The organism is Nocardia vermiculata NBRC 100427 (genome assembly GCF_001613265.1).
Lineage (GTDB): Bacteria > Actinomycetota > Actinomycetes > Mycobacteriales > Mycobacteriaceae > Nocardia > Nocardia vermiculata.
In genome coordinates, this window is record NZ_BDCA01000020.1 from 1 (window position 1) to 56,340 (window position 56,340).

General features: G+C 67.1%; 53 protein-coding genes (1 of these 53 only partly in view). 28 read left to right on the forward strand and 25 right to left on the reverse strand.

Features of this window, described 5'->3' with window-relative positions:
- Nucleotides 1–525 precede the first annotated feature (525 nt).
- From NV2_RS20310 to NV2_RS20320, 3 genes are all read left to right on the forward strand, one after another.
- Complete coding sequence (locus tag NV2_RS20310) at nt 526–1,158, forward strand: TetR/AcrR family transcriptional regulator (RefSeq protein WP_245662705.1); 633 nt, start codon at nt 526–528, stop codon at nt 1,156–1,158.
- 70 nt (nt 1,159–1,228) lie between these two features.
- A complete protein-coding gene (locus NV2_RS20315) occupies nt 1,229–3,190 on the forward strand; it encodes an NAD-binding protein (protein WP_084475166.1) in 1,962 nt (653 codons plus the stop codon).
- A 208-nt stretch (nt 3,191–3,398) separates the two neighbouring features.
- Nucleotides 3,399–4,259: an alpha/beta hydrolase family protein gene (locus tag NV2_RS20320; protein ID WP_067876756.1), complete on the forward strand. Its 861-nt coding sequence runs from the start codon at nt 3,399–3,401 to the stop codon at nt 4,257–4,259.
- Nucleotides 4,260–4,274: 15 nt separating this feature from the next.
- On the opposite strand, the gene NV2_RS20325 is transcribed toward NV2_RS20320, so the two are convergent.
- Nucleotides 4,275–6,341 carry a prolyl oligopeptidase family serine peptidase gene (locus NV2_RS20325; RefSeq protein ID WP_067876759.1) on the reverse strand — a complete coding sequence of 689 codons (2,067 nt, stop codon included), beginning with the start codon at nt 6,339–6,341 and terminating at the stop codon, nt 4,275–4,277.
- A 117-nt stretch (nt 6,342–6,458) separates the two neighbouring features.
- On the opposite strand from NV2_RS20325, the gene NV2_RS20330 reads away from it, so the two are divergent.
- Nucleotides 6,459–7,484 (forward strand): dipeptidase, encoded by a 1,026-nt coding sequence (locus NV2_RS20330; RefSeq protein WP_067876762.1) that lies wholly within the window; start codon nt 6,459–6,461, stop codon nt 7,482–7,484.
- Nucleotides 7,485–7,679: 195 nt separating this feature from the next.
- On the forward strand, nt 7,680–9,083 hold the full coding sequence (lpdA, locus tag NV2_RS20335; RefSeq protein WP_067876765.1) for a dihydrolipoyl dehydrogenase: 1,404 nt from the start codon (nt 7,680–7,682) through the stop codon (nt 9,081–9,083).
- 187 nt (nt 9,084–9,270) lie between these two features.
- Here lpdA and NV2_RS30960 read toward each other — a convergent pair whose 3' ends face one another.
- Entirely contained in the window at nt 9,271–9,669 is a 399-nt protein-coding gene (locus tag NV2_RS30960; protein ID WP_084475168.1) for a winged helix-turn-helix transcriptional regulator, read from the reverse strand.
- A 113-nt stretch (nt 9,670–9,782) separates the two neighbouring features.
- Here NV2_RS30960 and NV2_RS20345 point away from each other — a divergent pair, with 113 nt between their 5' ends.
- On the forward strand, nt 9,783–10,637 hold the full coding sequence (locus tag NV2_RS20345) for an SDR family oxidoreductase (protein ID WP_067877077.1): 855 nt from the start codon (nt 9,783–9,785) through the stop codon (nt 10,635–10,637).
- 116 nt (nt 10,638–10,753) lie between these two features.
- Here NV2_RS20345 and NV2_RS20350 read toward each other — a convergent pair whose 3' ends face one another.
- The 3 genes from NV2_RS20350 to ramB form a co-directional block, all read right to left on the reverse strand.
- A complete protein-coding gene (locus NV2_RS20350) occupies nt 10,754–11,170 on the reverse strand; it encodes a VOC family protein (RefSeq protein ID WP_067876777.1) in 417 nt (138 codons plus the stop codon).
- Between the two features lie 118 nt (nt 11,171–11,288).
- Complete coding sequence (locus tag NV2_RS20355) at nt 11,289–11,828, reverse strand: carboxymuconolactone decarboxylase family protein (protein WP_067876778.1); 540 nt, start codon at nt 11,826–11,828, stop codon at nt 11,289–11,291.
- Nucleotides 11,829–12,006: 178 nt separating this feature from the next.
- Nucleotides 12,007–13,416 (reverse strand): acetate metabolism transcriptional regulator RamB, encoded by a 1,410-nt coding sequence (gene ramB / locus NV2_RS20360; protein ID WP_067876780.1) that lies wholly within the window; start codon nt 13,414–13,416, stop codon nt 12,007–12,009.
- 93 nt (nt 13,417–13,509) lie between these two features.
- Between ramB and NV2_RS20365 the strand changes: the two genes are divergently transcribed.
- Nucleotides 13,510–15,075: an ATP-dependent DNA ligase gene (locus NV2_RS20365; protein ID WP_067877081.1), complete on the forward strand. Its 1,566-nt coding sequence runs from the start codon at nt 13,510–13,512 to the stop codon at nt 15,073–15,075.
- 51 nt (nt 15,076–15,126) lie between these two features.
- Here the strand turns inward: NV2_RS20365 and NV2_RS20370 are convergent, their stop codons facing one another.
- The 4 genes from NV2_RS20370 to abc-f all read right to left on the reverse strand — a co-directional run bounded on the left by NV2_RS20370 (nt 15,127) and on the right by abc-f (nt 19,284).
- On the reverse strand, nt 15,127–15,567 hold the full coding sequence (locus NV2_RS20370; RefSeq protein ID WP_067876783.1) for a DUF4254 domain-containing protein: 441 nt from the start codon (nt 15,565–15,567) through the stop codon (nt 15,127–15,129).
- A 72-nt stretch (nt 15,568–15,639) separates the two neighbouring features.
- On the reverse strand, nt 15,640–16,911 hold the full coding sequence (locus tag NV2_RS20375) for an erythromycin esterase family protein (RefSeq protein ID WP_067876786.1): 1,272 nt from the start codon (nt 16,909–16,911) through the stop codon (nt 15,640–15,642).
- Between the two features lie 68 nt (nt 16,912–16,979).
- Nucleotides 16,980–17,627, reverse strand: a complete 648-nt coding sequence (locus NV2_RS20380) for a CatB-related O-acetyltransferase (protein ID WP_067876789.1) — start codon at nt 17,625–17,627, stop codon at nt 16,980–16,982.
- A gap of 40 nt (nt 17,628–17,667) precedes the next feature.
- Nucleotides 17,668–19,284, reverse strand: a complete 1,617-nt coding sequence (gene abc-f / locus NV2_RS20385) for a ribosomal protection-like ABC-F family protein (RefSeq protein WP_174550609.1) — start codon at nt 19,282–19,284, stop codon at nt 17,668–17,670.
- Nucleotides 19,285–19,432: 148 nt separating this feature from the next.
- Between abc-f and NV2_RS20390 the strand changes: the two genes are divergently transcribed.
- A complete protein-coding gene (locus NV2_RS20390; protein WP_084475170.1) occupies nt 19,433–20,098 on the forward strand; it encodes a TetR/AcrR family transcriptional regulator in 666 nt (221 codons plus the stop codon).
- A gap of 27 nt (nt 20,099–20,125) precedes the next feature.
- Here NV2_RS20390 and NV2_RS20395 read toward each other — a convergent pair whose 3' ends face one another.
- On the reverse strand, nt 20,126–21,151 hold the full coding sequence (locus NV2_RS20395) for a glycoside hydrolase family 113 protein (RefSeq protein ID WP_067876794.1): 1,026 nt from the start codon (nt 21,149–21,151) through the stop codon (nt 20,126–20,128).
- A 101-nt stretch (nt 21,152–21,252) separates the two neighbouring features.
- Between NV2_RS20395 and NV2_RS20400 the strand changes: the two genes are divergently transcribed.
- Entirely contained in the window at nt 21,253–21,903 is a 651-nt protein-coding gene (locus NV2_RS20400) for a TetR/AcrR family transcriptional regulator (protein ID WP_067876798.1), read from the forward strand.
- Between the two features lie 44 nt (nt 21,904–21,947).
- Here NV2_RS20400 and NV2_RS20405 read toward each other — a convergent pair whose 3' ends face one another.
- Entirely contained in the window at nt 21,948–23,399 is a 1,452-nt protein-coding gene (locus NV2_RS20405; RefSeq protein WP_067876800.1) for an MFS transporter, read from the reverse strand.
- Between the two features lie 32 nt (nt 23,400–23,431).
- On the opposite strand from NV2_RS20405, the gene NV2_RS20410 reads away from it, so the two are divergent.
- The 5 genes from NV2_RS20410 (at nt 23,432) to NV2_RS20430 (ending at nt 27,813) form a co-directional block, all read left to right on the forward strand.
- Nucleotides 23,432–24,508 carry a helix-turn-helix transcriptional regulator gene (locus NV2_RS20410; RefSeq protein ID WP_245662706.1) on the forward strand — a complete coding sequence of 359 codons (1,077 nt, stop codon included), beginning with the start codon at nt 23,432–23,434 and terminating at the stop codon, nt 24,506–24,508.
- A 76-nt stretch (nt 24,509–24,584) separates the two neighbouring features.
- Entirely contained in the window at nt 24,585–24,812 is a 228-nt protein-coding gene (locus tag NV2_RS20415) for a hypothetical protein (protein WP_067876803.1), read from the forward strand.
- Nucleotides 24,813–25,010: 198 nt separating this feature from the next.
- Nucleotides 25,011–26,168 carry an N-acetylglucosamine-6-phosphate deacetylase gene (locus tag NV2_RS20420; RefSeq protein WP_067876806.1) on the forward strand — a complete coding sequence of 386 codons (1,158 nt, stop codon included), beginning with the start codon at nt 25,011–25,013 and terminating at the stop codon, nt 26,166–26,168.
- Nucleotides 26,165–27,091, forward strand: a complete 927-nt coding sequence (locus NV2_RS20425; protein WP_067876809.1) for a hexose kinase — start codon at nt 26,165–26,167, stop codon at nt 27,089–27,091. Before NV2_RS20420 ends, NV2_RS20425 begins: the two co-directional genes overlap by 4 nt.
- 152 nt (nt 27,092–27,243) lie before the next feature.
- Nucleotides 27,244–27,813 carry a hypothetical protein gene (locus NV2_RS20430; RefSeq protein ID WP_067876812.1) on the forward strand — a complete coding sequence of 190 codons (570 nt, stop codon included), beginning with the start codon at nt 27,244–27,246 and terminating at the stop codon, nt 27,811–27,813.
- 44 nt (nt 27,814–27,857) lie between these two features.
- Here the strand turns inward: NV2_RS20430 and NV2_RS20435 are convergent, their stop codons facing one another.
- On the reverse strand, nt 27,858–28,859 hold the full coding sequence (locus NV2_RS20435) for an XdhC family protein (protein WP_067876815.1): 1,002 nt from the start codon (nt 28,857–28,859) through the stop codon (nt 27,858–27,860).
- 201 nt (nt 28,860–29,060) lie between these two features.
- Nucleotides 29,061–30,206: a lipase family protein gene (locus NV2_RS20440; RefSeq protein WP_067876817.1), complete on the reverse strand. Its 1,146-nt coding sequence runs from the start codon at nt 30,204–30,206 to the stop codon at nt 29,061–29,063.
- Between the two features lie 504 nt (nt 30,207–30,710).
- Between NV2_RS20440 and aceA the strand changes: the two genes are divergently transcribed.
- The 4 genes from aceA (at nt 30,711) to NV2_RS20460 (ending at nt 36,148) form a co-directional block, all read left to right on the forward strand.
- Entirely contained in the window at nt 30,711–32,003 is a 1,293-nt protein-coding gene (gene aceA / locus NV2_RS20445; RefSeq protein WP_067876819.1) for an isocitrate lyase, read from the forward strand.
- A 505-nt stretch (nt 32,004–32,508) separates the two neighbouring features.
- Nucleotides 32,509–33,381 carry a 3-hydroxybutyryl-CoA dehydrogenase gene (locus tag NV2_RS20450; RefSeq protein WP_067876821.1) on the forward strand — a complete coding sequence of 291 codons (873 nt, stop codon included), beginning with the start codon at nt 32,509–32,511 and terminating at the stop codon, nt 33,379–33,381.
- Between the two features lie 114 nt (nt 33,382–33,495).
- Nucleotides 33,496–35,823 (forward strand): 5-methyltetrahydropteroyltriglutamate--homocysteine S-methyltransferase, encoded by a 2,328-nt coding sequence (metE, locus tag NV2_RS20455; RefSeq protein ID WP_067876824.1) that lies wholly within the window; start codon nt 33,496–33,498, stop codon nt 35,821–35,823.
- A gap of 127 nt (nt 35,824–35,950) precedes the next feature.
- Nucleotides 35,951–36,148 carry an antitoxin gene (locus tag NV2_RS20460; RefSeq protein WP_067876827.1) on the forward strand — a complete coding sequence of 66 codons (198 nt, stop codon included), beginning with the start codon at nt 35,951–35,953 and terminating at the stop codon, nt 36,146–36,148.
- A 109-nt stretch (nt 36,149–36,257) separates the two neighbouring features.
- On the opposite strand, the gene NV2_RS20465 is transcribed toward NV2_RS20460, so the two are convergent.
- Nucleotides 36,258–37,310, reverse strand: coding sequence for an NAD(P)-dependent alcohol dehydrogenase (locus NV2_RS20465; RefSeq protein ID WP_067876830.1), 1,053 nt, complete (start codon nt 37,308–37,310; stop codon nt 36,258–36,260).
- A 115-nt stretch (nt 37,311–37,425) separates the two neighbouring features.
- On the opposite strand from NV2_RS20465, the gene NV2_RS20470 reads away from it, so the two are divergent.
- Nucleotides 37,426–38,538, forward strand: coding sequence for a S1C family serine protease (locus NV2_RS20470; RefSeq protein WP_084475172.1), 1,113 nt, complete (start codon nt 37,426–37,428; stop codon nt 38,536–38,538).
- Here the strand turns inward: NV2_RS20470 and NV2_RS20475 are convergent, their stop codons facing one another.
- The 6 genes from NV2_RS20475 to NV2_RS20500 all read right to left on the reverse strand — a co-directional run bounded on the left by NV2_RS20475 (nt 38,539) and on the right by NV2_RS20500 (nt 44,542).
- On the reverse strand, nt 38,539–39,102 hold the full coding sequence (locus tag NV2_RS20475; RefSeq protein ID WP_067877093.1) for a vitamin K epoxide reductase family protein: 564 nt from the start codon (nt 39,100–39,102) through the stop codon (nt 38,539–38,541). It lies immediately after the preceding gene.
- Nucleotides 39,102–39,887, reverse strand: a complete 786-nt coding sequence (locus tag NV2_RS20480) for a DsbA family protein (RefSeq protein ID WP_245662707.1) — start codon at nt 39,885–39,887, stop codon at nt 39,102–39,104. The genes NV2_RS20475 and NV2_RS20480 overlap by 1 nt, the downstream gene beginning before the upstream one ends.
- A 135-nt stretch (nt 39,888–40,022) precedes the next feature.
- Nucleotides 40,023–40,736: an ESX secretion-associated protein EspG gene (locus NV2_RS20485; RefSeq protein ID WP_067876833.1), complete on the reverse strand. Its 714-nt coding sequence runs from the start codon at nt 40,734–40,736 to the stop codon at nt 40,023–40,025.
- A 242-nt stretch (nt 40,737–40,978) separates the two neighbouring features.
- Nucleotides 40,979–42,226, reverse strand: coding sequence for a saccharopine dehydrogenase family protein (locus NV2_RS20490; protein WP_067876836.1), 1,248 nt, complete (start codon nt 42,224–42,226; stop codon nt 40,979–40,981).
- Between the two features lie 19 nt (nt 42,227–42,245).
- Nucleotides 42,246–43,688, reverse strand: a complete 1,443-nt coding sequence (locus NV2_RS20495) for an ABC1 kinase family protein (RefSeq protein WP_067876838.1) — start codon at nt 43,686–43,688, stop codon at nt 42,246–42,248.
- Between the two features lie 131 nt (nt 43,689–43,819).
- Nucleotides 43,820–44,542 (reverse strand): TetR/AcrR family transcriptional regulator, encoded by a 723-nt coding sequence (locus NV2_RS20500; RefSeq protein ID WP_067876840.1) that lies wholly within the window; start codon nt 44,540–44,542, stop codon nt 43,820–43,822.
- A 161-nt stretch (nt 44,543–44,703) separates the two neighbouring features.
- On the opposite strand from NV2_RS20500, the gene NV2_RS20505 reads away from it, so the two are divergent.
- From NV2_RS20505 to NV2_RS20530, 6 genes are all read left to right on the forward strand, one after another.
- Complete coding sequence (locus tag NV2_RS20505) at nt 44,704–46,095, forward strand: DUF445 domain-containing protein (RefSeq protein WP_084475189.1); 1,392 nt, start codon at nt 44,704–44,706, stop codon at nt 46,093–46,095.
- A 106-nt stretch (nt 46,096–46,201) separates the two neighbouring features.
- Nucleotides 46,202–46,777, forward strand: a complete 576-nt coding sequence (locus NV2_RS20510; RefSeq protein WP_067876843.1) for a helix-turn-helix domain-containing protein — start codon at nt 46,202–46,204, stop codon at nt 46,775–46,777.
- Nucleotides 46,774–47,559 carry a hypothetical protein gene (locus NV2_RS20515; protein WP_067876848.1) on the forward strand — a complete coding sequence of 262 codons (786 nt, stop codon included), beginning with the start codon at nt 46,774–46,776 and terminating at the stop codon, nt 47,557–47,559. Before NV2_RS20510 ends, NV2_RS20515 begins: the two co-directional genes overlap by 4 nt.
- Before the next feature lie 119 nt (nt 47,560–47,678).
- Complete coding sequence (locus tag NV2_RS20520) at nt 47,679–47,975, forward strand: DUF2516 family protein (RefSeq protein WP_067876850.1); 297 nt, start codon at nt 47,679–47,681, stop codon at nt 47,973–47,975.
- 106 nt (nt 47,976–48,081) lie between these two features.
- Nucleotides 48,082–49,113 (forward strand): alpha/beta fold hydrolase, encoded by a 1,032-nt coding sequence (locus NV2_RS20525; protein ID WP_067876853.1) that lies wholly within the window; start codon nt 48,082–48,084, stop codon nt 49,111–49,113.
- A gap of 121 nt (nt 49,114–49,234) precedes the next feature.
- Nucleotides 49,235–50,248 (forward strand): alpha/beta fold hydrolase, encoded by a 1,014-nt coding sequence (locus NV2_RS20530; RefSeq protein WP_067876856.1) that lies wholly within the window; start codon nt 49,235–49,237, stop codon nt 50,246–50,248.
- Nucleotides 50,249–50,250: 2 nt separating this feature from the next.
- Here the strand turns inward: NV2_RS20530 and purU are convergent, their stop codons facing one another.
- The gene (purU, locus tag NV2_RS20535) at nt 50,251–51,138 is read right to left on the reverse strand and encodes a formyltetrahydrofolate deformylase (RefSeq protein WP_067877102.1); all 888 of its coding nucleotides are present in this window, start codon (nt 51,136–51,138) and stop codon (nt 50,251–50,253) included.
- A gap of 127 nt (nt 51,139–51,265) precedes the next feature.
- On the opposite strand from purU, the gene deoC reads away from it, so the two are divergent.
- Nucleotides 51,266–51,928, forward strand: coding sequence for a deoxyribose-phosphate aldolase (deoC, locus tag NV2_RS20540; RefSeq protein WP_067876858.1), 663 nt, complete (start codon nt 51,266–51,268; stop codon nt 51,926–51,928).
- Nucleotides 51,929–51,940: 12 nt separating this feature from the next.
- Here the strand turns inward: deoC and NV2_RS20545 are convergent, their stop codons facing one another.
- Nucleotides 51,941–52,699, reverse strand: coding sequence for an LmeA family phospholipid-binding protein (locus NV2_RS20545; protein ID WP_084475176.1), 759 nt, complete (start codon nt 52,697–52,699; stop codon nt 51,941–51,943).
- A gap of 115 nt (nt 52,700–52,814) precedes the next feature.
- Here NV2_RS20545 and NV2_RS20550 point away from each other — a divergent pair, with 115 nt between their 5' ends.
- On the forward strand, nt 52,815–53,438 hold the full coding sequence (locus NV2_RS20550; RefSeq protein WP_067876860.1) for a hypothetical protein: 624 nt from the start codon (nt 52,815–52,817) through the stop codon (nt 53,436–53,438).
- Between the two features lie 12 nt (nt 53,439–53,450).
- Here NV2_RS20550 and NV2_RS20555 read toward each other — a convergent pair whose 3' ends face one another.
- The 3 genes from NV2_RS20555 to NV2_RS20565 all read right to left on the reverse strand — a co-directional run bounded on the left by NV2_RS20555 (nt 53,451) and on the right by NV2_RS20565 (nt 55,286).
- On the reverse strand, nt 53,451–54,218 hold the full coding sequence (locus NV2_RS20555; RefSeq protein WP_067876861.1) for a methylase: 768 nt from the start codon (nt 54,216–54,218) through the stop codon (nt 53,451–53,453).
- Nucleotides 54,215–54,736 (reverse strand): DUF2505 domain-containing protein, encoded by a 522-nt coding sequence (locus NV2_RS20560; RefSeq protein ID WP_067876864.1) that lies wholly within the window; start codon nt 54,734–54,736, stop codon nt 54,215–54,217. The genes NV2_RS20555 and NV2_RS20560 overlap by 4 nt, the downstream gene beginning before the upstream one ends.
- Before the next feature lie 64 nt (nt 54,737–54,800).
- Nucleotides 54,801–55,286, reverse strand: coding sequence for a DUF2505 domain-containing protein (locus NV2_RS20565; RefSeq protein ID WP_067876867.1), 486 nt, complete (start codon nt 55,284–55,286; stop codon nt 54,801–54,803).
- A 26-nt stretch (nt 55,287–55,312) separates the two neighbouring features.
- Here NV2_RS20565 and NV2_RS20570 point away from each other — a divergent pair, with 26 nt between their 5' ends.
- Nucleotides 55,313–56,340: the 5' portion of a UDP-N-acetylmuramate dehydrogenase gene (locus NV2_RS20570; protein WP_373863595.1), read on the forward strand. 79 nt of this gene lie beyond the right edge of the window; 1,028 of the gene's 1,107 nt are visible here — the first part of the coding sequence; the start codon lies at nt 55,313–55,315; its stop codon lies off the right edge, out of view.

The window sequence follows — 56,340 nt, forward strand, 5'->3', positions numbered from 1 at the left end:
GGACTATCTTCCTTCGGGTGCACGCAGGTTCCGTGGGCCTTGACCGCCGGCTGCGTGCCTGCGCTCGTCGTGCGGTGGGAGACCGCCGAGGGAGTTGTTGTCGGCCAGTCCGATACACCGGCCGAGCCTTCCGCCGTGCACACCCTTCCGCATATTTTCTCGAATCGAGTCCTTGGGACCCGTAACAAACCCGATCCCGGCCGAGATACAACCACTGGCGCACTCGTGCCGTGGTGCCGAGACCTCGTGTCTCACATCCCCGGCGCTGCGCCCTGTTTGTCGGCAATGTCGGAAAGACGGATTGGCAGAATAAATACCAGAAACTTCCTTTAAACTCTTCCGTTGTGTGGTTGTTATCGACTATTGTTGAAACCGGCAAACCGCTCGCGGCGGTATAAACACCGCTGTCGTGGCGCTATGTCAACTACACAGGCAACTTTCGGCTAACGCGCGGTCGGCCGGAAGTGTAAGCGAAGAGCCCGATCCATGACGAGGGATTCGGGCTCTTCGGTATTGTCTGGCGCAATGTCTCAGGAAACGAACGCGGGCCGAATGTACGCCGGGCAGCCCGTAGAAGACCGGCAGCGGCAACGGCGTGTGCGTTTTCTGGAATCGGGGCTCACCGTATTTGCCAGAGACGGGTACGCGAATAGTTCGGTCGGCGCGATTTGTAAGGACGCGGGTCTTTCCTCGCGGCAGTTCTACGAGGAGTTCACCGGCCGAGAATCGCTGCTGCTGGAACTGTACGAGCAGATCGACCGGGAATCCCGCGCAGCCGTGGTGGCCGCGCTGGACGCACACGCCGACGGGGCAGCCATCGAGATCATCGACGCCGGTGTGCGCGCCTACATCCAGTCGATCGGCAGTGATCCGCGGCGTGCCCGGGTAGCCCTGGTCGAAGTGGTCGGTGCCGGACCGAAGGTGGAGAAGGTCCGCATGGAGTTGCGCTCCGCATGGGGTGCGCTGCTGTCCGGCGCTGCCGAGGATGCCGCGCTGCAGGGCGAGATCCCCAGCGGGGACTACGAGATGCGGATGCTGGCGATCATCGGCGCGGTGAACTATGTGGTGGACCAGTGGAGCGGTTCGGATCCACAGCGCCCGATCGACGAGGTGATCCAGGTGCTGCGCCGGGTGATCATGGGTGCGGTCACCGCCTGATCGCCGAAGTGTCGTGTCCTGTTGGTCGAAGCACTGTGCTGCTGAACATGATTCGCTTTAGCATCGAATTGTGAGTGCTTTGCCGGGGGGCGAACCGTCCCCGACCTTTGTCATCTGCGGTGACAACCCGCTCGTGCATCAGTTGGCGCGGCAGCTGACCGACCGGTTCGCCGACGCCACGGTCACCGTGGTGCTGCCGAACCGGCGGGGCAGTTATGTGCCGCAGCTGGAACGGATGGACCGGGTGCGCATCATGTATGCCGAACGCCTGGACCTGGCGGCATTGCGGGCGGCCGATGTCGAGAACGCTCGTGCACTGGCCCTGGTGGATCAAGCGGATGTGGAGAATTTCCACGCCGCCCTTCGGGCCCATGAATTGAACCCCGATATCCGGCTGGTGTTGCGGATGTTCAACACGCGTCTGGGCTTTCGGATCCGGCGGCTGTTCTCCGACTGTGTGGTGCTCTCGATATCGCAATTGGCGGCACCGTCGTTCATTGCGGAGGCGCTCGGTGAGGACGCGCAGAACTATCTGCGGCTGGGCGCCCGCTCCCTGTACGTGGCTCCGGCGAAGGACACCCCGGCGCAGCAGGTGGTGTCGGGACTCGTCGACGGTCCCGACGGGGTCGAGCTGCGGTCGTCGAAGGCCCCCGTGAATCAGGTGCTGGCCCTCGGCGTCCGGGAGCCGTATTCCCCGGGCGCACGGGACCGCTGGCGGATGCTGGTGCGATTCATGTTCGGACACAACCTGATCCGGCTGCTCGTCGGGTTGCTGACTTTGATCGCGGTCGGCTGTCTCCTGATGGTGCTGATCGGAAACAGCTGGGGTGGCGCGGTGTACGAAACGCTGCTGGATTCGGCCGGTGCGGCTCAGTCCGAGCCCGATAAGAGCGCCTGGTTCAAGGTTCTGCAGCTGAGCGTGGTGTTCGTCGGCCTGGCGATGACGCCGGTGGTCACCGCCCTCGTCGTGGGCGGTGTGGTGCGCGGTCAATTGTCCGACCACGCGGTCGACCCGGCGCGGATGGAGGGCCATGTCGTGGTCGCCGGTCTGGGCAATGTGGGTATGCGTGTGGTGGAACAGCTCAGCGATCTGGGGGTCCCGGTCGTCGCCCTGGACAACGACGAGAACGCGCGCGGTATGGCATTGGCCCGCAGCCTCGGAGTTCCCGTCGTGATCGGCCAGGCGACCTGGGAGGACACGCTGCGGGCGGTCGGCGTGCCGAAGGCGCGGGCCCTGGTGCTGCTCACCTCGAACGATGCGGTCAACCTGGAAGCCGCGATGCTCGGTCAGTCCTATCGTGACGACCTGCGGGTGGTCCTGCGCTTGTCCGATGACGATCTGGCCGAACGAGTCCAGCTCAGCCTCGGGACAGCCATCGTGCGCAGTGTCTTCCAGTTGGCGGCGGCGGGATTCGCCGCCGCGGTGGTGGAGCGCGGCGTGATCGCGACGCTGCCGATAAATCAGGACACGCTGCTGGTGGCGGAGCTTCCGGTGGAGGAGGGATCGGCGCTGGCCGGGTTGCGGATCGCCGACGCCGGCCTGTCCCACCACAGCAGGGTTGTCGCACTGCAGCGGGCCGGGGACGACGAGCCGCAATGGAAACCCTCGGCGAACGAAGTACTGGAAGTCGGTCATCAGTTGGTGGTGGTGGCGACCCGGACCGGACTCGACGAGCTGCTCGAACCGAACCCGGCACGCATCGAACCGGTAGCAGTGCAGCATGCGCCGGAGAAGACCGGGGCCGGGCCGGAACAGAGCGACACCGCGGCGGGGACGGAGTCTGCTGAGGGACGTGCAGACGCCCCCGTACCACCGTCGAATACCACGCGGCGCGACCCGAGTAGTGCGGCACCGGGTATCGATGACGCAGGCGCGGAGTCGACGGCGCAGCGGGATGACTCGGTGACAGTGCGGCGAGAGCCGGGGAATGCGGTGCGGCGGCGCCTGAGCCGGGACCTGCCGGGGCACACCAAGGCCGAGGAGAACGCGAACCCGGAGGACGCCACGGAAACCGACGCGATCGGATCCTGAGTCCGGCTGCCCCTCTCCGTGCCCGCCCCGCCGCGCGAGTGCCGGGCACGTCACCGAGGGAGTGCGCCGCACGGTTACGTTGCCGAGGAACGCTCGAGGCGATGCCGGGCTCGCGCTGTGCGACGGGGTCGGTTCGGCCTGCCGGACGCGGCACGGTGGGATCGCCCACCCGCACCGGATTCCGGATTCTGCGCGGTAACCTGCGCGTATGGAGACGATTCCGATCCAGATGCCGGACGGGTCCACGGTGCCGGTGCGGTTCGTATCGGCGCGCGGTCCGCACCGGCACCCGATCACCGCGGATGCGCCGCGACCGGTCGTGGTGATCATCCCCGGATTGGGGGTTCCCGGTGAGTTCTACGGCGATTTCGCGCGGGAACTGGCGCGCCGTGGATTCGATGCGGCGATCGGGGAGTTGCGCGGTAACGGCGACAGCCGTCCGAAACCGAGTGCGTCGAGCTCCTACGGGTACCACGAGCTGGTGTCGGTCGATTTCCCGGCCATTTTCGAGGCGGTGCGCACACGGTTTCCGGAAAGTACTCCGATCCTGCTGGGGCACAGCATGGGTGGTCAGCTCGGCGTGATGTACGCCGCGCGGATCCGCGGCCGGCTGGCCGGGATGATCCTGGTCGCCTCGGGCACCCCCTACTACCGCGGCTACGGCGGGATCGCCCGCTCGGCAATGCTGGTGGGCCCGGCCGCCATCTCGCTGACCGCGAATCTCGCCGGATTCTGGCCCGGCGACCGGATCACCGCGGGCGGATTCGGTCGGCAGTCGAAGGTGCTGATCGCGGACTGGGCGCGGTTGGCCCGCACCGGGCGCTTCATGCCCGTGGACGCCGATATCGATTACGACGAGCGGATCGCCCGCCTCACCCTGCCGGTGCTATCGATCACCGTGGGTGGTGACGAGCTCACTCCGCGCAGCTCCGCCGCCCATCTGCTCGAGAAGCTCCCCCGGGCGCGGGTGAGTACCTGGCACGAGCCGAGACCGCTGGGGCACAACGGCTGGATCACCGACCCGGACAGCACTGTCGATCACATCGAACAGTGGATCCGTGATCTGTGAGCCGGCGCGGGCTGATCAGCTGGTGCGCTGCTCGATCAGCATTTGAGTGAAGAACTCGTAGATCAGCGCCGACTGGAACGCCATCTGCTTGTTGTCGGCCGCACCGCCGTGGCCGCCCTCGATATTCTCGTGGTACCAGACGGTGCGGCCCTGTTCTTCCAGCAGCGCCGCCATCTTGCGCGCGTGGGCCGGATGCACGCGGTCGTCGCGGGTCGATGTGGTGAGCAGGATCGGCGGATAGGGACGCTGCGGGTCGGCGGCCGCGGCCACCTGATAAGGGGAGTACTCGCTGATGTACTTCCATTCCTCCGGCTTGTCCGGATCACCGTATTCCGCGATCCAGGAGGCGCCGGCCAGCAGCAGGTGGTAGCGGCGCATGTCCAGCAGCGGAACCTGGCAGACGATGGCGCCGAACAGTTCCGGGTACCGGGTCAGCATGACCCCCATCAGCAGGCCACCGTTACTGCCGCCGACCGCGCCGAGCTGTTCGGGGGTGGTGATGCCGCGGGTGACGAGATCCCCGGCCACCGCGGCGAAGTCCTCGTAGACCTTGTGGCGGTCGGCCTTCTGCGCCTGCGTGTGCCAGTGCGGGCCGTATTCGCCGCCGCCCCGGATGTTGGCCATCACCCAGGTCCCGCCACGCTCGAGCCATCCCATTCCGGAGGCGCCGCTGTACCCGGGGGTGCGTGAGACCTCGAAGCCGCCGTAGCCCGACAGCACCGTCGGGCCGGGTGTGCCGCGTTGATCGCGGTGCCGAACGACGAAGTAGGGGACCATCGTTCCGTCGTCGGAGCGGGCGAAGAACTGTTCGGTTTCGATGCCGTCGGCGTCGAAATATCCGCTCTCCCGTTTGAGAACCACCGCGGGTCGCCCGACCGACCCCGCCAGCAGGGTGGCCGGCGTGGTGAAACCGCTGGTGTTGAGCATGAATTCGTCGCCGCTCTCCAGCGGGTCGAGGTTCATGACCGAGGTGGTCGCCATCGGTGGAGTGTCGGCCAGCTCTTCGCGCCGCCATCCTTGCGCAGCGGGGGTGAGGACGTACAGCTTGGTCTGCACATCCTCGAGGGTTATCAGCAGCAGATGATTCTCGGTCCAGCCGTAACCGTGCAGGGCGGTGTGCGCGTCCGGCGCGAAGATCACCTCGAAAGCGCGCGAGCCCGCAAAGAATTCGTTGATGTCGATGGCCAGCAGCGCACCGGCGGGATAGTTCTTCCCGTCCACCTCCCACGGCGATTTCAGCTGGATCAGCAGCCAATCCCGATACCAGGATTCCGAGGCGTCGCTCGGAACGTCGATCAGGTGCGGTGTGCCCTGCGCATCCAGCAGATAGACCGATTCGTTGAAGAAGTCGGTGGCCCGGCCCAGGTAGTGGCGTTCGTATCCCGGAGTGCGGTCGTAGCCGGCGGCGACCATCACATCGTCGTGGTCGCCTTCGAAAACCGTTTCGGCGGCGGTCAGTGGGGTGCCGCGCTGCCAGCGTCTGGCCAATCGCGGGTAGCCGGAATCGGTGAGGCTACCGGGGCCGAAATCGGTTCCCACATAGACGGTGTCGGCATCGATCCAGCGCAACTGGGATTTGGCTTCCGGCAGGTAGAAGCCACCGTGCTCCGGTTCACGGAATTCTCGGGTGGTGAGGTCGAATTCCCGCACCACCTTGGCATCGGCGCCGCCTCGGGACAGGCTGATGAAGGCGAGTTCCTGTTGCGGGCGTAGCACCCCGGCCCCACCCCACACCCAGTTCTCGTCCTCGGTGGCAGCCAGTTCGTCCAGGTCGATCAGCACATCCCAGGCCGGTTCGGCACTGCGATAGTCGTCGAAAGTGGTGCGGCGCCAGACACCGCGCGGATGTTCGGCATCGCGCCAGAAGTTGTAGAGCCACTGCCCTCGCCGCGTCGGGTACGGGATGCGGGTGTCGGTGTCGAGCATGGCGATGATCCGGTCGTCGAGGGCGTCGAACCGGTCGGAGGTGGCGAAACGTTCGATCACCACTTCGTTGTGCGCCCGCGCCCAGGACAGGGCACGGTCGCCGGTGACATCTTCGAGCCAGAGGTACGGATCGGTGAATTGCTCGGCGCCGCTCATGAGCACATTGTGTCGCAGTGCCGGGCGGCGGGGGCGTTCGCCGTGTCCGATGGTGTGCTCGAACCGGTGTGTCCGTAGAGTTGCTGGATTCGTTCGGCACGGCCGGAAGGAGAGGTGATGGCGCCCGTGCTCTGGGAACAGCACTGCTGCCTACCGGTGCTGCCCTCGGCCGAGATCGCCGACCTGGCCAGGTATCCGGCGGGTTCGTACCTGTCGGTGAACGTGGGATATTCACTGCATTCGAAGGCGGACGCGCTGGCGATGGTGCAGATGCTGCGCCGAGATGCGCTCGCCGACGGTCGTTTCCGCTTGGTGCAGGGATATACCGATACCGAGGTGCCCGCCGCCGGCCCGGAGGCGCGGATCGCGCTCGCCTTCGATCTGGAGGATTCCCGGCCGCTGGACGGCGCGGTGGACAACGTCGCACTGTTCCATTCGCTGGGGGTTCGCTCGTTGCTGCCCACCTACAATCATGCGAATGCGGCGGGCGGCGGTTGCCTGGACACGGACAACCGTGGGCTCACCCGGTACGGCCGCGACGTGATCCGCGCCCTGGGTGAGGTCGGGATGTTCGCCGACGGCTCGCACTGTGCCGAACGCGCCGGTCTGGAGATTGCGGAGATCGTGCGTGGGCCGATGATCTACAGCCACTCCAATTTCGCCGCCCTCTGGCCGCATCCCCGCAATATCAGCGACGACCAGGCCCGCGCCTGTGCCCGTACCGGCGGGGTGATCGGCATCAACGGCGTCGGAATCTTCCTGGGTAGCAATCATGCCGACGGGCGCGCCGCCCGCATCGCGGCGATGGCCGACCACCTCGCCTACGGTGCGGACCTGGTCGGAATCGAACATGTCGGTGTCGGATCGGACTATTCGTTCGACGCCGATCAGTTCAACGCCGAGATCGCGGCGGCTCCGGAGAACTTCTCCGAGGACTACACCCGCTGGGGCCCGCTGCAGTGGGTGCCGCCGGAGGACCTGCTGGGATTGCATATCGCCAGTCCTGGGAAAAATGCGACCAGCTCGAAATCACCCGTTCCCAGCCTGGACGACGTACTGGCCGACAGGGGATTCACCGAATCGGACCGTGCCGCGATCTTCCGGGGAAACTTCGCGAGAGCGGCCCGAGAAGTCTGGAAGTAGTGCCAACCAGAACTTGAAATCCACAGGTAAAAGCAACAGTCTCGCCGCACGGAGGGAGCCTGACGACCGACCGTTCCCGGCCGGCTCGCTGTTCAGGCGCCGCCGCGGAGGCGACGAAGGAGCAAGCGGCGGCGTCTGCACAGCGAGCCCTGGGGGCCGGGAACCCCGCGAGCGGAGCGAGCTATGTTAGAGCCTGTGACTTCCCACTACGATGTCGTCGTGCTCGGCGCTGGTCCCGGCGGTTACGTCGCCGCGATCCGCGCCGCTCAACTCGGCCTGCGAACAGCGATCGTCGAGCAGAAATACTGGGGTGGCGTGTGCCTGAACGTCGGGTGCATTCCGTCCAAGGCACTGCTGCGTAACGCGGAGCTGGCCCATCTCTTCACGAAGGAAGCGAAGACGTTCGGTATTTCCGGGCAGGCGAGCTTCGACTTCGGTGCCGCGTTCGATCGAAGTCGTAAGGTCGCGGACGGCCGGGTCAAGGGCGTTCACTTCCTGATGAAGAAGAACAAGATCGACGAATTCGACGGTACGGGCAGTTTCACCGACGCCAACACCCTGTCGGTCGCGCTCAGCAAGGGCGGCACCGAAACCGTCACCTTCGACAATGCCATCATCGCCACCGGCACCGAGACCAAGCTGCTGCCGGGGACCTCGCTATCGCAGAATGTGGTGACCTACGAGGAGCAGATCTTGACCCGGGATCTGCCGGGGTCGATGCTGATCGTCGGTGCGGGCGCGATCGGTATGGAGTTCGCCTACGTCCTGAAGAACTACGGCGTGGATGTGCGGATCGTGGAGTTCCTCGACCGTGCCCTGCCGAACGAGGACGCCGATGTCTCCAAGGAGATCACGAAGGCGTACAAGAAGCTCGGTGTCACGATCACCACCGGTGCCTCGGTGCAATCCATCGAAGACAACGGTTCCAAGGTCACGGTGTCGATCAAGGACAACAAGTCCGGTTCGGTCGAGACGGTCACGGTTGACAAGGTGCTGCAGGCGGTCGGCTTCGCGCCGCGCGTGCAGGGGTACGGCCTGGAGAACACCGGTGTGCAGCTGACCGAGCGCGGCGCGATCGCGATCGACGACTACATGCGCACGAATGTGCCGCACATCTACGCCATCGGCGATGTGACCGCGAAGCTGCAGCTGGCGCATGTCGCCGAGGCGCAGGGCGTGGTCGCCGCGGAGACGATCGGCGGGGCGGAGACGCTGCCGCTGGGCGACTACCGGATGATGCCGCGCGCGACGTTCTGCCAGCCGCAGGTCGCCAGCTTCGGCCTCACCGAGCAGCAGGCCCGCGACGAGGGCTACGACGTGAAGGTCGCGAACTTCCCGTTCACCGCGAACGGCAAGGCGCACGGCCTGGGCGATCCGACCGGTTTCGTGAAGCTGATCGCCGATGCGAAGTACGGTGAGCTGCTCGGCGGTCATCTGATCGGCCCGGATGTGTCGGAGCTGCTGCCGGAGCTGACGCTGGCCCAGAAGTGGGATCTGACCGTCAACGAGCTGGCGCGCAATGTGCATACCCACCCGACGCTGAGTGAGGCGCTGCAGGAGGCGATCCACGGCCTCGCGGGGCACATGATCAACTTCTGATCGGATGTCCGTGGTCAACGGCCCGCCGCCGGAGAACAAGTCCGGCGGCGGGCCGTTCTCGCGTTTCTGGGTCGGATTCCTGGCCGGCTGCGCCGCGGTGCTGATCGTGGTCGCCGGGCTCCTCGTGATCGATACCGGGATGCGCCGCAGCAGCGATGATTGGCATGACCGGGGTGGATCCGCCGGTTCAGTCGCGGTGGTAGGTGTCCTGCGCTTCCCGGATGGTGTCGATATTGCCTTCCAGGATCCGGATCAGGCCGATCAGCTGGTCAGCGACCTGGCCGCCGAGGTCGGTGAGGGTGTATTCGACGCGGGGCGGGATGGTCTGCTGGACCTCGCGGTGGACCATGCCGTCGCGTTCCAGGGATTGCAGGGTTTGGGAGAGCATGCGTTCGCTGACGCCGTCGATACGCCTGCGCAGTGCGCTGAAGCGGTAGGGGCCTTCGCGCAGGGCGGCGAGGGTGAGAGTGCCCCAGCGGCTGACCACGTTCTGCAGGACGGGGCGTGAGCAGCAGTCGCGTTCGAAGACGTCGGCCTCCAGGGTGGGATCGGCCGCTGTTGTCGGCCGGAGGTGCCGCGTACTCATGATCCGATGCTACCCATCCTCACGGTAGTTCCATCTTTTCCAGTAGTGTCGGAATATCGAGTACTAACTAATAGTTAGTGCAGATTGTTCCGTACGTAGATCTGGAGGTTGGTATGACTGTCGCCGTTACCGGGGCCAGTGGTCAGTTGGGTCGTCTCGTTGTCGAGGCATTGTTGGGCAGGGAGGCGGGGCCGGTCGTCGCTGTCGTCCGGGATCCGGGCAAGGTCGCCGATTTCGCCGAGCGTGGAGTACAGATTCGGCAGGCGGACTACGGTGCCCCGGCGGCGCTGGATCGCGCACTGGAGGGAGTCGATCGGGTTCTGCTGGTATCGGGTAACGAGTTCGGCGCGCGAGTGGAGCAGCACGCCAACGTCGTACGTGCAGCCGAGCGAGCGGGAGTGCAACTGCTGGCCTACACCAGCATCCCGGCGGCCGAAGGAAATCCGATCATTCTGGCGCAGGAACATCGGGCCACCGAGGAACTGCTCACGAGATCCACTGTGCCGTACGTACTGCTGCGCAACAGCTGGTATTGGGAGAACTACCTGGACGCGGCCGCGTCCGCCGTCGAATCCGGTGTGCTTTATGGTTCGGCGGGCGGTGGCGTCGTTTCGGCGGCCGCGCGTGCCGACTATGCGGAGGCGGCCGCGGTGGTGTTGACGAGCGAGGGGCATGCCGGGCGCAGTTACGAGCTCGGCGGTGACGAACCGCTGACGATGACGGATCTGGCGCGAGTGATCTCGGAGGTGGCGGGTACGTCCGTCCGCTATCAGGACCTCCCGCGGAACGAATATGCCGAAGTCCTCGAAAAGGCCGGGATGCCAGCCGATTTCGCGTCGGTCTACGCCGATTCCGACACCGGGATCGGCGCCGGCTGGCTCGAGGTTACCGGTGGCGACCTGCAGAAGCTGATCGGTCGCCCGTCGACTCCCGTGGCGGAGGTGCTGCGCGCCGGCATCGCGGGGTGATGTCGCCGCGCACCGGCTGGTGAGCCGGTGTCGGATCGCGGGTGCTGAGCGAAGAAATAGTGCCCGGCGCCGTCGTACGGGCGCCGGGCACTGTTCGTGTCACTTCGCGATTCGGATCATTCGGTTGCTTCGGTGGGGTCGTACGCATTCGGATCGCCGACCCATTGGACCAGCTGGATGACGATGCCGTTGGGGTCCTTCGCCTGGAAGAAGCGCTCGCCCCACGGCTCGGTCTGGATCGGAGTCTCGATCTCGACTCCTGCTGCGCGTACCCGGTCGTATTCGGCATCGATGTCGTCCACGGTGAATACGACCAGCAGGCCCTCGCCCGCGTTGCCGGCGATCCGGGCGGGTGCGAACGTGGGCAGTCCGGTACGTAGGAAGATCACATTGAATCCGGCGTCGGGCCTGGCCAGGGAGACGAATCCGTCGGCCGACATCTCGACGGTGAAGCCGAAGTGGGTACTGAGGAAGTTCGCTGATGCGTCCGGGTCGGGGACGTTCAGCGAGATGGCGGATGCGGTGATGGTCACGGTCCTCCTCGGGGCTGTGATCAGGACGTCGGCCAATTATAACGTACACCGTATGGAGTTGGACTCGGGCGGCGAACGCCGTCGCAAGGTCGCGGAGTTCGCTGGTTCTGCTCCCCGCTCAGTGGTCGGTTTGGATGCGCAGAGTGGTGATGGTGCTGGCCAGGCCCTCGTATTGGTTGGCCAGGAGGATGATTTCGATCAGGCGCTTCTCGTCGTAGTGCTGGGCCAGGGCCGACCAGGCGGTGTCGTCCACGTCGCGGGTGTCGACCAGTTGGTCGACCACGGTGAGTAGCGCGCGCTCCTTCGCGGACCAGCCCTCGGCCTGCGGGCCGGTGCGCAGGCGCTCCAGGATTTCGCGGGTGACACCGGCACGCTTACCGAGGCGGATGTGATGATCGGTCTCGTATTCGCAGTCGCGCAGGTGGGCGACGCGCAGGATAACCAGTTCGGATTCGAAGCGGGACAGCTTGCCGGCGGGCATCAGCCGGCCGGAGAAGTGCAGCCAGCCGCGGAACAGACCGCCGGTGCGGCCGAGCGTGCTGAACAGATGGGCGTCGTCGGTGCCCGCCGCGCGGGAGAGTACCTGCCAGACAACCCAATTCACCGGGCCCAGTTCGCGCAGGCGACCGGGCGCGATCCGCGGTTGCGTCGACATCATGCCTCACGCTAGCAAAGGTCGACTCGCCGGAGCAGCAGCAACAGCGGCCGCTGAGTGCTCCGGTGCCGCACCGGCCCGGCCGGATACCTGCCGGCGGCGGGTCCGCCTGCGTGCGGCCCTGATACCGGAGCCGCGTCGTACCGGAGGAAGCGGAGATGGTGCAGCGGGCGGCCCGGGCTCAGCGCAGCACGTACGGCGAGATGGAGCTGCGGTGCTCGCTGATATCGAGCGACTTGCCCAGCGGCGGGAAGGCGCGCTGCGGGCAGTTGGCGCGCTCGCAGACGCGGCAGCCGGCACCGATGGGTGTCGCCTGTGGCTCGTTGAGGTCCAGGCCGTCGGCGTAAACCACGCGATTGGCGTGGCGGAGTTCGCAGCCCAGGCCGATCGCGAAGGTTTTGCTCGGTTGCCCGTACCGGGTGGCGCGACGCTCCACGGTGCGGGCGATCCACAGATATTTGCGGCCGTCGGGCATCTGCGCGATCTGGGTCATGATCCGGCCCGGGTAGGCGAAGGTTTCGTACACATTCCACAGTGGGCAGGTGCCGCCCGCGGAGGAGAAGTGAAAGCCGGTGGCGGACTGGCGTTTCGACATGTTGCCCGCGCGATCCACGCGGACGAAGGAGAAAGGCACCCCGCGTAGCTTCGGTCGCTGCAGCGTGGACAGGCGATGGCAGATGGTCTCGTAGCTCTGTGCGAAGAAGGCCGACAGGCGCTCGATGTCGTAGCGGAAGTCCTCGGCGACCTCGTGAAAATGCGAATACGGGAGCACGGTGGCCGCGGCGAAGTAGTTGGCGAGGCCGAGTTTGGCCAGGGTGCGGGTGTCGTCGGAGGCGAAGTTGCCCTCCTCGACCAGTTTGTCGATCAGTTCACCGCACTCCAGATAGGCCAGTTCGGTGGCGAGTTTGAAGACTCGCTGGCCGCCGGACAGATGGGGAGCGATCTCGAGTCGGCGCGCGTCGGGGTCGTAGCGGTGCAGTACCCCCTCGCCGAGGTCGATGCGCTCGGCGATGTGCACGCCGTAGCCGGTGGTGAGACGGCGGGTGAGCTCGCGGCGCAGGTCGCCACCGTGCAACCGCATGCGGGTCGCCAGCTCTTCCGCGGCGGTATCCAGCTCGTGAATGTAGTTCTGTCGCTGGTAGAAGAAGTCGCGCACCTCTTCGTGTGGGCGCGTGATGGCACCGGAACCGCTGCCGTCGGAGAAGCGGTCCTCGGTGGCGGCGGCCAGCTGGGCGGTGGTGTTGCGGTAGCGACGGTGCATATTCACCAGTGCGCGGGCAAGGCTGGGATGTGCGGAGACCATCTCGGCGATCTCGTGCGCGTCCGCCTCGATGCCGAGTTCGGTGTCCATCACCACCTCCTGCAACTCGGCGATGAGGCGGGTGTCGTCCTGGGAGGAGAAGAAGCCGGCGTCTACGCCGAAGACCTCGCTGATCCGCAACAGAACCGGTACTGTCAACGGGCGCACATCGTGTTCGATCTGGTTGAGGTAGCTCGCCGAGATCTCCAGCTTCTTGGCGAGCGAGATCTGGCTCAGCCCCCGCTCGGTACGCAGCTGACGAAGCCGCGAGCCGACGTAAGTCTTGGCCATAATCCCAGCGTATGGAATCTTCGCATTGTTGCCAATGGAAAATTAACACGATGCTCGAGCGATATGTCACACTCACCGGCTACCGTCGAGTTCGTGCTGCTTTCGGATGTGGTCGCGGCCTCGGAATCGGTGCGGGCCTCCGCGTCCCGCAAGGTGAAGATCGCCGGTCTGGCCGAGTTGCTGGGCCGGGCCGAACCGGCCGAGCTGATGCCGGTGGTGGCCTGGGTGTCCGGGGAGTTGCCCCAGGGGCGGCTGGGGACAGGTTGGCGCACCGTGGCCGGGATAGCGGTGCCTCCCGCGGCCGAACCGAGTCTCACCGTCACCGTCGTCGACCAGGCGCTCACCGAACTGGCCGCGGTCGCCGGCCCGGGTTCGGTCGCGCGGCGTCGGGAGCTGCTGACCGCGCTGCTGGCGGCCGCGACGGACGCCGAGCGCATCTTCCTGATCCGGCTGCTGACCGGGGAACTGCGCCAGGGCGCGCTGACCGCAATTGTCGCCGAGGCGGTCGCGCAGGCCGCGCAGGTGCCGTCCGAGCAGGTGCGCCGTGCCTTCATGTTGTCGGGCCGGCTGCCGGTGACCGCCGCGGCCGCGATCGCCGGCGGTGCCGAGGCGCTCGCGGAGTTCCGGCTCGAGGTGGGCCGCCCGATCCAGCCGATGCTGGCCGCACCGGGTGCGGCGCTCGACGATGTGCTCGCCCTGTTCGACGGTGATGTCAGCGTGGAACAGAAACTCGACGGTGCACGGATCCAGGTCCATCGGCAGGGCTCGCAGGTGCACGTCTTCACCCGCACCCTGCGCGACATCACTTCCGGCGTACCGGAGTTGGTGCAGCTGGTATCCGAGCTCCCCTGTGACAGTGTCGTGCTCGACGGGGAAACGCTGGCGCTCACCCCGTCCGGCCGGCCCCGCCCCTTCCAGGAGACGATGAGCCGGTTCGCCGCCGACCCGTCCTTCGAGGAGCCGCGGTTGACGGCGAACTCCACACGCGACCTGTTGCTGCATCCCTACTTCTTCGACTGCCTGCATCTGGACGGCACGGATCTGCTCGACGCGCCGCTGCGAGAGCGGCGGGAGGCGCTGGCGAAAGTGGCCGGAGAACATATGATTCCGGCGCTACTGCGGCCGGATCCGGAGGCAGTGGCGGAATATTTCGACGGTGCGCTCGCCGCCGGGCACGAGGGCATCATGATCAAATCGCTGTCCGCACCCTATGCGGCCGGCCGCCGGGGACGTGCCTGGCAGAAGATCAAACCCGCCCACACCCTCGACCTGATCGTGCTCGGCGCCGAATGGGGATATGGGCGCCGCACCGGGTATCTGTCGAATCTGCATCTGGGAGCACGTGATCCGGACGGCGGCGAACCCGTGATGGTCGGTAAGACCTTCAAGGGCCTGACCGATGCGTTGCTGCATTGGCAAACGGTGGAATTCCCGCGGCACGAACGGGGCCGCGACGAACACACCGTCTATCTGCGGCCCGAGTTGGTCGTGGAAATCGAGTTGGACGGGGTGCAGACGAGTTCACGCTATCCAGGACAGGTGGCGCTGCGTTTCGCTCGGGTGGTGCGGTACCGGCCGGACAAGGAACCCGTGCAGGCCGACACCATCGATGCGGTGCGGGCGTTGCTGCCCAGCGAGCCCGGGCCGGCGCAGGGGTAAATCTTCGCTGTTCCCTGGCCGCGCCGCCGGCCGGGTCTGCTCGGAATCCGGTCAGTTGCGTTCGCGGTGCCCGCTCAGGTCCGGTAGCCGGCACAGGCCCGCGGTCACCTCACCGGCCAGATCGTCGTAGGCCACCGCGAGTTCGGTCAACCGGCGCCAGGCGTCGTGCATGAGCTGCTCGGGTTCGCTGGTCAGGGTGAGATAGGCGAGTGCGGAGAACTGGGCGAGCCGGTCGATGACCGTGCCCACCGTTTCGGTGTGCATGCGCGCCGCACCGTGCGGGCGGGGAAGTTCGTCGGCCACCCAGCTGTCGATTTCGGACACCAATTGCGCCCGATCTCGATCGATGTCCAAGGTGAGTCCGGGCGCGACCGACAATCTCTGCTCGTGCAGTTCGCTGAGGCGGTACGCGCATTTCAGCACGGGATGACCGTCGTTGGTCAAACCCCGGCAGGCCTCCAGCAGAAGGTGTTTGGGTGGCAGCGATTCCACATCTGTAATCCTCCCCGCCAAATGTCTCCGATTGGCATCGCCGGGCAGGGGAAGGGCAGGGGTGAGGCGAACCTAATACTCGAGACCGTCGGCCACCGTGGATTCTTCGGTGCTGATCATGGCGTCGAAGGCGTCGAGCACCGGAATCTCGAGGTAGGTGCTCTGCAGCCTAGTGCGATCAGGCCCACCGGTGACCGCGCGCCGCGCACGACGCAGGTCGGCGAGGGCGGGGCCGAGGCCGGAGAGCGACGCTTCGATACTTTCCGGTTCGGGCAGCGACAGTGATGTCGGTTCGATGGTGAAGCCGAAGGGCGCGCTTTCGTCGGGGAACATGTCCGCTGTGTATCCACGCGTGCTGGTCAGGCCGAGGGCGAAGTAGTCCTCGCCCAATGCTTGCTGTAGGTAATGGCCCATGGGGAATCCGGTCAGATGCCCGTCGAAGGAGACCGGTTGCTTCTGGATGTGAGCGTTGTGGGCGAGCAGCACCGCGCGGGCGCCGGGGTCGTTGCGTTGCAGATGCCACCGGACCGACTCCGCCATGAAGCTGTCGCGGGCCGAGGTGTCGGCAGGGAGCCCGGTTCCGGCGAAGAGATCCGCCATCGCGCGGAAACCGTAATCGGCGTGGGCCGCGGCCTCGAGGTGGCGGCGGGCGAGGTCGTAGCGGTGCTGATCGCTGCGGGATACATACAGCGATTCGACGGCGCGGAAGCGGGTGAGCAGGCGAGACAGGCTCGCAGTGAGTGCATCTTGTTCAGTGGCCGGAAGACGCGTCCACGTCGGTGCGGCCGAGGCTGCGGAGGCGCTGGCGAAGGAGGCGGCGATCCGGGTCGCCGTGCCGACCGCCGGGAGCGCTTGCGGATCGACCTCAGCCAGGTAGTCGCCGACTGGTCCGAGCGCAGGGAGCAGGGAACCGCCGGCAGCCGGAATATCGATCCCGGCGAAGTGTAACGGCGTGGCGGCTGTGGCATTGTGCCGGCGGGTCCAGCGCAACGGCTCGTCGACGCCCACGGGGATCGTCCCGGCCAGCAGGGCCGCCAACTCGTCGTCGGTGCCGGCACCCTGAGCCCAGGCGTCGAGCGGGAAGCCCTCGCTGAAGCCGTATTCGAAGGCCAGAACGGTGAAACCGCAGCGTTCGACGAGGAAGCGCAGGATGCGCCGGCGCATCTGTTCGAACTCGGTGATGAAATGGGAGTTCTCGCCGATCGCGACGACCCGGGCGCCGCCGATGATGGTGCGTAGTGGTTCCAGATCATCGAGCGGGCCGTCGGGGTCGAGGTGCGCCAGTGGTACCGCATGGTGACACAGCCAATCGGCAAAAGCGGTGGGGGTAAGGGAGTCGGGCATGTATTCACTCGATTCGGGTTGGGGCGTCCGATGACGGGGCGTGTGCTCGCGTGGTGAGGACAGCTCACCTATCCGGGCACGGCCTTCTCCAGCTCGTCGATGCCGCCGGCCATGATGGTGCGGACGTGCTCGTCGATGTGGTCGATCGGCCAGTCCCACCAGGACACCGCGAGCATGCGATCGATATCGGCGGGGCGGTAGCGGTGGCGGATGAGGCGGGCCGGGTTGCCGCCGACGATGCCGTAGTCCGGGACATCGGCGGTCACCACGGAGCCGGCAGCGACGATCGCGCCGTGCCCGATCCGCACACCGGGCATGACCGTGACGCCGTAGCCGATCCAGACGTCGTTGCCGATCACGGTGTCACCGCGATTCGGCAGGTCCATGAGTAGGTCGACGTGCCGGGACCAGGCGCCGCCCATGGTGGGGAACGGGAAAGTGGAGGGCCCGTCCATGCGGTGGTTGGCGCCGTTCATGATGAAACGAACACCCGTCGCCAGCGCGCAGAATTTGCCGATGATCAGCTTCTCCGGGCCGTAGTGGTACAGCACATTGCGGGTTTCGAAGGTGGTGGGCTCGTCCGGGTCGTCGTAGTAGGTGTATTCGCCGACCTCGATCAGTGGGGAGGTGACCAGGGGTTTCAACAGGACGACGCGCGGCTGTCCGGGCATCGGATGCAGCGTGGCGGGATCGGTGACCGGAAGCTGTTCGGGCATGGGGATTCCGTTCTGTCGGGAGGATGTGGCGATCCGGGGATCAGGCCGAGGTCAGGGCGCGCAACTCGAGGCGGGCGCCGCGCCAGCGAGCCCGCAGGCGACGGTCGTGACTGACCACGACCAGCGCCCCGCGATACTCGGCCAGCGCATCCTCGAGTTCTTCGACCAGTCCGGGTGAGAGATGGTTGGTCGGCTCGTCCAGCAGCAGCAACTCCGAGGGAGCGGTGACCAGCCGAGCCAGTGCGAGCCGCTGCCGCTGCCCGGTGGACAGCTCCTGCACTCGGGTCGCGAGCTGGGGGCGAGTGAACAGGCCCAGTGACAACAGGCTCGCGGTGTGGTCGCCGGGTTCCCCCGGGCGCCCCGCGGCAAAGGCGGACAACAAGGTCTGCCCGGGTACCGCGGGGCGTGGTTCCTGTGCGAGATAACCGACCCGGCCCCGCCGGATCACGGTGCCGCCGTCGGGTGTGATCTCCTCCGCCAGTACCTGTAGCAGCGTCGACTTGCCCGCGCCGTTCGGTCCGGTGATCAGTAGTCGTTCGCCCGCGTCCATTCGCACGCTGGCGGGCGCGAGCCTGCCGTTCACCGCGATATCGGCGGCGTCCAGGACGGCTCCCTGTGGACATCCGGCGACCGGAACCGCGCGGAACCGCAACGGTTCCGGTGGTGGCGGTACCGGATCGGCCAGCAGTCGCCGCAGCCGTTGCTCGGCATTGCGGACCCGGCCCGCCAGCGACTGTTGCACGCGACCGGCGGCTCGGTCGTAGGCCATCTTGTTGTTGTCGGTCATCGCGCGGCCCGGTGCGACCCGCCGGGCCGTGGTGGCGATGGTTTCCCGTAGCCGGTCGGTCTCGTCCTGCCAGTGCTGATGGGCCTGAGCCCAGCGCTGCCGGGCCGCTTCGCGTTCGGCGAGATAGCCGCCGTACCCGTTGCCGTGGCGCACCACGCAGTGGCGGTCGGCGTCCACCTCGAGCAGTGTGGTCGCTACCCGGTCGAGGAAGGTGCGGTCGTGCGAGACCGCGACCGTGGTCCCGGGCCGGGTCCGTAGATGGTCTTCCAGCCAGGTCAGCGCGTCGTCGTCGAGGTGATTGGTCGGCTCGTCGAGCAACAGCACCTCGGGCGCCGCGGCGAGCAGGGCCGCCAGGCGCAGGCGGACCTGCTCACCGCCGGACAAGCCGCCGACCGCTCGATCACGCGGGACCACGCCCAGCCCGAGCCCGTACAGGGCACGTTCCACCCGGGCGTCGGCGTCGTAGCCGCCGCGCAATTCGAAAATTGTTGCCAGTTCGGCGTATTCGTCCAGATTGGATTCTGTGCCCGTGGTCATCTCGACCTCGAGCCGGCGCATCCGCTGCTCGATCCGGCGCAGTTCGTGCAACGACCGGTCGATGACCTGCTGGACGCTGTGGTGCGCGGGAAGCTGCTCGTCCTGTGCGAGGTAACCGACGCCGCCGTCCGCCTGGACGACGATTTCGCCCCGGTCGGGCTGCTCGGCGCCGGCGAGCAGGCGCAGCAGGGTGCTCTTACCGGACCCGTTCTCGCCGATGATCCCGGTGCGTTCACCCGCACCGAGCGCGCAGGTCACCTCATCGAGAACGGTGCGGCCGTCGAAGGATTTGCTGACCGCGAGCGCGGTGAGCTGTGTGGTTCGAGTGGGCATGGAGAACCTCCGGAGCATTCGAGGACGCGGCCACCGGCCGCAGGACCTGGGAAACGCTTCGGAAGAACATCAACCACCTCATTAATGCGACGAATGTTGCTTTAGGATGATTGCACACCGATCTCCGTACCGCAAGAGGGACGACACGATGACTGCACTGCGAGGCGCTTCCGCGTCGGAGGCACCGCAACCGGGCACGACCCGCGAGCTGCCGGCAGCTACCACCACCGGTCGGGCACGCCCGGGCGGGCGCACCGCCCGGATCCGTGACCAGGTTCTCGCCGCGGTCCAGGCGGAGCTGACCGAAAGCGGCTACGACGCGCTGACTGTCGATACCGTCGCCGCACGCGCCGGCGTGCATCGCACCACCGTGTACCGTCGCTGGCGCGATGTGGGTGGGCTGATCGCCGATGTGTTCGCCGCGGCCCGCGACCTGGACTGGCATCCGCGCGACACCGGTTCACTGCGTGGGGATCTCACGGAACTCAATCGCGAGATTCGCGATTCGTTCACCGCGGAATCCTCCATCGCCATGGCCCTGATCGCGGTCTCGTTCCGCTCGGAGGATGCGGCGCGCGCGCTGCGGCAGCTGTGGGACGACCGATACAGCCAATGCGAGATCGTCGTCGAACGCGCGGTCGGGCGCGGCGAGATCCCGGCCGGAATCGAGGCGCGCGCATTACTCGTCGCCGCGACGGCGCCGATGTACCACCAGGTGGTGCTGCTGCAGACCGATGCCGACCCGGACCGTGCGGCGACGATGGCCGTACTGGCCGCGCAGGCCGGTGTATTCGGGCCCGGCGACGATTCCTAGGGTCGCGGCCTGCCCAGCGGGCATGCGCTAGGTCGTCCCGGCATAGAACGCCGCGACCGAGTGGAATGCCGCCTTCGGCTCCCACGACATCTCCGGGTACGTGGTGCCGGGGCGCCCCTCGAGGACCTTGACGATGCCGAGCCCGGCCATATCGAGGTCGTCGCGGGGATCGCCGTCGGGGCGATGCGGGTAGTCGTGCAGCGCGAACAGGAACACGAAGGTGGAATCCACGCCTTCGCTGTCGAAGATCTCCAGCAATTCGGTGAGATATCCGGCCTGCTCCGCCTCGTCGCGGACGTAGTGCCCGGTGAGCCGAACCGGCGCGCCGGTCGAGTCGTATTCGACGATTTCCATGCTGCGTGGGGCCACGTCGGCCGCACCGTGCCAGGTGGCGGTGCCGAAGCCGGTGATCGCCACCGGTTTTCCCTGCGCGACCAGGGATCGCACCCCGTCGCGGAAGCGATCGGCGACCTCGGCGGAGCGGATGAGCTCCACGGAGACGACATCGAAAGGAGTCCAGTCGATCTGCTCGAACGGTATGGCGCAGTAGGTGAGCCGGCCGTGGAAATGGTGCCGGACCACGGCGACGGCCTCGCGGAGAAAATCGTCGAGTCGTGCGCTCACCTCGGCTATGCGTTCGGTGCGGGTTTCGAGATCGCCGAACAAGGTGCCGACCCGCTCCATCGCGGTCTCACCGGCCAGAAATCCCCGGTTCATCAGCGTGAGTTCGACACCGGTCACGAAGACGACCGCGGCGCCGGTGGACCGGATCCGCTCGGCACGCTGCGCGCAGTCCGCGAAGAGCTCCAAGATTTCCGCGGTGGTCAGTTCCAGCGGATACGGCGAGAACCAGATCTCGAGACCGAGATCCGCGGCGTGGCGGGCGGCGATTTCCAGCCGTTCGGGATCGCCGCCGGTGAGCTGTACCGCCGTGCAGTGCAGCTCGTCGCGGATGATTTCCAGTTCGCGGCGGGCCACCGTCGAGTCGAACTCCCATGTGGTGGTGCCACCGCGGACGAAGCCGGTGTCGTAAGTAATGCCTCTGCCACGCATGGCCTGGCCCTTTCGGTCGAGTGTTGTTCGGTACGACCACTTAAACGAAAAATTTGCGTGCACGCAAGTTTGCGTGTGCGCAGTTATGGCAGTATGGGGGCGTGACGACGACAGGTTTGCGGGAGCGTAAGAAGCAGGCCACCCGGGTGGCACTGCAGGAGGCCGCCCTGCGGCTGGCGCTACAGCACGGCCCGGACCAGGTGCGGGTCGAGGACATCGCCGAGGCGGCCGGGGTCTCGCCGCGGACCTACAACAACTATTTCTCCAGTCGTGAGCACGCGATCGTCGCGGCGGTCACGGCCGACCGGGAAGTCCGAGTCCGCGCCGCGATCGCGGCCCAGCCGGGGGATGTTCGACTTGCCGAGGTGATCACCGAGGCGATCGTGGCGCAGTACACCGATCCCGGCGAAGACCATCGCGACGCCCTGCTCCTCATCACGACCCACCCGTCGTTGCGCTCGGCGTTCCTGTCCGGCACGGATGCGATCGCCCCCACGCTCGGCGAGGTGATCGCCACCCGGATCGGCGACACCGAAGGACTCACCGCCGCCGTGCTAGCCGCCGCCGTCACCGCCGCGATTCGCATCGCCGTCGAACAATGGTTACAGCCGACCGGCGCTCCGGCCGGCCTCGTCGTTCCGCGGGGGTCTCTGCCGGACCGGCTGCGTGCTGCCCTGGCCCCCCTAGAGCCCGCACTGACTGCGGCCGAGCGTGTGCACGGCTCCTTCGGCGACGACCGTAACAATGCCTGACGGCGAGAAGATGATCCGCTGTCCGCCCTGGCGCGACGGACCGGTCAGGCCTGGCGGGCGGCAGTGGTACGCGGAAGTGTGAGCATCGCAGCCGCGGCCAGCACGTAGGCACCCACCTGCCAGGGCATTACCAGAGCGAGCGCATGCCCGAATGTGGTTGTCGTATCGGCGGGCGCTGCCGCGGGCAGTGCACCGAAGAAGACCGTGCCGAGGACTGCGACACCGACGGCGCCGCCGATCTGATTGACCGTCGACAGCAGTCCGCCGGCGGCACCGGCGTGGCGTCCGGGGACACCGGCGAGGACGATAGTGACCAGGATCGGCGCGCCGAGCCCGAGCCCGAGCCCACCCAGGAACAGCGCGGCGGCCAGCGGCCAGTAGCCGGGAGCCCCGCCCTCACGCACCAGCAACCACACCAGCGCCTGCGATGCGGCAAGGGTCAGAGCGCCGGTGATCAGCAGTGCCCGTCCTGCCTTGGCGGCCAGGGCGACGCCGGCTCCGGAGGTGATCGTCGAACCGATCGCATACGGCAGGAACACCATACCGGTCTCCCAGGCGGAGCGACCGGTCCCGGCCTGCAGGTAGATCGACAGGACCAGGAAGAACGACGCGAGAGCGCCGAAGAATAGAACCGACGCTGCCAGTCCGGCGGTGAACGAGCGGATTTTCAGCAGTGCCGGGTCGAATATCGGTTGTCCACCGCGGTGACTCGACGCCTGCTCGTACCGCAGGAATCCGGCGAGCAGCAGGGCACCGCTGCAGAGAAGGCCCCACCCCCACCACGGCCAACCCCAGTCCCGGCCTTGTACCAGCGGCAGCAGGACCAGCACGACGGCGGTCGCGGACAGACCCGCTCCTACCAGGTCGAACCGGGCCCGCTCTGCGGCGGTGGACTCCGGCAGCACTCGCGCGCCCAGAAGCAGGGCAAATGCAGCCACCGGAATGTTGATCCAGAAGATCGTGCGCCAACCCAGATCCCACAGATTCGCATCGACCAGGGCGCCGCCCAGCAACGGACCTGCGACGGAGGCCAGCCCCTGCACGCCACCGTAGGCGCCGAATGCCTTTGCCATCGCGGCCGGCTCGAACGACGAGCGAATGATTCCGAATACCTGCGGGACCATGAATCCGCCGGCCAGCCCCTGGGCGATTCGCACCGCGATCAGAACGCCCGCCGAGGGAGCGAGCGCGCAGGCGGCAGACGCGACGGCGAAAAAGGCGAGGGAGACAAGGAAAACCCGGCGACGGCCGTAGGCGTCACCGAGCCGTCCGCCGGTCACCAGCCCTGATCCCAATGCCAGAGTGTATGCGGCGAGCATCCACTGCAGCTGGGCCGGACTCGCGTGCAGGTCATCGGCGATATCGGGCGCTGCGACGGTCACGATGGTGACATCGAGCAGGTCCATGAAGGAGGCGAACAGCACGACCAGCAACGACAGTGTGGCGCGTCGGCCCGCGACCGGTGCCGGTGCCTGGGCCCGGGTGATGAGATTCATGGAGGCACCGTGGCATCGGTGGCGGTCATCGAGTGACCGCCACCGATGGGATCGTGGAGGACGTGGCCGATACCTCCGCGCGCATACTCCGCCTGCTCTCCTTACTGGAGGCTCGTGTCGAATGGCCCGGAGCAGAGCTGGCCGGTCGGCTCCGCATCTCGGCGCGGACCCTTCGCCGCGATATCGGCACCCTGCGTGAACTCGGATACCCGATAGAGGCCGGCAAGGGCCCCGGAAGCGGTTACCGGCTCGGCAGCGGCGGCAAGCTTCCACCACTGGTCCTCGACGACGATCAGGCCATCGCGATCGCCCTGGCGCTGCAGACCGCCCCCGCCACTGTTACCGGTATCGACGACGCAGTCGCCCGCGCACTGACCACGCTGCGGCAGGTGATGCCCGTCCGCCTACGCGCCGCGACCGAGTCGTTCGAGGTCACGAGTCTGCGCAACTACTGGGAGTTCGCCGAGGCGCCGCTCGACATCGGCACGCTGCGCACCATCGGTGCCGCGATCCGCACTTCCAGAGTGTTGCGCTTCGACTACCGGACCACCGACGGCGCCGTCCCGGACCCCGGTGAACTCGGTTTCCGGCCGCCTCTCGAAGTCGAGCCGCACCATCTCGTGGTCTGGGCGGGCCGTTGGTACCTCGTCGCGCGTGGGCACCGGGACCGCAGCTGGCAGACCTACCGGGTCGATCGCATTGCACCTCGCACCGCTCCGGGGGCGTTGTTCCGGTCGGCACCCCGCACCCACGACGACTTGATTCGTCTCGTCGTTCAAAACGCCGACCGCGGTGACACCCCGGGCCAGTGGCCGTGCGTCGGCTCGGCCGCCCTCGATCTGCCCGACCATGTAGTTGCCCGGTGGGCTCCCGGTGGATCGGTTGTCCGATCCACCGGCCCCGGCAGCTGCATGCTCACCATCGGCAGCTGGTCCTGGGCCGGTGTCGCGGGCTTGTTCATCACCTTCGATGCGGATCTGAGTGATGTGCAACCGGCAGAACTTCGAGACGCCCTGCGACGCATCGCTGCACGTCTCACAACGGCATCGGGAACGACCGCCGTCCGTTCGGCTGACCCGCTCGGCGGAAAGTATTCGGGGGCAGAGTAATTGGGGGCAAGTAATCCGCTGCGGCTGCCCATAGTGTTGCTCGGTACACCGAACGAAAGCCGGAGGGAACCGAAAAATGTCGAAGATGATGCGCGGTGCATTCACAGTGGTGGCGGCCGCGGGTCTCACGTTGGGGGCGTCGGCGATCGCCTCGGCTGCTCCGGTGACCGGCGATTCCGGGTCGGCGTCCACCGGGTCGGCGGGGCTGCCGAACATGACGTGCATGATCAACACGCTGCTCGAGTACGGCACCCTCAGTGCCGGCGACGGTGCCACGTATGTGCCGGGGTGCGGTCTGATCTGAGGTGTAGCACCCCGGTGGCGGGAATCGCGAGCGACAGGATGTGGCCCGCAGCGCCTGCGAGTGCCGGGCGCGGCGGTTGACATGCCGCAGCGCGCCGATGATTCTGTGGAGGTGCCGACTGCTGTCGAGAACATCCCCCGGCCCCGATGACTCGGCGATGACCGTGCGCACCCGGCCGGGGTCGGGACGGCGGCCGGCATGACCACCGATCACCTGGACCTGCGCGGTCGTGTCGTGACCGCTACCGGCATTCTCGACGATGCCGTGATCACGGTCTGCGGTGAGCGGATCGACGATGTCCGTTCGCTCGCGCGGTGGTCGGCTCGAAACCCCGGCATGAACCCCCCACCACATCGTGGCCTGCTGTTGCCCGGGCTGGTCGATATCCACAATCACGGCGGATTCGGTCATCGTTTCGACACCACCGATCCTGACGAGGCCCGTGCCGCCGCGAGTTACCACCATCGCAGCGGAACCACCACGCTGCTGGCGAGTGTGGTGACCGCCGCGCCGGAAGTCATGGTCGGCCAGCTCGCCGTGCTACGTGACATCGCCGCCGAAGGGGCGGTGGCGGGGATCCACGTGGAGGGTCCGTTCCTGACCGAAACACGGTGTGGTGCACAGGATCCGAGTTGTATGATCGATCCCGATCCGGGATTGATCCGTCGTATGCTGGACGCCGCCGGTGGGTACCTGCGGGTGCTGACCCTGGCTCCCGAGCGACCTGGTTCGGAGGCGGCGGCAGCGCAACTCGCGGACCACGGTGTGGTCGTCGCACTCGGCCACAGCGACGCCGACTACGAACGGTTCCGTCGCGCGCTGGCGCCGGTCGGCCAGGGCCGGCTGGTCACCCATCTCGCCAACGGAATGGCACCACTGCATCATCGCGCGCCGGGGCCGGTGGCTGCGGCGCTGGTACAAGCGGCCGTCGGGGAGGTGGTGGTCGAACTGATCGGCGACGGCGTCCACGTCGAGCCGGGCTTCGGCGCCCTGGTCTTCGCGACCGCGCGAGAGCGCGTCGCCCTCGTCACCGATGCGATGCAGGCCGCCGGTCTCGCCGATGGCGCGTACCGGCTCGGTCGACAGCCGGTCCGGGTCGAGGGCGGGGTGGCGCGAATTCCCGGCGGTGCGCTCGCCGGTGGGACGGCAACTCTGCTGCAGTGCCTGCGCTGGGCCGTCGCGGAATGCGGAATCCCGCTGGTGGAGGCGGTACGCGCCGCGGCCACCACCCCTGCGTCGGTGCTCGGTGCGACCGATATCGGGGACCTGCGCGCGGGAATGTACGCCGATGTCCTGGTGCTGGATTCCGGTCTGGAGTTGCGTGCGGTGCTCCGGCATGGACAGTGGGTGACGTGATCCTCACCGTGACGCTGAACCCGGCCTACGACATGACCTATCGTGTCCAGAACTTCGAACCCGGCCGGGCACATCAGGTCTCGGCCGTCGAGCAACGCGTCGGCGGAGCCGGTATCAACGTGACGCGGATCCTCAACCAGCTCGGCAAATATTCTCGTGCAACGGGTTTCGCCGATCACCAGTTCGCGGCGGCAGCCGAACGGGAACTCCCGGCAGATTTCGTGCACGCGCTGCCCTGGGTGCGCCGCACGGTCGTGGTGAACGAATGTGACGACGGCACCGCTACCTCGCTGTCGGAACCCGGCGCCCGGATCAGCGGTCTGGACGCGGTGGATCAACTGCTGGTCCGGGTAACCGGCCTGCTGGGCGATTCCAGTGCGGTCGTCGTCTCCGGATCGCTGCCCGCCGGTATCCGTTCCTCGATCCCCGCCGAACTGGCCCGCCTGGCCGGCGCCGCCGGAATTCCGGTGATCTGCGATGTGCAGGGCCGCGCCCTGGAACTGGCCGCCGCGGTGCCCGGCGTCGTGCTGATGCCCGATCTCGACGAACTGGAACGGGTGATCGGCACCCGGCCGGATACGACCGCGGAGATTGCCGATGCGGCCGGGGCGCTGGTCGAGGACGGCGCGGATGCCGTGATCGTGACCCGCGGCGCCGCCGGGATGGTCGCGGCGACCCGGGCCGGCGCCTGGTCGGCGGCACTGCCGACACCGTGTTCGGGAAATCCCACCGGCGCGGGAGACGCGGCCGCGGCGGCTGTGATCAGCGCCTTGGCCGCGCCGGGCCAACCGGATTGGCCGGACATTCTGACCGACGCGGTCGCCACATCGGCGGCGGCTGTGGTCATGGCGGTGGCCGGGGAGATCGACCTGTCGGTGCGGCAGCGCCTGATCTCGGATGTGCTCATCGAGAAGGTGAGCTGAGCGCGGCGCCGCCGGTGCGGGTGCGCCGGATTCGCGGCACGCCGTCGGTGCGCGGCCCCGCGGGCCTCCCGGCGCGGTAGATTCGCCGCAGGTCCGGTGCCGCCCGGTAGCCGGCACCGGCGAAGTGGTCGCTCCTCGGAAGAGGTGAGCTGATGCCCGATCCCGAACCCGGCCCGGACTCCGATTCAGTGATCCGGTTCGAGGCGCCCTTCGAGGCGCGGGCCGAGCTCGAGGCTCGGCTCGCGCGCCGCAAGCAGGCGCCGGCCCCCGACTCCGAGCCCGTCGAATCGACCGCCGAGACCGGAGCCGACACTCCGGCCGAGTCGCCGGATACTCCGGACGAGCCCGATGCCGAGCAGTCCGCCGCGGAGCGCATGCCGATCGGAGTGCGTGCGGCGCAGGTGCTGGCGGTGGGATTGGCGGTGATCGGCGTGGGATGTGTGCTCGGCGCGTGGTGGCTGTTCGGCGGACATGCGGCCCTGGTCACCGCGCCGTCGTTCGTGGCGAGCTGGTTGCTGGGGGCGGTCGCTCTCGCCTTCGGCGCGGAAGGGGGTGGCATTCGCAGCACCGCGATCGTGCTGGCCGCCCTCAACGTGTTGTGGACGATCCCCTCGATCGTCGTGGGGCGTCCGCCGGGCTGGCTGGGACCGGTGTTGTCGGTTCTGATCGCGGGACTGTTGTTGCGTCGTTCGGCGCGCGACTGGTTCGAACCGTGGCCGTGAGCCCGATCCGACCGGTGCGCGGCCGACCCCGTCGTGCGAGCCGATCAGGACGCGGCGGCGGCCGGGCGCATCGATGCCCGTCCGGCCACGTGCGGGCGGGCCGCGAGTAGCTCGGCGGCCACCGAGATCGCGCGCTCCATGGGCGTGCGCGCCCCGATATCGATCCCCGCGGGCGCGTGCAGCCGGGCCAGTGTCTCGGCATCGAACCCGCCGGCCTGCAGCGCTTCGAGCCGGTGGTTGTGTGCCGACGGCGATCCGAGCGCACCCAGATATCCCAGCGGGGGCAGTCGTAACGCGACTGTGAGCAAAGGGATTTCGAACTTGGGGTCCTGTGACGCGGTGACGATCGCGGTATTCGAGTCGATCGCGCCGGCCCCGGCCTGGGCGTTGAGGTAGCGATGCGGCCAGTCGACCACGACCTCCGCACCGGGGTAGGAGGCTGCGACAGCGAAGGTTTCGCGGGGATCGCAGATGGTGACGCGGTATCCGAGGAACTGGGCCTGGATACTCAGTGCGGCAGCGAAGCTGTTGGCGCCGAAGATTATCAGCCGCGGTGGTGCGGTGTGCGTGCACACGAACACATCGGACTCGGGCAGTGATACCAGTTCGGTGTTGTGCCGGCGATCGGTCACCAGATGCTGGCCGATCAGCTCCGGAGAGTCGTGCCACACCACGGTGAACACGGTGACCGGCTTATATCGCGACATCTCGTCGGCCACCGCCGCGAATTCCGGAAATGTGTTGCGGGAGAACGGCTCCACGAACACATCGATGGTGCCGCAGTCGGCGCTCACGTCGTAGCCGGTGCTGGGGTCGAAACGCAGTAGCTCGCGACGGCCGCTGTGCGCGGCCTCCAGCGCGGCGTCGTACACGGCTGCTTCGTAGCAGCCGTCGGAGACCGAACCGTGCACCCCGCCGTCGGGGTCGATGAGCATCGCCGAGCCCACCGGTAAGGGTGTTGCGCCGAAGGTGCGGACCAGAGTTGCCAGACCGCCGGTGCGGCCGCTGTGCCAGACCTGAAGTAGGTCGTCGACGATGTCACGCATCACATGCTCCCGATCAGCGTGCGCGAGTGGGCGGGCCCGTCGGGCGTCGCGTCCCGTCACCAATCGTCACACGTGGGGGCCACGATATCCGCTCTGACGCCGTCAGGCGTCCCGGCGGTGAAAATTCCCGGCTCTGCGACGCGCACCCCGGTTGTTCCGCTGTGGCATAGCGAAATCGTATAACCGGGGTGTGGATCGGTATCAGGCGAACAGGGTGTGAACGAACGGCAGCGAATCCGCCAGTGACGCGTTGACCGTCGCGCTGTGATCCTTGGGGTATGCCTTGAAGGTGAGCGGCTGGCCGTTGGCCCGCAGCACCGCCGCGTAGCGCAGCGTCTCCGGGGTGATCACATCGGTGTCGAACAGCCCTTGACCCATGAAAATCGGCTTGTCGTAACCGGTTTCGGGCAGACCGAGGTATCCGGCCAGCAGCCCGTGCAGATTCGGGATCTGCGCCAATGGCCGGGTGAACAGATCACCGAGCACCACGTTCGAAGCATCCAGTTCCTCGCCGAGGGGAACCAGGCACTGCTCCCGCGAGCGGTCCAGCCAGTGCCGTCCGGCCTCGTCGAGGAAGGACTCGATGCCGAGTTCGGGATAGGTAGTGCGCAGACCGTCGAGGATGTAGAGCACATAGGCGGTGGTGTGCGCTCCGAGTTTCAGCGGCGGCATCCCGGGGCCCAGCGGCATCAGAATGTCCTCGATGTAGGCCGGCACGCCGGTGGCCACACCGCCGCGGTAATCCAGCTCGGGACCGCCGAACTCGGTCGCATACCGGGCGGTGAACATGGCTGCGCCACCGCCCTGGGACTGGCCGACCACAACCCACTTGTTCGACAGTTGCGAGTAGTGGTCCACGGACGCCCGGACGGCGTCGACGACGTTGTGTGCCTCCACCACGCCGTTGAGGTACGGGTGCTCACCGGGAGTGCCCAGGCCGGCGTAGTCGGCGGCCACGATCGCATAGCCCTGTTTCAGCCAGGTACCCAGATAGGCCCAGTCGCGGTCGACATCGCTGGGGCCGGCGACGCTGTAGGCGCAGCTGTCGCCCAGGCCCACCGTGCCGTGCGCCCACGCGACGATCGGCCAGCCGCCGGCCGGGGCCGGGCCGGGCGGGAAGTAGACCGCGGCGCTGCCGACCGCCGGTCGGTCGTCGACCGTCGTCGTCGAGTAGAGGATCCGCTGTGAACCCACGGAGCCGGGCAGGGTGGCCGGCGCGGACAGCGATTGCACCGATTGCACCGTCGCGGTGCTCGCGGCCGCATCGGGGGTGCCGATCACTCCGGCCGTGGCGGCCAGCAGTAATGAGCAGGCCACACCCGCCGCGGCGGTCCACAGTGTGCGCATCGTGTTCCTTTCCGGATTCCGGTCTCGCCCCTCGGGCGCTGGGACGAGTGTGGCAGTCGCGCGGACGTGACGCGCGGCGGACCCGGCCGGACCAGTGGTGCCGCACACAACAGGAGGCGTCCGCCTTCGGTTGTGAACGTGCTCACAGGCGTCGGTGCTCGTGCGGGAGGTGCGGCAGTGGTACCGCTCACGCAAACAGTACGGGCGTTACGTAAAACCGCATGTCAGACCTACTCGCCAGTAGAAGAATGGCGTGCAATTAACAGGCAAATTTTGCAGACTTAGCAATGCGACCGGTAAAGCTAGCCCAGATTCACACTTGCAACAGGTAGACGGCAATTTTTAGTTGTGCCATCGTGTGGAAGTACAACCGATGGGCATAGCAACCCTGCAAATTGCCGCTCCAGCAGAGTTCGGACATCGACCGGCTCGCCACCAGCCAGGAGTAGCGAGCGCGCAAGTCCGAGCATGGGGCCCGACCGAACGAAGAAGTGGAGTCATCAGATGTCGAAGACCGGCACCCCGAAGACCGCTGCGGAGATCCAGAAGGACTGGGACACCAACCCCCGCTGGAAGGGCGTCACCCGCGAGTACACGGCCGACAAGGTCGTGCAGCTGCAGGGTTCTGTCGTCGAAGAGCACACCCTCGCCCGCCGTGGCGCGGAGATCCTCTGGGAGGCCGTCAACACCGAGGGTGACTACATCCACTCGCTCGGCGCTCTGACCGGTAACCAGGCCGTGCAGGCCGTGCGTGCCGGCCTGCGTGCCATCTACCTGTCCGGCTGGCAGGTCGCCGGTGACGCGAACCTGTCCGGGCACACCTACCCCGACCAGTCGCTGTACCCGGCCAACTCGGTGCCGTCGGTCGTGCGCCGCATCAACAACGCGCTGCTGCGCGCCGACGAGATCGCCAAGGTCGAGGGCGACACCTCGGTCGACAACTGGGTCGTGCCGATCGTCGCCGACGGTGAGGCCGGCTTCGGTGGCGCCCTGAACGTCTACGAGCTGCAGAAGGCCATGATCGCCGCGGGTGCCGCCGGTACCCACTGGGAGGATCAGCTGGCGTCGGAGAAGAAGTGCGGCCACCTCGGTGGCAAGGTGCTGATCCCCACCCAGCAGCACATCCGCACCCTGACCTCGGCTCGCCTCGCGGCCGACGTCGCCGACACCCCGACCGTCGTGATCGCCCGCACCGACGCCGAGGCCGCCACCCTGATCACCTCGGACGTCGACGAGCGCGACCGTCCGTTCATCACCGGTGAGCGCACCTCCGAGGGCTTCTACCACGTCAAGAACGGCATCGAGCCCTGCATCGCGCGTGCCAAGGCCTACGCCCCCTACTCGGACCTGATCTGGATGGAAACCGGTATCCCGGACCTCGAGGTCGCGCGCAAGTTCGCCGAGGGCGTCAAGTCGGAGTTCCCCGACCAGCTGCTGGCCTACAACTGCTCGCCGTCGTTCAACTGGAAGGCGCACCTGGACGACGCCACCATCGCGAAGTTCCAGAAGGAGCTGGCGGCGATGGGCTTCAAGTTCCAGTTCATCACCCTGGCAGGCTTCCACTCGCTCAACTACGCCGCGTTCGACCTGGCCTACGGCTACGCCCGCGAGGGCATGACCGCCTTCGTCGACCTGCAGGAGCGCGAGTTCAAGGCGGCCGCCGAGCGTGGCTTCACCGCCGTGAAGCACCAGCGTGAGGTCGGTGCCGGCTACTTCGACACCATCGCCACCACCGTGGACCCGAACACCTCCACCGCGGCCCTGAAGGGCTCCACCGAAGAGGGCCAGTTCCACTGAAATTTTGGCCGTGGCTCCGCCACGGCGGTGTGAGGCTGGACCGCCTCCCCGGGACTCTTGGCCAGACCGAGAGCCGCGCCGGTCGCATTGGCGGCCGGCGGTGGGGCGCGGCCTGAAGTTCCGGCCGTACCCGATGAGTTACCCATGTTCTTGCGAAATCAGTTGTCTGGTTTCGCGAGAACAGGGCTTTCTCACCACCTGACAGGGCCCTCCTGCAACGAGGACCCATAGCCCTTCCCGACCGAACAGCCCCGGCGGGGAGGGCTTTTCCCTATCGGTAACCGACCGCAACATCAGACGTCGACGGGTACGCCCCCCCACCGTTGACCACCTACCCAAGCACCCAACGAACATTTGCCAACGTGACAACCGATTTCGCGAGAACATGGGTAACTTCTGGGGTACGACCAGAACTGGTTCGGCACCCGACGCGCCAACGGATGCATGACTGAAATTGGCACCTAGCCGCCCGCTAAAAATCGCGGGGAGGCGGAAGGAGTGGGACGTGAGCACTGAGAAGATTCAACGCGTCGGAGTCATCGGCGCCGGACAGATGGGCGCCGGAATCGCCGAGGTCTGTGCCCGGGCGCATGTCGATGTCCTCGTCTTCGAGCAGACCCGGGAGCTCGCCGCCGCCGGCCGCGCCCGCATCCTGCGTTCGCTCGATCGTGGCGTGAGCAGCGGCAAGATCACCGAGCGTGAGCGCGAACAGGCCGCCTGGCGTCTGCGCTTCACCTCCGACCTGGGCGATTTCGCCGATCGTCAGCTGGTCGTCGAGGCCGTTGTCGAAAGCGAAGAGGTCAAGACCGAGATCTTCCGCGAACTCGACAAGGTCGTCACCGACCCGGATGCGGTGCTGGCGTCGAACACCTCGTCCATTCCGATCATGAAGATCGCGGTGGCCACCGAGAACCCGGAGCGGGTCGTGGGCATGCACTTCTTCAATCCGGTGCCGGTGCTGCCGCTGATCGAGCTCGTCACCACTCTCAAGACCAGCGAAGCGGTCTCGGCTCGCGCCGAAGCCTTTGCCGGCGAAGTGCTCGGCAAGCAGGTCGTGCGCTCCTCGGACCGCTCCGGCTTCGTGGTCAATGCATTGCTGGTGCCGTACCTGCTCTCGGCCATCCGCATGGTCGAATCCGGGTTCGCGACCAAGGAAGACGTCGACAAGGCCATGGTGCTCGGCTGTGCCCACCCGATGGGCCCGTTGGCACTGACCGACCTCGTCGGTCTCGACACGGTCAAGTCCATCGCCGACTCCATGTACACCGAATTCAAGGAGCCGCTGTACTCGGCGCCGCCGCTGCTGATGCGCATGGTCGAGGCGGGACTGCTGGGCAAGAAGACCGGAACCGGCTTCTACCAGTACAACCGCGGGTGAGCCGAGCGCCACATCCAACCAAGGGACCCGCCGGATATCCGGCGGGTACCAACCGTTACCGGGCATAAGCTGCACGAGGGTCCTGCGACCGCAGCTCGAAAGGGAGTCCCGCTCATGGTCAACGTCACCGACGGTTTCGGATCGAGCATCCTGGGTTACCCGCGGATCGGTCCGCATCGGGAACTCAAGCGCGCACTGGAGTCCTATTGGCGTGGTGCGCTCTCACGCGAGGAACTGCTCGCTGTGGGACGCGATATCCAGGACACCCAGTTCTCCGAGCTGGCAGCTTCGGGGCTCACCCAGGTACCGGGGAACACCTTCTCCTTCTACGACCACATTCTCGACAACGCGCTGCTGTTCGGTGCCGTCCCCAAGCGGTTCGAGCCCTACCGCGACGAGCTGCATCCGCTGGACTTCTATTTCCTGATGGCGCGCGGCCGCCCGGATCTGCCGCCGCTGGAGCTGGTTCGCTTCTTCGGCACCAACTACCACTACCGCCAGCCCGAGCTGGACGCCGAGACCGAGTTCTCGCTGCATCCGGAGGCGCTGCTGGAGGAATGGGACCGGGCGATGGCGCGCGGGATCGAACAGCGGCCGGTGGTGCTCGGCCCGTTGTCGCTGCTGCTGCTGTCCAAGGCCGGTCAGGTGCCGGGCAAGGCCGAATTCGATCAGCTGACGCTGCTGGACAAGCTGTTGCCGGTCTACGAACAGCTGCTCGAGATCCTGGCCAAGCGCGGCGCCACCTGTGTGCAGTTCGACGAGCCCTGTTTCACCGCGGAACGCAGTGCCGAGGAACTGGCCGCGTTCGAATCCGCGTATCGGCGGCTGTCCACGGCGCCGCTGCGACCGCGGCTGCTGGTCACCGGGCAGTACGGCGATTTCGGTGAGGCCGTGCGGATTTTGGCCGGTACCGCCGTGGAGGCGATCGGATTGGATCTGGCCGGCTACCGGATCCGGCCCGAGGAGCTGGCCGCCATCCCCGGCATCAAACGCAAGCGGCTCTACGCCGGCGTGATCAGCGGCACCAATGTGTGGCGCGCCGACCGCCGGGTCACTCTCGACTATCTGCACGCACTGTCGAAGGTGTGTCCGGACCTGGTGGTGTCTACCGGCACCACATTGCTGCATGTGCCGTACGACCTGCTGGTCGAATACGATATCGACGGGAATGTCGCCGACCGTCTCGCCTTCGCGAAACAGAAGGTGCTCGAGGTGGTTTCGCTGGCGAAGGCGCTCACCGAGGTGCGTCGGGGCGGGTCCGGGGGCGAAACCGCGGAAAAGTGGGCGAAGCGGCCCGCGGCGGTCCATTTCAAGCAGAAGCATGCGGTGCGGCAACGGGTGTACGCCGTCACGCCACAGATGCGCGAGCGTGAACCCTATGCGGTGCGGGCCCAGGCGCAACGCGAGCGACTGAATCTTCCGCTCGTCCCGGCGACGACACTCGGCTCCTTCCCGCAGACTGATTCGGTGCGCCAGGCGCGCTACGAACTGGGGGAGGGGCGCCTGTCCTACGCGGAATACCGCAAGCGGATCGAGGCCGAGATCGAGTCCACCATCCGGTTGCAGGAGGACATCGGCCTGGATGTGTTCGTGCACGGTGAGCACGAGCGCAACGACATGATCCAGTACTTCGCCGAACTGCTGGACGGATTCGCGACCACGCACTTCGGGTGGGTGCAGGTCTACGGTTCGCGCTGTGTGCGTCCGCCGATCATCTACGGCGACGTCTCCCGGCCGAAGCCGATGTCGGTGGAGTGGACCACCTACGCGCAATCGCTCACCGACAAGCCGGTGAAGGGTATCGTGACCGGTCCGGTGACGATGGTCGCCCGTTCGTTCGTGCGTCAGGATCAGCCGCTCTACGAGACCGCCGACCAGGTGGCGCTGGCGATTCGCGACGAACTCGCCGATCTGGAGTCCGCGGGGGTCGCGATCATCCAGGTGGACGAGCCGGCAGTGCGGGAACTGTTACCGTTGCGCCCCGACGGGCGTACCGAATATCTGCGCTGGGCGGTCAACGCCTTCCGGCTGGCGACCTCCGGGGTGCGGCCCGATACCCAGATCCACACTCACATCGCCTATTCGGGTCGCGCCGAAATCGTGCGCGCCATCGAGGAACTCGACGCCGATGTGACCGCCATCGTCGCTACCCGCTCGCTGGGATGGGTGCTCGGAGCACTGGCCGAGGACGTGGAGCGGGGGCACGGCCTGAGTCACGGTGTGGGCCCGGGGGTGTACGAGAGCCGTTCGGCTCGTATCCCGGATATCGACGAGATCGACGAATTGCTCACCGCGGCAGCCGAAGCCGTTACTCCACAGCGCTTGTGGGCCAACCCCGACGGCGGTTTGAAAACACGGCACCATTGGCAGCTGGATCCGTCGCTGCGCAATATGGTGGCCGCCGCCCGCCGGGTGCGCCGCCGCGCCGACCGATCGGACTGATCGAACCCTGGTGGCCCGCAATCGGAATCATCCGGTTGCGGGCCACTCGCATCCGTAATTGCGGGATATTCACCGCATTCGGGTGCGCTAGCCTACGGGTACTGTTTCGAGATCAGGAGAACCGATCATGGGTATGTTCGACCAACTCAAGGATGCAGCCGGCAAGGCCGCCGATCTGGCTGCCAAGAATGCCGACAAGCTCGACCCGGCGATCGAGAAGGTCGGCGACATGGTCGACAAGCAGACCGGTGGCAAGTTCGAGAAGCAGGTTGATGCGGCACAGCAGGTCGCCAAGAAGGCGCTGCGTGAGCAATCCGGGAAGTAGCGACCCGGAAATCGCCCGAGCGGTATGACGGCGAAGGTCGCCTCCGGTTCAGGAGGCGACCTTCGCCCTGTTCGACAGCGTTGTCCGGGCGCCCGGCTGAGGCGGCGGCTCACATGGTGGCGGCGTCGATGACGAACCGGTACCGCACATCGCTGGCGATCACCCGCTCGTAGGCATCGTCGATCCGGTCGGCGGAGATGACCTCGATCTCCGCGCCGATCCCGTGTTCGGCGCAGAAGTCCAGCATCTCCTGGGTTTGCGGGATGCCGCCGATATTGGAACCGGCCACCGAGCGTCGCGCGGCCGTGAGGCTGAACGGCCGCACCACCAGCGGATTCTCCGGCAGGCCCAGCATCACCAGGGTGCCGTCGAGCTTCAGCAGCCGCAGGTAGGTGTCGATGGGCAGATCCGCGGAGACGGTGTTGATGATCAGATCGAAGCGGCCCCGCAGATCGCGGAAGATCTGCCGATCATCGGTGGCGTAATAGTGGTGGGCACCGAAGCGCTTGCCGTCGTCCTGCTTGCTCAGCGAATGGCTCAGCACCGTCACCTCGGCGCCCATCGCCGCGGCGATCTTCACGCCCACATGACCCAGCCCGCCCATGCCGATGATCGCGACCCGCTTACCGGGCCCGGCATTCCAGTGCCGCAGTGGCGAGAACAGCGTGACGCCCGCGCACAGCAGCGGTGCGGCCTCGTCGAGCCCGATACCCTCCGGAATACCGACCACGAACCCCTCGGTGACCACGATCCGGGTGGAGTATCCGCCCAGGGTATGGCCGCCGGGCTGTAGCTCCTCGGCGACGGTCGTGTTGTAGGTCATGGTGGCGCCGCGCTCGCAGTACTGCTGATCGCCGAATACGCAGGGTTCGCACTCACCGCACGAATCCACCATGCAGCCCACCCCGACCCGGTCACCGACCTGGTACTTGGTTACCTGCGAGCCGACCGCGGCTACCAGTCCGGCGATCTCGTGGCCGGGCACACACGGGTATTTCGTGCCGCGCCATTCATTGCGGGCGGTGTGGATGTCGGAGTGGCAGATGCCGGCGTACTTGATATCGATCAGGACGTCGTGCGGGCCGAGCTCGCGGCGCTCGATGGTGGTCTTGGTGAACCGGCCGTCGGGTGCGGACACGGAATACGCGGCAGCTGTGGTCATGCGTTCATGCCTACCCCCGCATGGATCCCGGCGCAAATGCGCGAACACGGTGAGATTTGGTACACATAAAAGTACAACCGTGCCGGGGTGCCGGCGTACGGAATCGGGAGCGGCGATGGACGACCATCATCCGGGGCAGGATCCGCGTCCGGCTCGTGGCGGCTGCCTGTCCACGTTCGCTTTCGTCCTCGTCATGGCCATGGTGGGTACGGTCTTCCTCGGCTACCACGGGGATCTGCCGCGGTGGGCGGTGCCTTCGGGATACACCTCGTCGTCGCTGTTCGGACCTCCGTTACCGCCGCTGGATGCCACGGCGGTGGCCGCCGCGGTCGAGCCGGAACTGGTCAATGTCAATGTCTCGATCCGCCCGAGCGGGTTGGGTGCGGCCGGCTCGGGCATCGTGCTCGGTGCGGCCGGGGAGATTCTCACCAGTCATCACGTCGTGAAGGGCGCGGACACCATCACGGTCGGCGATCTGGGCAACGGTGAGCACTATCCGGCCACCGTGCTCGGCTACGACTCCGAGGAGGACATCGCGCTGTTGTCGTTGTCGACCGCGGGGTCGTTGGACGTGGCCCGGATCGGCAGCTCGGCCGGTGTACGAGTGGGAGATCAGGTGCTCGCGATCGGTAATGCCGGCGGCACCGGGTCACCCACCGCGACCCCCGGGGTGGTCACCGCGCTGAACGCCTCGATCGTGGCTCGTGACACCGCCGACCTCACACGTAAGGCGCTGATCGGCATGATCGAGGTGGCCGCGCCGGTGGTGGCCGGCCAATCCGGCGGTGCGCTGGTCGACCGGTCCGGGGCGGTTGTCGGGGTGATCACCGCGGCCTCCGGGGATTCGACCCACCGGGACGGACAAGGCAGTGGATATGCGGTGCCGATCGACCGGGCGCTGACCGTGGTGCGCCGGATCCGCGCCGGGATCGCGACCGATACCGTGCACATCGGCCCGACCGCGACGTTGGGCGTGCTGGTTTCCGATGCGCAGCCGAGCGGGGCGCGAGTGGATGTGGCCATCTACGGTCAACCGGCGTCCGGGGCGGGGCTGACCTCGGGGGAGATCATCGTCGCGCTGGACGGGCAGGAAGTGACTTCGGCGCAGACCTTGAAGGCGGCGTTGAATCAGCGTAAGCCGCGCGATGTGGTGCATCTGGACCTGCTCGAACCCGGCGGCGCCCACCGGCAAGTGGCCGTAACCCTCGCCAGTGGGCCGCCGAACTGATCAGAACAGAGACAGCCAGTAGTCCTGGAACTTCAGGAACACCAGCAGCAGCACCACCGCGTAGTAGACGACCACCACGGTCCAGCGCCACTGGGCGATGATCCCCGCGATGCCGCGCGCACCACCCCACAGGTGATCGACGACAACCGCCAGGCAGATCGGCGTGATCGTCCACACCACCATGCAGTACGGGCACAGCGCGCCGATCCGGTACAGGCTCTGGAAGATCAACCAGAAGATGAAGCCCATGCCCGCGACCAGGCCGATCCCGAGTCCGCCCCAGAACCAGCGCGGTAGCCCGACCCCGGCGACAGCGAGTACCGCGATGGTGACCGCCACCGAGAAACCCACCGCGCCGATGATCGGATTCGGGAATCCGAAGACCGAGGCCTGATCGGTGGCCATCACCGAACCGCACGACAGCACCGGGTTGATACTGCACGAAGGCCGATACGAGGGGTCCTTCAGAAGCTTGAAGTCCTCGATCGTCAGTGCCAGTGCCGACAGCCACCCCAGCAGGGTGGCGGCGAGCAGGAGCCACGCGGGCCGCGGACGGGCGGTGATCACTGGGCCGCGGCCGCGATCGCGCTACGCAGTCCGTCGGGCTGCATCAGTTCCTGCGAGCTCTTGATCTGCTTGTCGTTGACGTACACGGTCGGCGTGGACTGGATGCCGCTGTTCATCACGTCCTTGGTGACCTTCTGTATGTACTTGTCGTACTTCACGGAAGTGATGCACTCGGCGACGGCCGGATCGGTGTAGCCCGCGGCTTGCGCGATCTGCACGATCTGCTCGTCGGGCAGGCCGGTGCCGTTCTCCGGCGGCTGCTGCTCGTACATCGAGCTCAGCCAGGGCAGGAACTTGGTTGGATCGGATTCTGCGACGCAGTAGGCGGCGTTGGCGCCACGTGTGGAGTAGCGGGTGCCGCCGGACGCGTTGTCGAGGAACGCGATGATGTTGTAGCGCACGCTCGCGGCGCCCGAGTTGACGGCATCCTCGATGGCCTTGCCGTTGGCTCCCTCGAACATCTTGCAGGCGGGACACTGCAGGTCGGCGACAACATGGATGTCCGCCTTGGCGCCGGGCTTGCCGATCTTGATCTCACCCTTGTCGGTGATGGATGCGGTCACCGCGTCCGGCGCGGCCGGTTGGGCGGCGATCGACGGCACCGGGCCGACGTCGTTCTTGTCCGACTGCTTGACCGCGATACTGATGCCGATGGCCGCGATGAGCGCGATCAGCACGGCTGCGACACCCACCTGAATCAGGATCGTGCGGGTGCGATCTCCACCCCGCACCGCCGTCAGCGAGTTCTTCCCACGCGGATTCTTGCTCACCTCGGAGTTCACCACGCCTTTCCTGTGTGTCGTGTGGACGTACGACGTCTGTATCGAATGGACGTAGGACGCCGATGCCGCATGCGATGGTACGGGCCCTCATGATTCCCGGTGAACCTGAGAGATCCCCGAGACTTGCCGACCCGGTCAGCAGATACCGGCCATCAGCATGAGCTGTGCGGCGAATTCGGCGTCGTCGACGGGCGTCAGCGCCAGTTCGGCGGCGGTGACCAGGAGGTACCGCCCGTCGTCGGTGAAATCCAGCCAGGTGCGGTGCCGAGTCGGCGGTGACATCGGATTATCGGGTGCAACGGTGACGGTGACGAAGCCGCGCCCGTCGACCGGGGAACGCAATTTGCGGCGGAAGCGTGCAGCACCGCGCTTCGCCCCGGCCGTGATCTTGCCCTCGGTGTGCCCGTCGCCGGTGCCCAGCACCGCACGCTGCGGTTCGCGCATGCCCGCGGTGCTGCCCGCCGGTGCCGTACCGATCTCGGCCACCAGGCGTTCCCCGAGGCCGCGGGCGTGACAGCCGGTGACCGTCACCGCCTCGGGACGCGCGATCAGGACGACCGCATGCTGATGCACCACGGCGGCGAAGAGGAGGATCTGCTCCGGTTCGCCGGCCGTACGGCGTTGTCCGGACAGCGTGATGACGGTGGCGTCGGGCCGGGTGCACAGCAGCATGGCCGCGGTCAGGTCCGGATCGGTGTTGCGGGCGTAGCGAGACCGCAGCCGCTGGGGTTCGGGCCCGGTGTCCGCGGTGGTTTCCGCAATCATGTTCAACGGGTAGGGCGGGCGGTCGACCTCGGTCTCGGTGGCCCAGACGTGGGCGAACTCCTCGGGGGTCAGTACCCACTTCACTACGGATGCCCCCCGCCTCGACGCGGTGGCGGCGCAGTGGTGGCATGCGGAACGCGGTAGCCGTACGTGGCGAGGCCGGGGTGGTGCACCTCGACGAACCCCTTCCGCAACGAACGTCTCCGCGGCGAGCGTACCGGAGCCGGCCCGATGTGTGGATTACGGCGGTGTACACCGGACCGGCACCGAGAGGTGTATTCCGCTGTGGCGGCACCCGTTTCGCTTGCCTCGGCCTCGGGCCGTGATCAGGTACGTTCGACCTCGATCGTCAGTCCGGCGGTGCGCAGGCGGTCGGTCAGCGGATCGCCCATGGCCGACGCCGGAGTGAGAATGCCGGATAACTCCGGTAATTCGTCGAAGGCGAGACATAATCCCGCCTCGCCCAGCATGAGGGAAGTGGCCTGGTAGCCCGGGTCGCCCTGTCCGGCGAAGGTGCCGCGGTACTTCGCGCCCGAGGTGGTGGCGGCGAAGGTCTGCATGCTGAACCAGCCGTTGCTGCGGGCACGTTCACTCGGTCCGGTGCCCGGTTTGGGCAGGATGCGATCGAGTACCTTCCGCCCCGCCGACAGCCGGGACAGCAGCGCTCCGGCCGCCAGGGTGGTGACGATGCCGCCGGCCACACCCGCGGCGACCAACGGTGCGGTGGCCGAGTTGCCGACCCCCATCACCTCGCGGTAGCGGAAGTTCTTGCCGTACACCCAGCCCAGCAGGGCATTGCTGCGCCGCACCACCTTGGTGTTGTGCGCGGCCATCACGAAGGTGGTGACCCAGCCGTCGAGGCTGGGGTCGATGGCCGATGCCCGCGACAGCGCCTGATCGGATTGCCGGCCGACGTCGGGTTCCATCGCGGTGTCGGGGCTCAGCGAATACGGATGTGACAGAACCGACCCCTTGGCCGGATCGGTGGCGACCGCCTCCATCATGGCCCGCCCGGAATCGATGGTGCCGCCACTGGCGCCGCCCTTGAACCGCGCGATCAGGGTGGTGTCGGTGAGTTCGCCGGTGTTGTCCTCGACCGAGCGCCGATAGATCCGGTACACGCTCAGATCCGACGGGATCGAGTCGTAGCCACACGAATTGACGATCTTCGCGCCGGTTTCGGTGGCGCGCTCCCCGAATCGATCCATGCATTCGCGGATGAACAGCGGCTCACCGGTCAGATCGGCATAGTGCGTGCCCGCGTTCGCACACGCCTGGGCCAGCGGCAAACCGTAGCGTAGATACGGTCCGACGGTGGTGACCACGACCTTGGTCCGGGCCGCGAGCGCATCGAGGGCGACCTGGTCGGAGGAGTCGGCGACCAGCAGTGGCCAGATCGCGGCCGCGCCGGAGAGTTCGTCGCGGACCGCGGTCAGCTTCTCCGGTGACCGGCCCGCCAGCGCGATGCGGGCGCCGTCGGGGGCGGCTGCGGCGAGGTAGCGAGCCGTCAGCCTGCCGACGAATCCCGTCGCGCCGAACAGCACGAGGTCGAATTCCCTGTCTGCCATACCCATCCCATCTGTGGCGGCCTGATTACCGAGTGCCGGAACGCTTCGTGCCGGAAGACTTGCCGCGTGCCGGCGAACGGGCGGGGACGGCCGGCAGGCCGCGCCGGGCGAGCCACGCGTGGTGCGCCTTGCCCAGCTCGGTGACCGGTGGGTCACCGTAGAGCCATTCCCGCGCGATCCGGTGCCAGTTCGCGGTAGCTTCCAACTGGCCGAGTACCCCGAATGTGAGGAAATCCGCACGCCGGGAGAACAGATGTTCCGGCGGCAGGTTCTGCTGCTTCATCCCGGCGTATTCGGCCGTGCGGGGATCGACGGCCAGGACGAAGGCGCCACTGGCCAGTTCGGGGGTGATGGTCAGGTCCTGATCGATCAGTGCCCATTCACATGCTGCCAGTACGTACTCCAGGCAGTCCGCGGCGGTGATCTCCTCCGGAGATTCGATGATGCCGTGGTCGATCATCATCTCGCGCAGGTCGTCGGCTCGGTCCTCGGCCGCCGCGCGGATGCAGGCCGCCTCGAAACGGACATGCTCGGGGTCCATCCGGTGGAACAACCCGAAATCCAGGAAGGCGACCCGCCCGTCGTCGCCGAGCAGCAGGTTGCCCGGATGCGGGTCGCCACAGAACTCGTCGAAGGTGAACAGCGAGCCGACGTAGAAGCGGTAGACGATCTCCCCGACCCGATCGCGTTCGGCCTGCGGCAGCTGCCGCACCGCATCGAATCCGCGTCCCGGAAAATACTCGCTGACCAGGACGTGTGCACTCGACAGCTCCGGCATGGTGGCCGGTACCACGAGGAACGGGTGGTCGGCGAACAGTTCGGCGACATAGCGCTGGGTTCGCGCCTCGGCGATGTAGTCGAGTTCGCTCTCCAGATTCAGCCGCAACTCGTCGAGTACCGCGGGCGTCACCCACGGCATCGCGGTGTGCAGGACGCGCCGGAACATGGTCAGGTTCTTCAGATCGGCACGGACCGCGGCATCGATACCCGGGTACTGCACCTTGACCGCGACCCGGCGTCCGTCGTGCAGCCGGGCCCGATAGACCTGACCGATCGAGGCGGCCGCGATCGGCTCGGGCTCGAATTCGGCGAACATCTCCGCGAGTGGGCGGCCGAAATCGTTCTCGATCACCGCGCGCATGGTGTCGAAGGTGACCGTGGGGGCACTGTCGCGCAGCACCGCCAGCCGCTGCTGGAACCGTTCGCGGTGTTCGGGCGGCACCAGATCCAGGTCCAGTACCGACAGCATCTGGCCGAGCTTCATGGCCACGCCCTTCATGGTGCCCAGCACCATGACCATCTGCTCGGTCGAGCGCAGCATGGATTCTTCGGACATGCGGGCGCGGACTGCGTCGGAGCGGCCGCGCATGGAGCGCCGGGCCTGTTGGGCGCGAAGGACGTTGCCGGCGACGGCGACACCCAACGTGGTTCCTCGCGCCAGACGCGACGTGGGCAGCTCTTTCGCCATCGATGACCTCCGTCGGTACGGCAACCGCGGGCGACCTCCCCGCCTCGGCCGGTCCTCAGCCTAGCCAAGCACGGGCCCGGTGGCCGGGTATGCGGAGAACCGGCTGCCGCGGATATGGAGATCCGGTGGCGTCAGCTCGGGTCGGGAGTGGGGAGTTCGTGTGGGACGGTGTTGAACTTCTCCGGCGAGCCGCCGGCGCGGACCATGCCTTCGATGGCGCTCCAGACCATCATCGCCATATGGTCGAGCATCCGTTCGGCGGACATCGAACGGTTGCTGATCCACCAGTCGGTCGCCAGTTGCACACCGCCGACGATGACGTAGGAGTACAGCATCACACCTTCGGTGTCGATGCCGCGGTCGAAGGCTTTGGTCTGGACCACGACCGAGACCACGTCGGCGAACAGTTTCTCGAAATCGGCGAGCGAGGACTGGTCGGTGGTCGAACCGTTGCCCATGATGAAGCGGTAGACCTCGATATCGGCCTCGACGGTGCGCACATAGGCGGCGAGAGTGTTGCGGACCAACTGGTATTCGTCGGCGTCGTCGCTGATGGCCTCGTAGATGCGGGGCATCAGAGTGGTCTCGATGAACCGCTCCATGGTGGCGCGCGTGAGGTCGGACTTGTCGGAGAAATACCGGTACAGAACCGTCTTCGAGACACCGATTTCCGCGGCGATCTCGTCCATGCCCGCATCGCCGCCACGGGTGCGGATAGCGGCCAGGGTGCCGTCGACGAGTTCTTCCCGGCGGTCGATCTTGTGCTGATGCCAGCGGCGCTTGCGACCGTCCACCCGGCCGGGACGCACCGCGGGCGTGTCGACGGCAGCGCTCGCGGCACGATGTGTGGTCATGCTCGAGTGGACTCCTCGATCCGGGAATGGGGCACCACCAGCTTAAGACCTTCGTCGGCGCGATGTTTGCGGGTTCGCCGAGCCGGACCGTGCGGGCGGCGGCCGGCGCGGGTGAGCGGGGGCACGGTGGCTCACTCGAATTTCGGGACCAGAATGGCTGTATGGAGCACTCTCCCGGTAACGGCCCCGTTCTCACGCAGGCCGACGCCAAGCCCGAGTCCGGGCCGGAAGTGGGAAATACCACACGTTCGCCGGCTCGTCACAGGCCCGAATCGACCTCGTCGTTCGCCGATCTGATGGACGAATCCGGGAAGCGGCGCGATCTGCGCAAGATGAAGATGGTCGCGACCGGATTCCTGGTGGCGGCGACGATCGTCTATCTGATCTGTTGCTGGCTCGGTTCGCGCGATATCGGCTCCGGCTGGGTCGGCTACGTGCGGGCGGCCTCGGAGGCCGGCATGGTCGGTGCTCTGGCCGACTGGTTCGCGGTGACCGCGCTGTTCCGGCATCCGCTGGGACTGCCGATTCCGCACACCGCCATCATCCGCAAGAAGAAGGACCAACTCGGTACCAGCCTGGGTGATTTCGTACGCACCAACTTTCTGTCGCCCGAAACCGTTGCTGCCAAGGTGAATTCGGCGCAGATCTCGCTGCGGCTGGGCACCTGGATGGCCGACCGGGAGCATGCCGCGCGGGTGTCGGAGGAGTCCTCGACGATCCTGCGGGCGGTGATCGGCGCGTTGCGTGACGAGGATGTCGAGCAGGTCATCGACCAGACGATCGTCACCCGGATCGCGGAACCGCAGTGGGGTCCACCGATCGGCCGTGTGCTGACCGAACTGCTGTCGGAGAACCGCCAGGCGCCGCTGCTGGATCTGCTGGCCGAACGCGCGCACCAGTGGGCACTGGCCAGTCAGGAGACCATCGACCGCATCGTGATGCGGGATGCGCCGTCGTGGGCGCCGAAATTCGCCAACGTCCTGCTCTCGGAGAAAATCTATCGGGAGTTGGTGGAATTCACCTGGAAGATCCGTTCGCAGCCCGATCACGAGGTGCGGATGGCGATCAACGGCTTCCTGGAGGATTTCGCCCGCGATCTGCAATACGACGAGGCGATGATCCTCAAGGCGGAGCGCGTCAAGGCCGAACTCATGGGTCGCGAGGAAATCACCGGAATGGCGCATGCGACCTGGCGGGTGGCGAAGCGGATGATTCTCGAATCGGCCGATGATCCGGAGAGCACTCTCCGTCGCAAGATCGCCGAGAATGTGCAGCAGTTGGGGCAGCGTCTCGTCGACGAACCGAATTCGAGAAAACAAGTGGACGCTTGGGTTGAAAGGGGCGTCCGATATCTCGTCGCCAACTACGGTTCCGAGATCGCGACGCTGATCAGCGATACGGTTGCCCGGTGGGATGCAGATGAGGCGAGTCGCAAGATCGAATTGCAGGCAGGCCGGGATCTGCAATTCATCCGGATCAACGGAACAGTGGTCGGATCGCTTGCCGGGCTGGTGATCTACGCGGTTTCGCATGCGTTGTTCCCGGGCTTTTGATGCCGGCGTGCCGGATATTTGCCGTAATGGTGCTAGCAGAGTGCTTGCAAGAGTTAGCACCCTCATTTAGAATCGACCGTACAACCGCCGGAAGGTGAGCAGTGTGATGGCACAGGAACCAGAGGTTCCAGGAGTTTCCGACGAGCGGGCGGGCCGTGTAGCCAATGCGGCCCACGACATCGGAGGCTTCATCCGGGCGCAGCGCGAGGCCGCACAGGTCTCGTTGCGTCAGCTCGCCGCACTGGCGGGGGTGAGCAATCCGTATCTGAGTCAGATCGAGCGCGGATTGCGTAACCCGTCCGCCGAGGTGCTCACGCAGATCGCCAAGGGTCTGCGAATGTCCTCGGAGGTCTTGTACGTCCGGGCCGGCTTCCTCGAACAGAGGGCGCACAGCCCGGTCCGGGACGCGCTGCTGGCCGATACCGAGATCTCGGAGCGGCAGAAGCAGGTGCTCCTGGACATCTACGAATCGTTCCGCCGGGAAAACGGGGGGAACGACATCGGAGGGGACGTCTCGGAAGCCGCAACGGAGGCCGCAGCGGGGGGTGCTGGGGTTTCCGGAGTTGCCGGTCCTTCCGAGGGCAGCGTTCCCGGGGGGAGCAGGAGGGACAACGAGGTTCCGCACCATGCCACCGATGGCACGACCGAAGTTCCGCCACGCCAGGAGAGCGAAACACCATGACCCAGGCCAACATCATTGTGACCAAACCGATCTACGCGACCGTCGGAGCCGGTGACGCGCTCTACGAAGCGGTCAACGGCATCGTCGACCGGGTGCGCGACCGCACGAACGTCGATGTGAACTCCCGTGTCGAAGAGGCGCGCGAGCGGTTGTCGAACATTCCCGCCGATGTACAGGACCAGATCGACGCGTTGCGCGGTCGGCTGTCCGGGCTGCCGTCGGATCTGCCCGACGACCTGGCCGAGCTGCGTGACCGGTTCACCCCGGACGAGTTCCGCCGCACGGTCGACCAGTACTACCGCCAGTTGCTGGATCTGTACTCGGATCTGGCCGTGCGTGGTGAGGAGACCGTCGATCGGCTGCGGACCAATCCGGGCTTCGACGAGCGCTTCGACAAGGTCGAGGACATCTACAGCGATGTCGTCACACGCGCCGAAGACGTGCTGAACCGGGTTTCCGATCAGGCTCGTGGCCTGCTGGGCCGTGAGGACGAAGGCGCCGTCGATATCGAGAGTGTGGTGGGGTCCGGTCTCGCCGACGAGTCCGCGCGCACTGCCGGGCCCGTGGGCCCGGTTCCGGATGCTGTTGCCGAGCCCGCCGCGGTCGTCGACGCCGAAGTGATCGCGGTGAACGCCGAGGATGCCGAGCGGCCGGCGCCTTCCGCGGCGCAGGCGCCCGCCGAGCCGGCCGCGAAGGCCGAGTCGGCACCGGCGAAGAAGGCCCCCGCCAAGAAGGCTCCGGCCAAATCTGCCGCCAAGAAGACCACTCCGGCCAAGAAGTAACTCGGTCGCGAGAACAGAGCCGGCCGAGGGGTCATCCGGGTTCGTGATGTGCGATCCGGGTGTACCGGACAAATGCCACGCCCGCATGCGCGCTGTCGCATGCGGGCGTTGCTTCTATCATGGGTGCTGTGTACCAGCTGACGAACGGAATCCTGTGGGTGCTGTGGCTCGCCGCCATGGCTGGAACAATCTTCGCTCTGGTGCATGCGGTACGCCAGCGCAAGGACGCCTTCCCCGCGGTCGACAAACTCACCAAACCCATCTGGGTCTCGATCCTGGCGGTTGCGCTGGGGCTGCTGGTGGTGGCCGGTACGGCGGTCGGGCTGCTCGGCATCATCTCGGTCGTCGCCACGGGTATCTATCTGGCCGATGTGCGCCCGAAGGTCGATGAGATCCAGCGCGGTCCGCGCTGGTAGGTGTCGGCAGGTCGCGCCCGACGGGGGTCTGTTCGGCGCGCTCGCGATGACAAGCGACACTCGTGACAGTTACCGTATCTGTAGGTAACACACAAAGGAGTGTCCCATGCAGGCAACGCTGCCCGCTGCGGTGGCCCGCATCGCGGATCGAATTCGCGACGTGTCGGCCCGTCACCGCGCTGCCCTGCGCACCCGGTCCTACGATCTGCCGGCGTTGAATCCGCCCACCGCACCCCGCGAGGTGTCCTGGGTGACCGCTTCCGACGGTGCCCGGCTGCGGGTGCACAGCTACGGCCCCGCCGATGGCGAGGCGATCGTGCTGGTGCACGGCTGGACCTGCTGCATCGAATATTGGAATCCCCAGATCAACGCCTTCGCCGACGACTATCGCGTGATCGCCTACGACCTGCGTGGTCACGGTGGCAGCGATCCCGGTACCGCGGCGCTGACCACCGATCTACTGGCCGACGATCTCGCGGCCGTGCTGGACGCCACGCTGCATCCGAGACAGCGCGCGGTTCTGGTCGGGCACAGTCTGGGCGGGATGACCGTTCAGGCCTGGGCCGAACGCTACCGGGATCAGGTCGCCGCCCGCGCCGACGCGGTGGTGCTGGCGAATACCGCCTCCGGAGATCTGATCGCCGAAACCACGGTCGTGCCCCGGTTCAACCGCGGTCCGCTGGCGCTGCCGTTCCCGATCGGCCGCCTCGGTCTCGGCATGCCGCTGGTGTTCCCGCCGATCGAGCCGGTGAAATGGGTCTTCCGGCACCAGATCATGAGTGCGGCCGCCACCGGGCCGGTGGTGGACTTCGCGCTGGCGATCGTGCGGTCCTGTCCGAGCGCGGTGCGTTCGCGGTTCGGTTTCCTGCTGGCCGATCTGGCCCTGCAGAGCTGTACCCGTTGCCTGACCGTGCCCACCACGGTGGTCGCCGGCACCGCGGACGATATGACCCCGCCGGTGCATTCGCGGCGGCTGGCGGAGGTGTTGCGCTCGGTGGGCTCGTTGCGGGAACTGGTGGAACTGCCGGTCGGTCACCTCGGCACCGTCGAGGCGTACGAAGCGTTCAACGACGTGCTCACGGGGGTCCTCGACGACGCGCGCGCCACCTCCCGTGCGGCGCGTGATGCCAGCGCGTGACCACGTCTCGAGCTGTCGGGGCTCCGTGCAAACCGGACGAAATTCTAGAGTGCTTGCACTAGCAAGCACTCTGTTAGCGCGGTAACGTGCGGTGGGACACAATGGTGTGCAAGGAGTGCTCATGCTGGTGAACCTGCCCGACAACGTTGCCGACCTGCTGACCGGCGCAGGTGCGCTGACCGGCGGCTACCGTGCGACCTTGCGTTCGCGCAGCTACCGCACCGCCGAACTGAACCCGGTGCCGGACCCCGAGGTCGTCCCGGTCACCACCGCCGATGGTGCCCGGCTGCGTGTGCATGCCTACGGCCCGCCCGACGGCGATGTGATCGTCTTCGTCCACGGCTGGGCCTGCTGCCTCGAGTACTGGAACCCGCAGATCCACGCCTTCGCACGTGATCACCGGGTGATCGCCTTCGATCAGCGCGGCCACGGCGCCAGCACCCTGGGCAGGTGCCGGTTCGATGCCGAACAGCTCGCTGACGACCTGGCCGCTGTGCTGGACGCGGCCGTGCCCGCCGGCCGTAAGGCGGTGCTGGTCGGCCACAGCATGGGTGGGATCACCATTCAAGCCTGGGCGAAATTCCATCCGGACCAGGTGCAGCAGCGTGCGAGTGCGGCCCTGCTGGCGACCACCGCCGCAGGCGATATCGCCGTCGAGACCCGGGTGCTGCCGTTGTTCAACGACATCATTCCCGCGCCCGCATGGCTCGGGCGCGCGGTGTTCGGGCGACCGGTGCCGTTCCCGGCCGGGGCACCGGTGCGCGGAATATTCAAGGCACGCCTGATGAATCGGCACGCCACCGCGGATCAGGTCGATTTCGGACTTTCCATCGCGCGGTCCTGCCGTCCGCTGGTGCGCGCGAAATTCGCCCTGGCACTGATCGACCTCGAAATTCACGGCGCGGCGGCGAATCTGCGGATTCCGACCACCGTCGTCGCCGGTGCCTACGACAAACTGCTGCCGGAGAGTATGTCGCGGGGCATCGCCGACGAACTGGCGGCGCAAGGCCATCTGGATCGCTACACCGTGCTGGCCACCGGCCATCTGGCGAACCTCGAGGCCGCGCCGGAGTTCAACGCCGAGGTGCGCCGCCTCGTGGAAATCTCGCGGTACGGTCGCCGCGCCGCCGGGTGAGATCAGGAGAAGACCACGGTTCGGCGCCCGTGCACCAGCACCCGTCCCTCCAGATGCCAGCGCAATCCCCGGGCCAGCACCACGCGTTCGATGTCTCGGCCTTGGCGCACCATGTCGTGCACGGTGTCGGCGTGGTCGATGCGGGTGACATCCTGTTCGATGATCGGCCCGGCATCCAGGTCCGCGGTGACGTAGTGACAGGTCGCGCCGATCAGCTTCACCCCGCGCGCGAAGGCCTGATGATAGGGCCGCGCACCCACGAACGAGGGCAGGAAGCTGTGGTGGATATTGATCGCGCGCCCGGCCCAGTGCTCACACAGGTGTGCCGGCAGGACCTGCATGAACCGCGCCAATACCACTGTGTCCGGCGCGTAGGAGTCGGTCAGTTCGCGCACCTGCTCGAACGCCGGGCCGCGTTCGGCCGGATCGGCGGGAAACGGCACATGGTGGAAGGGGATGCCGTGTGCCCGGGTCATCTCCCCGAGGTCGGGATGGTTGCCGATCACGGCCTCGATGGTTGCGGGGAGCTCCCCGACGGCCGCGCGGCCGAGCAGATCGTGCAGGCAGTGCCCGTCGCGGCTGACCAGTAGTACGGCCCGCCGCCGGCTGCCGGAATCCAGCAGCTGCCACTCGGTCTGCGGACCCAGTTCGCCGGCCACCGCGGCGAAGCGCCGGCGCAGTTCGTCGAGGTCGAACGGCACGGTCCCGGCCGCGATCGCCTGCCGGGTGAAGAACCAGCCGGAGTCGGCGTCGGAGTGATACCCGGCCTCCACGATCGAACCACCGAACTCCGCGATGAACGAGGTGATGCGGGCGATGATGCCCGGCCGGTCGGGGCAGCCCAGGCTCAGCACGAAACGACGATCATCCGCTGACGCAGTACCACTCATGCCGACGATCCTCCCAGGTCGCGACCACTGCACCGACGCCGCCCGGTGGGCCGTGCCCGGAACCGGCCCGGACTGCGCGAATTCGGACACGGGATGCTCGTCGTGGCCTGTGCCAGACTGTGTGCCCATGGCCGACACCCTCACCCGTGACCGGGTCGCATCGATGATCGATCACACCCTGCTCGCCCCCGAGGCCACGCCCGACGACGTCGCCGCCACGGTCGCGCAGGCGCGGCGACTGGGCGTGTACGCGGTCTGTCTGTCGCCGTCCGCGCTGCCGGTGCGGGCGCCCGGGCTCGTGGTCGCCACCGTCGCGGGCTTTCCGTCCGGCAAACATCATTCGCTGGTGAAGGGCGCCGAGGCCCGCTTCGCGGTCGAACAGGGCGCCGCCGAGGTGGACATGGTCATCGACATCGGGGCCGCGGTGGCCGGGGACTACAACGCGGTGCTGTCCGACATCGTCACCGTGCGGGAGGCGGTCGAGGAACGGGTGGTGCTGAAGGTGATCCTGGAATCGGCCGCCCTGTCCGACACCGCGATCGTCGAGGTGTGCCGCGCCGCCGAACGCGCGGGCGCCGACTTCGTCAAAACGTCCACCGGATTCCATCCCGCGGGCGGCGCCGAGGTGCGGGCTGTGCGGCTGATGGCCGATACCGTGGGCGGGCGGCTCGGAATCAAGGCCAGCGGCGGTATCCGTACCGCGGCGGCCGCGGCCGAACTCGTCGCCGCCGGCGCGACCCGCTTGGGCCTGTCCCGGTCCGCCGACGTGCTCGCCGGCTTTCCCGAGTAGATCAGTGCCGGTTCAGCACCGGGCTTCGCCGCTACCACCGGGCAGTGTGGTCGCCCCGCCGCGCAGCGCCACCTCGATGCCCTTGTCGGTGACCTTCACCTCGCTGGGCTGCAGTCCCATCGGGTAGGTCTGCAAGCTCTCGGTCATCGCCTGCACGATCCCGTCGACCAGATCGGTCGGCAGCCCCATGCCGAACAATTGCGCCGATTCGGTGGTGACCTCGATCTTCCCGTTCACGATCTGCGGCTTCACCTGCAGGGCGGCCAGACCACCGAGGACCTGCGCGCGCAGGGTGCCGCTCGCGGGATCCGACTCCACGCCCGACACCAGGCCCGACATCGTTTTCGCGATGCCCTCGTTGCTCCAGGTGGCGTCCGCGGAGCTGCTGCCCACATTCGCGCCGCCGCGGCCGCCGTCGATCAACTGGATGTCGTTCAGCCGGGCGTGGACCTTCATATCCACGGCGGGGCCGAAGTTCGTATCGTCGCTGTCGACGGTGACGTACTGGACCCGATGATCCACGGCGGTGAGCAGCAGTGGCTTCGGGCCGAATCCGACGTCGACCTTGGAACCCAGTTCCTGTTCGACCTGAGAGGCGATGCACCGCTCGTTCTTGTGCCGGACATATGTTTCGGCACCGACCGCTGTCCCGACCAAGGCGAGCACGACGACCAGTGCGACGATCAGCGCAATCCGGCGGCCGTTGCGGCGCTTCGGCGGGCCCGCCGGAACGGGCGCGGGCGCCGCGGTGTCTGCTGGGTGCGAACTCATGGCAACGATTCTTCCCGAGTTTTCTGAGCCGGTTCTGTGGAGTCGGTGAGGTTTGTCATGCAGTGCGGTCTCGAATAGTGACTTACCGCACATGGGTGCAGCGTAATCTTGGTACATGTCCGCGCACGGTGCTGGAGGACCCGGGGGTGCGAACCGGCCCCGGGATTTCGAACAGGGCTGGTGGGTGCTGCGGCAACTCGCCGACCGGCACGCCGGATACTTCACCACGCGCCTGGTGCTGCGCGCCCGATGCGAACAGCGGATTCGTGCAGCTCTCGCCGAGGGCTCGGTGGTTCGCGCGGGTGTGGGCATCCTGCGCATGGCCGACTGGCCCGACGGCCCGCTGGACGAGTACGCGATGTGGTCGGCATGGTTCGACGGTGCGGCCGCGGTCTCGCACCACAGCGCAGCCGAACTGTTCGGCCTGGGCCGCTTGCGTCCGCGCTATCTGCATCTGTCCGCGCGGGCGGGACGCGCACCCGGTGCGCCCCGACTGGTGGTGTTGCGCCGCGAATTACGCGGTGACGACGTGGAATCGGCCGGGGCGTTCCTGGTGACGACGCCGGTGCGCACCGTTCTCGATCTCGCCGAAACGGGCATCTCGCAAGGGGCGCTGGACGAAGTGGTCGCCGACGCGGTCGCGATCCATCGGTGCCTACCGGACGACATCGGTGCCGCCGGGCGAAATCTCACACCGCATGCGGCCGCGCGGGTCCGGCGCGCGCTGGCCGCGGTGTGATCGGCCGACGAATCAGGCCGGCTCGACACACTCCCACGGCACCGACAGCACACAGTCGCGCATCCGCCGCCGATAGGTCCGCACCGGAAAACCCTGCTCGCGCAACAGATCCGCCGCTACCCGCCAGCGCACCCGCGGGCCATACGCGGCCATCGGCGCCGCATACGCCCAGGCGCGATCGGCGGCAGTGAGCAGCGTATGCACCCGTTCGCCGGGAATATTGCGGTGTATCAACGCTTTCGGCAGCCGTTCGGCGATGTCGGAGGGCTTCGTCACCGTGAACGGATCCCAGGCCAGAGTGAGCGAGAGCGGACCCGTGCGGTCCAGCAGCACCCAGGCACAGCGGCGTCCCAGCTCATCGCAGGTGCCTTCGAGCAGTAAGCCATCGGGGGTCAGTCCCGCCAGGATGGTCGTCCAGGCCTGCGGCACCCGGCTCTCCTCGTACTGGCGCAGCACGTTGAACGCTCGCACGAGCACCGGACGCAGGCCCGCCAGTTCGAATCCGCCGCGGGCGAACCGCACGCCGTCTCGATCGGGAACCACACGGTCCGGATCGATCTCCAGTCCGGCCACCCGGACATCGGGACGCACCCGTCGTAGCCGTCCCGCGAGTTCCATGGTCGTGACCGGGCTCGCACCGTAACCGAGATCGACCACCAGCGGATCGTCGGCGGCACGCAGCCGCTCGAGCACCAGCGGGTCGTGGCACAGCCAGCGATCACTGCGGCGCAGCCTGTTGATACCGGTCGTACCCCGGGTGACCGTGCCCAGTGGCTTCATCTCGACGCGGTCGGGTGCTGTTCTTCCAGCCACTGCTGGGTGAATTCAGCCTCCGCGCGGAACAGATCCACGAGGTTGATCAACATCATCTGCTCGAGTTTCGGGCCGAGGATCGGAATGAACACCTTCGCCACCGGCGAGGTGCGCAAGGTGGCGCCGGTCTCGGTGGGGAACAGGCGCATGGTGCCGTCGAGGGTGCCGGGACCGCCCGGAATCGACGCGGTGAACGTGCCCTCGACCTCGGGTCCGAGCGGGCCGTAGCTCTCCTTACGGGTGATCACCAGATCCTTGCGCATCACCGTCTGCGCGATCTCGGGCAGCATGTCACGCGGCAGCAGGTGCCGGACCTCGAGCTCGATTCCGTTCGCGTCCGCCCGCAACTCGACCACTTCGTTGGGGGAGTGCTTACGCATTTCCTCCATCCGCGCATCCCAGTAGGAGCGGCTGGACAGGGCCCGGTACACCTGTTCGGCGGTGTGCAGCGGAAAGCGAGCTGAGTAGTCGAGTCGGCGCACCATGAGGGATCAGGTTACTGGGCGGCGCCGCAACGCCCGCCGGTTGCCCGCGTCTCGATCGACGGAATCAGTGGTTGCTGATCCAGGCGTTGGTGAACTCGGTTTCCGAGGCCAGCAATTCGAGCAGCTTCTCGGCCACCACGGCCTCGATCTTCTTACCGAACAGCGGCACCGCGACCTCCACGGAACCCTCGGCGACGCCCTGCGAGCCGGTGTCGTCGCCGGTCATGGTGACGGTGCCGCGCACCGTTGCCGGTGCACCCTCCACATGGGCTTCGAAGCTGCCCGCCAGGCCCGCGTAGGTCTCGGTGCGCGGAATGATCAGATCGCCGGGGCGCACCGAGGTGATGGCGCTGGGAAGTTCCGAGGCGGGAATGGTTTGCACCATCTCCGCGCGCAGCCGATCGCCGTCGGCGCTGAACGAGAGCAGTCGCGCACCGGGGCCGCCGACCTCCTCGATGCGGTCCTTCCAGTACTGCTCCTCGGCCAGCGCAGCACGCACCGCGGCGGCGGGATGCGTGTAGTGGGCTGTGTACGCCAGGGGTGTCGCCATGGTGGGACAGGCTACCGTCTTGCGGTGTGCAGACATCTCGAGTGGTGGCATTCGACAACGTGCGTGAGTTGCTGAGTTCGACCGGCGCGCAGGTGCGTGCCGGCGTATCGCTGGCCGGGCTGACCACGCTGCGGGTCGGCGGTCCGGCGACGGTCGCGGACTGCACCACCACCGCGGCGCTCGTCGCGACCGTCCGGGCGCTGGACAGCGCCGGAATTCCGGTGTTGCTGCTGGCCGGGGGCTCCAATCTGCTGATCGCCGATCGTGGCTTCGACGGCGTGGTGGTGCGCATCGCCACCGATGCGGTCGAGTTCGGCGCCGACCACGTGCTGGCCGAGGCGGGGGCGCCGTGGGACGGAGTTGTCGCGGCGGCGGTCGCGGCCGGATTCGGCGGGCTGGAATGCCTGTCCGGGATACCAGGGTCGGCGGGGGCGACGCCGGTGCAGAACGTCGGTGCCTACGGCGTCGAGGTGGCGCAGTTGCTGCGGCGGGTGCAGCTACTCGACCGGGCCAGTGGGGATATTCGCTGGGCCGCCCCGGCGGAGCTCGGTTTCGGCTATCGCACCTCGATGCTGAAGCATTCCGACCAGGCAGTGGTGCTGGCCGTGGAGCTCGCACTGAACCCGGACGGCGCCAGTGCACCGCTGCGCTACGGCGAACTGGCCCGCACCCTCGGCGCCGATGCGGGCGATACCCGCCCGGCGGCCGCGGTCCGCGAGGCGGTGCTCCGGTTGCGCGCGGGCAAGGGCATGGTGCTCGACGCCGCCGACCACGACACCTGGAGCGCCGGATCCTTCTTCACCAACCCCGTGGTTCCGCACGAACGGGTACCCGAGGTGACCGCCGCGATCCGCAAATATGTGGGGGATATCACTATCGTGACCTATCCCGCTGAAAACGGGGTGAAATTCTCGGCCGGCTGGTTGATCGAACACGCCGGTTTCGGCAAAGGATTCCCTGGTCCGGACTCTGTAGTCCGGTTGTCGACCAAACACACTCTGGCCCTCACGAACAGGGGTTCGGCCGGCGCCGCGGACCTGGTCGAACTGGCGCG

What these genes read in the sequence shown, in the direction of transcription:
- NV2_RS20310 (WP_245662705.1), top strand. Translation starts at nt 526, where the DNA reads ATGTCTCAGGAAACGAACGCGGGCCGAATGTACGCCGGGCAGCCCGTA.
- NV2_RS20320 (WP_067876756.1), top strand. Translation starts at nt 3,399, where the DNA reads ATGGAGACGATTCCGATCCAGATGCCGGACGGGTCCACGGTGCCGGTG.
- NV2_RS20325 (WP_067876759.1), bottom strand. Translation starts at nt 6,341, where the DNA reads ATGAGCGGCGCCGAGCAATTCACCGATCCGTACCTCTGGCTCGAAGAT.
- NV2_RS20330 (WP_067876762.1), top strand. Translation starts at nt 6,459, where the DNA reads ATGGCGCCCGTGCTCTGGGAACAGCACTGCTGCCTACCGGTGCTGCCC.
- NV2_RS30960 (WP_084475168.1), bottom strand. Translation starts at nt 9,669, where the DNA reads ATGAGTACGCGGCACCTCCGGCCGACAACAGCGGCCGATCCCACCCTG.
- NV2_RS20345 (WP_067877077.1), top strand. Translation starts at nt 9,783, where the DNA reads ATGACTGTCGCCGTTACCGGGGCCAGTGGTCAGTTGGGTCGTCTCGTT.
- NV2_RS20355 (WP_067876778.1), bottom strand. Translation starts at nt 11,828, where the DNA reads ATGATGTCGACGCAACCGCGGATCGCGCCCGGTCGCCTGCGCGAACTG.
- ramB (WP_067876780.1), bottom strand. Translation starts at nt 13,416, where the DNA reads ATGGCCAAGACTTACGTCGGCTCGCGGCTTCGTCAGCTGCGTACCGAG.
- NV2_RS20375 (WP_067876786.1), bottom strand. Translation starts at nt 16,911, where the DNA reads ATGCCCGACTCCCTTACCCCCACCGCTTTTGCCGATTGGCTGTGTCAC.
- NV2_RS20380 (WP_067876789.1), bottom strand. Translation starts at nt 17,627, where the DNA reads ATGCCCGAACAGCTTCCGGTCACCGATCCCGCCACGCTGCATCCGATG.
- abc-f (WP_174550609.1), bottom strand. Translation starts at nt 19,284, where the DNA reads ATGCCCACTCGAACCACACAGCTCACCGCGCTCGCGGTCAGCAAATCC.
- NV2_RS20390 (WP_084475170.1), top strand. Translation starts at nt 19,433, where the DNA reads ATGACTGCACTGCGAGGCGCTTCCGCGTCGGAGGCACCGCAACCGGGC.
- NV2_RS20395 (WP_067876794.1), bottom strand. Translation starts at nt 21,151, where the DNA reads ATGCGTGGCAGAGGCATTACTTACGACACCGGCTTCGTCCGCGGTGGC.
- NV2_RS20405 (WP_067876800.1), bottom strand. Translation starts at nt 23,399, where the DNA reads ATGAATCTCATCACCCGGGCCCAGGCACCGGCACCGGTCGCGGGCCGA.
- NV2_RS20415 (WP_067876803.1), top strand. Translation starts at nt 24,585, where the DNA reads ATGTCGAAGATGATGCGCGGTGCATTCACAGTGGTGGCGGCCGCGGGT.
- NV2_RS20420 (WP_067876806.1), top strand. Translation starts at nt 25,011, where the DNA reads ATGACCACCGATCACCTGGACCTGCGCGGTCGTGTCGTGACCGCTACC.
- NV2_RS20430 (WP_067876812.1), top strand. Translation starts at nt 27,244, where the DNA reads ATGCCCGATCCCGAACCCGGCCCGGACTCCGATTCAGTGATCCGGTTC.
- NV2_RS20435 (WP_067876815.1), bottom strand. Translation starts at nt 28,859, where the DNA reads ATGCGTGACATCGTCGACGACCTACTTCAGGTCTGGCACAGCGGCCGC.
- NV2_RS20440 (WP_067876817.1), bottom strand. Translation starts at nt 30,206, where the DNA reads ATGCGCACACTGTGGACCGCCGCGGCGGGTGTGGCCTGCTCATTACTG.
- aceA (WP_067876819.1), top strand. Translation starts at nt 30,711, where the DNA reads ATGTCGAAGACCGGCACCCCGAAGACCGCTGCGGAGATCCAGAAGGAC.
- metE (WP_067876824.1), top strand. Translation starts at nt 33,496, where the DNA reads ATGGTCAACGTCACCGACGGTTTCGGATCGAGCATCCTGGGTTACCCG.
- NV2_RS20460 (WP_067876827.1), top strand. Translation starts at nt 35,951, where the DNA reads ATGGGTATGTTCGACCAACTCAAGGATGCAGCCGGCAAGGCCGCCGAT.
- NV2_RS20465 (WP_067876830.1), bottom strand. Translation starts at nt 37,310, where the DNA reads ATGACCACAGCTGCCGCGTATTCCGTGTCCGCACCCGACGGCCGGTTC.
- NV2_RS20470 (WP_084475172.1), top strand. Translation starts at nt 37,426, where the DNA reads ATGGACGACCATCATCCGGGGCAGGATCCGCGTCCGGCTCGTGGCGGC.
- NV2_RS20490 (WP_067876836.1), bottom strand. Translation starts at nt 42,226, where the DNA reads ATGGGTATGGCAGACAGGGAATTCGACCTCGTGCTGTTCGGCGCGACG.
- NV2_RS20495 (WP_067876838.1), bottom strand. Translation starts at nt 43,688, where the DNA reads ATGGCGAAAGAGCTGCCCACGTCGCGTCTGGCGCGAGGAACCACGTTG.
- NV2_RS20500 (WP_067876840.1), bottom strand. Translation starts at nt 44,542, where the DNA reads ATGACCACACATCGTGCCGCGAGCGCTGCCGTCGACACGCCCGCGGTG.
- NV2_RS20505 (WP_084475189.1), top strand. Translation starts at nt 44,704, where the DNA reads ATGGAGCACTCTCCCGGTAACGGCCCCGTTCTCACGCAGGCCGACGCC.
- NV2_RS20510 (WP_067876843.1), top strand. Translation starts at nt 46,202, where the DNA reads ATGGCACAGGAACCAGAGGTTCCAGGAGTTTCCGACGAGCGGGCGGGC.
- NV2_RS20515 (WP_067876848.1), top strand. Translation starts at nt 46,774, where the DNA reads ATGACCCAGGCCAACATCATTGTGACCAAACCGATCTACGCGACCGTC.
- NV2_RS20520 (WP_067876850.1), top strand. Translation starts at nt 47,679, where the DNA reads ATGGGTGCTGTGTACCAGCTGACGAACGGAATCCTGTGGGTGCTGTGG.
- NV2_RS20525 (WP_067876853.1), top strand. Translation starts at nt 48,082, where the DNA reads ATGCAGGCAACGCTGCCCGCTGCGGTGGCCCGCATCGCGGATCGAATT.
- NV2_RS20530 (WP_067876856.1), top strand. Translation starts at nt 49,235, where the DNA reads ATGCTGGTGAACCTGCCCGACAACGTTGCCGACCTGCTGACCGGCGCA.
- purU (WP_067877102.1), bottom strand. Translation starts at nt 51,138, where the DNA reads ATGAGTGGTACTGCGTCAGCGGATGATCGTCGTTTCGTGCTGAGCCTG.
- deoC (WP_067876858.1), top strand. Translation starts at nt 51,266, where the DNA reads ATGGCCGACACCCTCACCCGTGACCGGGTCGCATCGATGATCGATCAC.
- NV2_RS20545 (WP_084475176.1), bottom strand. Translation starts at nt 52,699, where the DNA reads ATGAGTTCGCACCCAGCAGACACCGCGGCGCCCGCGCCCGTTCCGGCG.
- NV2_RS20550 (WP_067876860.1), top strand. Translation starts at nt 52,815, where the DNA reads ATGTCCGCGCACGGTGCTGGAGGACCCGGGGGTGCGAACCGGCCCCGG.
- NV2_RS20555 (WP_067876861.1), bottom strand. Translation starts at nt 54,218, where the DNA reads ATGAAGCCACTGGGCACGGTCACCCGGGGTACGACCGGTATCAACAGG.
- NV2_RS20560 (WP_067876864.1), bottom strand. Translation starts at nt 54,736, where the DNA reads ATGGTGCGCCGACTCGACTACTCAGCTCGCTTTCCGCTGCACACCGCC.
- NV2_RS20565 (WP_067876867.1), bottom strand. Translation starts at nt 55,286, where the DNA reads ATGGCGACACCCCTGGCGTACACAGCCCACTACACGCATCCCGCCGCC.